The organism is Bradyrhizobium sp. USDA 3650, from assembly GCF_054057395.1.
The window spans coordinates 1,008,202-1,064,451 of record NZ_JBSRZG010000001.1 but is presented as its reverse complement, the minus strand read 5'-3'; the positions used below and the strand labels follow the sequence as shown (position 1 = coordinate 1,064,451).

Below are 56,250 nucleotides of genomic sequence, written 5' to 3'. Positions count from 1 at the left end.
AAGAGATCGAGGACCGCCTCAACAAGCTGCGCTCGCCGTTCCGCTCCGCCGAAAAGTTCTGGGTGGAGGAGATCATCGATCCCAGGAAGACGCGGTCGCTGCTGTGCGAGTTCGCGCGGCTGGCGGAGCCGCTGCGAAAGGCAGGGCCGCCCGGGAATTTCTCGATCAGGCCGTAGCTTCAGCGGTCCCGGCGAGCCGCTGATGCCGACCTCAGCCCAATTGCGATTGGGAAAAATTGATCTATCGCAACGCCACGCGTCCCATTGTCTGCAAGCGTCTCGTTCGGAACGAGGGAGAGACGTCATGACAAATGCGAGTAACGCACTGCTTTGGACGGCCATATTTTTCGGTCTGTCGTTCGCTGCAATTTTTGTAGTCTGGTTTGCCGAGCGGTTGCGCGCGGGCTTCGTGAGGAAGCCGTAGAGCCTCCTAGGTTCGCTACCTCATCACCTGCTGACAGGGCGGCGGATGCCAGCCGCCAGGCCGTGCCTTCGGGGTCGCCGGCATCTCTGCTCGCGCTTTGTCGCGGCAGCGATGACGTGACCTCGAAACAATAACGCGCTACGCTTCCCGGACAAGAACAAGAGGAAGCGCCAATCGTGTACGACTTCATTATCGTGGGCGGCGGCTCGGCGGGGTCCGTGCTGGCCCACCGGCTCTCCGCGAGGAGCGCCAACAAGGTCCTGCTCTGCGAGGCCGGACAGGACACACCGCCCGGAGACGAGCCGGCCGAGATCAGGGACAGCTATCCGGGGACGGCCTATTTCGATCCGCGCTTCCACTGGACCGAGCTCAAGGTCACGACCCAGATCGTCAGCCACAACAATCCGGACGAAGGCCGTCCGCCCTTACGCAAATACGAGCAGGCACGCGTGCTTGGCGGCGGCTCTTCGATCAACGGCCAGATGGCCAACCGCGGCGCGCCGACCGACTACGACGAATGGGACGCGCGGGGCGCTGCGGGGTGGAGCTGGAACGATGTGCTACCCTTCTTCAAGAAGGTCGAGCGCGACCTCGATTTCGACGGTCCCTACCACGGCAAGGACGGCCGCATTCCGGTCCGCCGAATTCCAAGGGAGCACTGGACGCGGCATTCGCAGGCGTTCGCGCAAGCCTTCCAGCAGGCCGGACATCAGTTCGTAGCCGACCAGAATGGCGAGTTCGTCGACGGGTTCTTCCCGGTGACGCACTCGAACCAGGCCGAGCAACGCGTCTCGGCTGCCATGGGCTATCTCGATCGCGACACGCGCAAGCGCGCCAACCTCACGATCTCCACGAACACGCAAGTCAGGGAATTGCTGTTCGAAGGCACGCAATGCGTCGGCGTGAAGGCTGTGGTCGACGGGCGGGAGCAGGAATTCCGCGCCCGCGAGATCATTCTCTCCAGCGGCGCCATCCATTCGCCGGCGCATCTGTTGCGCGCCGGCATCGGCCCGGTCGGTCACCTCAAGGATATGGGTATTCCCGTGCTGATGGGGCTACAGGGCGTCGGCCAGCGCCTGATGGATCATCCCTCGATCTCGCTGTCGTCCTTTGTCCGCCGCGGCGCGCGGATGAACGAGCACACCAGGCGCCACATGCAGCTTGGCCTGCGTTACTCGTCCGGGCTCGAAGGCGTACCGAAAGGCGACATGTTCGTCGTCCTGCTCAGCAAATCAGCCTGGCACGCTGTCGGTGAGCAGATCGGATCGCTGCTGACATTCGTCAACAAGACCTATTCCGAGACCGGACAGGTCAAGCTTGCCTCGCGTGATCCGACAGTCGAGCCGATCGTCGAGTTCAACCTGTTGTCCGACCGGCGCGACCTCGATCGCCTGATGAGCGGTTTCCGCAAGATGGCGGCCGTGCAGATGAGCGACGTCGTCCGGGCCGTGACGGACAAGCCGTTTCCGGCCTCCTATACCGATCGCGTGCGCAAGATCGGCGTGGTCAACACCAGGAATCGGATTCTGACCAAGATCGCCGCGGCCCTGATGGACGGGCCGGCAGCGCTGCGCCACCTACATGATCGACAATTTCGTGGTCGAGGGCTTCACCTTCGACGACGTCATCAACGACGACGAGGCGCTGGAAGCCTTCGTGCGCAAGGCCACCATCGGCGTGTGGCACGCCTCCTGCTCGTGCCGTATGGGCCGGGCCGACGACCCGATGGCGGTGGTCGATCCAGAGGGGCGCGTCAAGGGCGTGCAGGGCCTGCGCGTAGTCGATGCCTCGATCTTCCCGGTGGTGCCCTGCGCCAACACCAATTTTCCGGTCCTGATGTCGGCGGAGAAGATCTCGGCCGCGATGATGCAGTGAGCGGGCGCGGCTTTCGGGGCAGCGAACTGGCTTTTCGACGCTGACCGCCTGGGACCGCCAATCAGACCGCAAAAGCTAAAATGGGGGGCGAGAACGGTTCCGCGGCAGACGGTCTGGCGGACATGCGCCCGGAGGCGGAACTTGGAACCCGGCTTGGGCGTTCTTTGCCAGATTTCGCCTTACGGCCGGGGCCGGACCGCTGACCGCGCGTCCATCTCGGGGCCGGAGCGCATTTTTGGCGATGGAGCTTCACGGGGGTTCAATGATCAATTCATCGAGCCGGGCGCAAACCAGCGACCCCGGAGAGTTGCCCAGGATTTCGACCGGCAGTGACGGCCTCGACGACATCCTCTACGGCGGGCTCGATCCCAATCGCATGTACCTCTACGAGGGTCGGCCCGGCTCCGGCAAGACCACCATGTCGCTGCAATTCCTTCTCGAGGGCGCCCGCTGCGGTGAACGCGTGCTCTATATCTCCTTGTCGGAAACCAAGCGTGAGCTGACGCTGGTTGCACAGCGGCACGGCTGGTCGCTGCAAGGCGTCGACATCTTCGAACTGGTGCCGCCGGAGACGACGCTCGATCCGGAGCGCGAGCTCACCGTCTTCCACCCCGCCGAAATGGAGCTGAGCGAAACCACGGGCCTGATATTCAAGGAGGTCGAACGGATCAATCCCGCGCGCGTGGTGCTGGACAGCCTGTCCGAGCTGCGCCTCCTTGCGCAGAACCCGCTGCGGTACCGGCGCCAGGTTCTGGCGCTGAAGCACTTTTTCACCAACCGCAATTGCACGGTCATCCTCCTCGACGATCTCTCGTCCTCCCAGGACGATCTGCAACTCCATTCGATCGCGCATGGCGTCGTGATGCTCGAACAGCTCGCCATTGATTATGGAGCAGAGCGCCGGCGGCTTCGCGTGATCAAGATGCGCGGCATTCGATTTCGCGGCGGCTTCCACGATTTCACGATCGAAGCGGGAGGGGTGCGGATATTTCCCCGTCTCGTGGCGGCGGAACATCACACCTCGTTTATCGGTGAGTTGACGCCCAGCGGCAATGCGCAACTCGACCAGCTCCTGGGAGGAGGGCTCGAGCGCGGCACCAGTGCGCTGCTCTTGGGCGCCGCCGGTGTGGGCAAATCTTCCCTCGCGCTGACCTATGCGATCGCGTCGGCAGATCGCGGCGAGCATGCGGTGTTCTTTGCCTTCGATGAAGGTCGCGGCACGGTGGAGGCCCGGGCTCGAACGCTGGGCCTGCCCCTTGAACGCCATCTACAGTCGGGGCTCATCCGATTTAAGCAGATCGATCCCGCCGAGATGTCCCCCGGCGAATTCGCCGCCAATGTGCGCAACAGCGTCGAACAGGATAACGCCCGAATTGTCATCATCGACAGTCTGAACGGCTACCTCAATGCAATGCCGGATGAGCGGTTTCTCATCCTCCAGATGCACGAGCTCCTGAGCTATCTCGGACAGAAAGGCGTGCTGACCGTCCTGATCCTCGCTCAGCATGGGCTGGTCGGTCCGATGGAGACGGCTCTCGATATCAGCTATTTGAGTGATGCCGTGCTCATGCTGCGCTATTTCGAAGTCGGCGGAACGGTGCGGCGCGCTCTCTCGGTCGTGAAGAAGCGCAGCGGCAATCATGAAAATTCCATCCGCGAGTTTCGTCTTGGCCATGCCGGCATCACGGTCGGTCCGCCGCTGACCGGATTCAGCGGCATCTTTTCCGGGAATCCACGATACTCGGGCACGGAGATGCCGGAAGGGCTGTCGGAATGAGCGCCGACCGCGATCATTGCGTCCTCGTGTTTGCTCCCATCGGCCGCGATGGACCGGCATCGGTTGAGCTTTTCCGCAATTCGAATCTCGTCGCAATCAACTGTCGAGGTCTGCCTGAGCTGGTCAGCGAGATGTCGGCGGGCGTGGGCGCGGTCCTTCTCGCCGAGGAGGGCCTGTTCGGGAAGGATACCCAGCCGCTGGCACATTGGATCGAGAGACAGCCGCCCTGGTCCGACCTGCCTTTTGTCATTCTCACCAGCCACCGCGAGCAGCCCGCGGTGGTTGCCTGGCGCCGCAGCATCGTCGAGACACTCCGCAACGTTTCCCTGCTCGAGCGCCCGGTTCAGCCGATCACGCTGACGAGCGCAATTCAATCCGCAATGCGGGCCCGCCGGCGGCAATATGAAATTCGGACCTTGCTGCAGGCGCGCGAGCGGACGGCTCAGGAGCTCGAGAAGCTCGTGGTCGAGCGCACGCGCGCGCTCGAGGAGGCCAACAAGCATCTGCGGGCCGAAATGGAAGAGCGTGCCCGCGTCGAGGAGACCCTTCGTCAGGCCCAGAAGATCGAAGCCATCGGACAGTTGACCGGCGGCGTAGCTCACGACTTCAATAACCTGCTGATGGTGATCTCCGGTGGCTTGGACATGCTCGACCGGCAGACCGATCCTGATCGGCGGCGTCGTCTGTTGGAAGGAATGGTTCAGGCGGCGCAGCGTGGTGCCGGCCTGACCAGGCAGCTTCTGGCTTTTTCGCGGCGGCAGAAGCTGCGGCCCGAGGCCGTCGACATCCCGGCGCAGATCGGCGGCATGCGCGAATTGCTCGATCGGAGCCTGAGAGGCGACGTTCACGTCGAGTTCGATTTTCCGGAGGGGCTTTGGCCGGTGGAGGTCGATCCGGGAGAGCTCGAACTGGTCGTTCTCAACCTGGCGGTCAACGCCCGCGACGCGATGCCGAACGGTGGCACGATCGTTGTCCGTGGCGAGAACCTGGCCGGCCTGAACGAGAACGAGATCGCGGGCGATTACGTTCGTCTGTCCGTGGTCGACAGGGGCGTTGGAATGAGCCCCGAGATCCTGGCGCGGGTCTTCGAGCCGTTCTTCACGACCAAGGATGTCGGGAAAGGCTCGGGTCTGGGGCTTGCGCAGGTGCACGGATTTGCGACGCAATCACGCGGGATGGTTCGAATAAAATCGGTCGTCGACGAGGGCACCAGCATCGAGCTGTATTTGCCGCGATCCAGGAATATCCCTTCGGGTGAACGGCATCTCATCGACCTGAACAGGGCCCGGCCCAAGAAGGCCAATCATGGCAGGATCCTCCTCGTCGAAGACGACGACGAGGTCGCCGCGCTGGTCAGCGAGATGCTTGCGCAGCTCGGTTACCAGGTCACGCGCGCGGCCAGCGCCGCGGCGGCTCTCGGTGCCCTAGCGGACGGCCGTTCCGTCGATCTGGTGTTTTCCGATATCATGATGCCGGGCGGCATGAACGGTGTCGAACTCGCGCGCGAAATTCAGCGACGGCGAAGCGACATCCCGGTCCTGCTGACGAGCGGATACGCCGAAGCCGCGGTTCACGACGCCGAAATGGCCGGGATCCGGATCCTGTCGAAACCCTACCACATCGACGAGCTCGCCGCAGCGCTCAGTGCCGCGAAGTCGGACTTTGCGACAACCGCAGGATGTGCCTTAGCGAAGACTCGGGGCTGACCATTCGCGCGACAATCACCGGCGGACTATAGCCTCCGGGAGCCCCTGCGCAATTGCGCGCTCGGCCGATCGTGCCGTGGCGTACAACGATGCGAGGAACGAATGCAAAGCAGTTGCGAAGACACGCATTCGTTCTCTGCGAGTTAAACATTTCCGCCGCTACGTGTGGGCTGTGATGATTGCCAAAATCGGCCCGCAAATGCAGCCACTTTCAGCCGCTATTTGAGACCATTTCAGCCAAACTGTTGTTGGTTTCTTTGCAGGGGCAGGGACCTTCAGTTTGGAGCCCTGCAATGTTCAAGTCGGTTCTTTCCGCGTGTCTCTTCGTTGCCCTTAGTTTCGTCGCTTCCGAAGCACGGCCCTATCGCATTCATCAAGCAGCCGAATGCAACGTCACGATGCCCTGCGACTTCTCGTATTCGCAAACGCGTCGTGAGCGGACTTCCAGGTCGTTCCTAACTCCCAGGTCCTCACTCCAATCCTATCGCGCGACGCAACTGACAGCGACCGACGCAGGCGGCGCCGCGACGGCGAGCCTCTCGGGCGGTCGCATCGTCGGTAGTCGTCCCGCAGGTTGCCCTTCCTCCTTCTGCGGCTGCGGCGCTGCTCTGCGCGTGTTCGGCCGTATCGTGCCGGAGTTGAATCTTGCGTCGAACTGGCTGCGCTTCCCGCGGACGTCACCCGCACCGGGAATGGTCGCAGCCCGACACGGACATGTGTTCGTCCTCGAGCAACACCTAAGCGGGGATACCTGGCTGGCGTACGACGCCAACTCGGGCGGACACGCGACGCGAATGCATGCGCGTTCATTGCGTGGCTACACGATCGTCAACCCGCGCGGCGGTTCGGTCGCTTGAGACGCGGGCCGACAGGTGCGTCACGGGACCTGGTGCGCCATCGCGCGAAACACCTTGTCAACCCCGCACTGAAATAATATTCGTATTTACAGAAGTTCGGATAAGGCGTAGTTTGCGCGCATCCCGGCCTGCTACAAGGGCGTTTCGCGATCGTCACGAGACGCGGGCCGGGAGGCGGTGGCCGCGACTGCGTCGACGCGCTGGGCAGGCTGCAGGGCGGGTTTTCCCGTGAGCAGCTGCACACGCGGTACGACACGGCGCTGACAGCCTCCTCGTTCGGTCTCGATGGCGAGCGCACGCCAGGCATCGAGGACAGGGGCGGGGAGGTGCGCGGACGGCAAAATCGTGTGGTCCTGACGCCCGGGGTCTGTGCGTCAAGTCTTGTGGTGATGCTCTGCCCAACCGGGTCAGCACATCAGCCATCCGCAAGGCGACGGGGGCAATAGTGCATCGCTCCCCGGGGAGAGCGCGTCATAAGCCGTAAAACCATTCGCGCAGGGAAGGCCGGTTGCCGGCGTCACCTGTCGTCCACCCCGTGCGCGTCTTGCTCGCACACGGGACTACGGGTGCCAGCCGGCGCCCGGCCTTCCCTGCGCCCTTTCTTTCGAGAGGGTGCGAAGACGAGAGCAAAGCTCGGGCAAAATGAGCCGCGAGAATGCGAAAGTGTGCCTGCAAGCCGGGAACGGGAATTGGGTGATTGCGACGGGACGGAGCTACGCGCTCTCCGTCTCCCGGTGCACGTCGTGCACCACCAGCCCCATGCCTTCGTCGGGCATCTTGATCCAGTCGCGGCGCTTCAGGGTGCGCTTGGTGTCTTCGTAGCCGGAGGTCCAGTGCTCACGCATCGAGGTGCCCGAGAATTCGTGGTCCTTGGCGTCGCCCTCATAGGCCTTCTGCTGGTAGATCAGATGCAGGATCGCGATCTCCGGCATGTGACGCAGGCTCGACTTGAGTTTGCGCTCCTCCTCGGAGAGCTGCTCGTCGGGGAGCTTTGCCAAGGCCTTGTAGAGCAGGACCTTGAGGGTGTGGGTGCGGCGGTAGACGTCGGTGTTGTGGCGGGTGCGCGAGGAATACATGATGTCCTTGTGGCGGGCCATCACGTCCTGGATCGAGCGCGGCAGCACGCCGCGTGCGCTGAAGAGGTCGACCTGGAACACCAGCGAATTGAGCGCGTCCTCCTGGTCGAGCAGGTGCTGGAGCGGCGTGTTGGAGACGATGCCGCCGTCCCAGAAATGATCGGTGCCGATCCGCACCATCGGCAGTGCCGGGGGCAGGGCGCCGGAAGCCATGATGTGCTCCGGCTCGATCTCGTCATGGGAATTGTCGAAATAGATGAAATTGCCGGAGAGCACGTTCACGGCGCCGACCGCGAAGCGAACCTTCTTCTCGTTGATGAGGTCGAAGTCGACCAGCTCGAGCAGGCTCTCCTTCAGCGGCATCGTGTCGTAATAGCTGGTGGCGGTCCGGGCTCCGACCGGGCTGAGCCAGGGATTGACTTGATGCGGGCTGAAGAAGCCCGGCTGGCCCATCGCCGACGTCATCCAGGCGCTGGTGAGATTGCGCCACTGGCGAAAGATGTCTCCATCGGGCGTGTAGTGCCAGATCTTGCGGTTGGTGATGCGCTCCCAGAAGATGCGCAGCGCCTCAAGCCGCTTCTCCGGCTTGTTGCCGGCGATGATGGCGGAGTTGATTGCGCCGATCGAGACGCCGCAGACCCAGTCGGGCTCGATGCCGGCCTCGTGCAGTGCCTGGTAGACGCCGGCCTGGTAGGCGCCGAGCGCGCCGCCACCTTGCAGTACCAGCGCGATGCGGTCGCAGCGCTCGGGCCGCCAACCTCGTGAAGGCTGATGTGTCTGATATGTGCGGGCGTCCATGGTCGGTGCTCCCTGTTTCGCCAAACGATTGCGTCCGGCGGTGACGGCGTAATGACAATTCTGGCGCCGATGCATCGCTTGCATGCGCCATGATCGCCTTGGGAATGGCTGCGGTCGTGCGGCTGACGGAAATCCTTCACATCGCAGTCAATGACGGCGGCTAGCAATCTGCATCGCCGCCTGACGCTGCCGGGCGGGCATCACGTGAGCACCAAGAGAGGAGACCAGCGATGCGCAGGGAAGATTTGCTGAGACTTCCGTCGATGCCGGCGGCCGGGCCGAGCTATCCGGCCGGGCCCTATCGCTTCGTCAACCGTGAATTCCTCGTCATCACCTACGAGACCGATCCGGACCTGATCCGCGCCGGCCTGCCTGAGCCGCTGCAGCCGATCGACCAGCCGATCGTGCATTACGAGTGGATCCGGATGCCGGACTCGTCCGGCTTCGGCAGCTACACCGAATCCGGCCTCGTCATCCCCGCGCGCCTGCACGGCGAGGAGGTCAACTTCGTCTCGCAGATGTATCTGGACGACGATCCGCCGATCGCCGCCGGCCGCGAGATCTGGGGCTTCCCCAAGAAATACGCCCATCCCAAACTCGAGATCGTCAAGGACACGCTGACGGGCACGCTGGAATATGCCGGCCAGCTCGTCGCCATGGGCACGATGGGCTACAAGCACGAGAGCATGGCCGGCAACGGCGATCTGACCCGGGCGACACTGTCGAAGACGCAGATCAATCTGAAGATGATCCCCGGCGTCGACGGCCGCCTCGAGATCTGCCAGCTCGTCGCGATCAACCTCATCGACATCGTGCCGAAGGGCTCCTGGATGGGGCCCGGCCGGCTGCATCTGGTGCCGCATGTCAACGCGCCCGTCGCCGATTTCCCGGTCCGCCGCTGCCTCGGCGCGCATCATTACATCGCCGACCTGACGCTGCCGTTCGGCCGCGTCGTGCACGACTACATCAGGGAAGCCGAGGCGGTGGGCGCGACCGGGCTGGCGGCCGAGTAGGGCGGCATCATCAAACTGTAACAATGCCGTAATTGAGTACCCGCGAGGGTCCGGAAGATGCCGTCAGCCATCTTCCGGAGCGGGGCGTTCGTTGACGGTGGGGTTGGTCATGGCTGAGCCGGCGAAGCTTGTCAGCGCGATATCGGATTCCGTGCCTGGCATTCCTGGCCTGGTGTGGGCATTCCGCCTCCACAACGACGGCAGCGCCGAGGCGCTGCCGATCGACCAGCCGATCGAGTTCAGTCACGACGGCCGGCTCTGGCTGCATTTCAACCTCACGGACACGCGCGCACGGCCGTGGATCGCCGCGTCACAGCTGCCGCCGCTCGCTCGCGAGCTCTTGCTGTCCAACGACACCTTCCAGCAGCTTCATGTCATCGACCACTGCGTCTACGGCGTGTTCTCCGACCTCGTGCGCGACATTGGCAGCGCGACGGAGGAGACCGCGTTCCTGCGCTTCGCCATGACCGAGCGGCTCCTGATCAGCGGCCGCCATCAGGCGCTGTGCTCGGCGGACGCTACACGCCGGGTGCTCGAAGGCGGCTACCGCGTCGACAATGTCGCCCATCTCCTCGAAAAGATCGTCGACGAGGTCGCCGACACGCTTGATAGGATGGCCGACAAGCTCGGCCAGGAGATCGACGAGATCGAGGAGCGGATTCTGGCCGACGACGCCAAGCCGGAGATGCGCCGCAATCTCGGCCGTCTGCGCCGGACCTGCGTCAGGTTGCATCGCCAGCTCACCGGTCTGCGTACGCTGTTCCATCGCCTCGACCAGAAGAACACCGACCACCTGTCGCCGGATTTGCGTATCCAGGCCGGCAAGCTGGCGCAGCGGCTGGACGGCCTCGACCACGACATCGTGGAGCTGCGCGAACGCAGCCGCCTGCTCGAGGAGGAGCTGCGTTTCAAGAACGAGGAGGAAAGCAACAACCACCTCCACACGCTCTCGATCGTGACCTCGCTGCTGCTGCCGCCGACGCTGATCACCGGCATCTTCGGCATGAACACCAAAGGCCTGCCTCTAACCGAGGTCGAGAGTGGATTTTTCTGGGCGGCTCTCCTGATGGCCTCGTCGGTCGGTGCGGCCTATCTCTTCATGCGGCGTACCGGTATCTTCAAGAAATAGCGCATCGATCGTGAGTTCGCGTGGTCCTCAATCTCCATTGCGACGCGCGGCTGCGATCGCACTGGCTTCGGCAGTGGCGAGCACCAGCGCGCTCGCCGGCGCCAAGGACGAGAGCGCGGCGGAGTGGCTGGCTCCGAAATGGTTCAACGAGTGGCATGACGGCCTCGCCAACAAGGGCCTGAATTTCGGCGCCACCTACATCGCCGACAATATCGGCAATGTGTCGGGGGGTGTTAAGCGCGGCGCGATCCATTTCGGCCGCCTCGATCTGTCGGTCGATGCCGATCTCGACAAGCTGGTCGGTTGGACAGGTGGCCGTTTCTACGCCAATGCCTTTGTGATCTACGGGCGGGGCCTGAGCCGCAACTACATCATGAACCTCGCGACCATCAGCGAGATCGAGGCGCTGCCGGACCAGCGGCTCTACAACGCCTATTTCGAGCAGAGCTTCTTCAATGACAGGCTGAACATCAGGGCCGGCCAGCAGGCCGCCGATGTCGAGTTCTTCGACAGCCAGACCGACGACCTCTTCATCAATGGCACGTTCGGCTGGCCGGCGATCAAGGCCTCGAACCTCCCGGCCGGCGGCCCGGCGCCGCCAATCGCGGTGCCCGGCATTCGCATCAAGGCCGCGCTGACGGATCGGATCACCGCGTTCGGTGCTGTCTTCAACGGCGATCCGTCAGGACCTGGCGATGCAGATCCGCAGCTTCGCGACCATCATGGTCTCGCCTTCCGCATCAACGACCCGCCGTGGGTGATCGGGCAGGTTCGCTTCAGCTACGACATCGATATTGGCGGCCGCCCGCTCGCCGGCAATATCACGCCGGGGGCCTGGAGGCATTATGGATCGTTCGACAGCCAGCGCTTGACGGCGGAGGGGCTGTCGATCGCCGATCCCGGTGGAAGCGGCATTCCGGCAAGGCTTCGCGGCAATTACGGAATCTTCGCTGTCATCGAGCAGGTGCTCTACCGCCCGCCGGAGGTCAAGGACAACAGCACGTCGGCCTCGATCCCGGGCGTCACCGCGTTCGGCCGCATCGCCTACAGCCCGCCGGACCGCAACCTGATCGATCTCTATCTTGACGGCGGCATCGGCTTTGTCGGCTTCGTCCCGGGCCGTCCGCTCGACCGCTTTGGCGTGGCCGCGGCCTACATGCGCATCTCGAACACCGCGCGCAATCTCGACGTCGACAGCCAGCTCTACTCCGGCACGCAGAGCCCCGTGCGCAGCAACGAGACGCTGATCGAGATGATCTACGAGGCTCACATCAAGCCGGGCTGGCTGATCGCGCCGTACTTCCAATATGTGTTCCGCCCCTCCGGTGGCATCCCGAATCCGGACGACCCGAGCGGTGTTGCGCGGATCGGTGACGCCGTGGTCTTCGGCCTCACCACCACGCTCAGATACTAAGCCATCGCGGCTTGCGGCTTTGGCTTCGGTTGTCGCGACAGCGTCAGCACGATCAGCGAGGCGAACACGCAGAGTGCGCCGGCGATGAAGAATGCGGGCAGGTAGCTTTGATAAACCGTCCGCGAGAAACCGGCGCCAAAGGCGGCGGTGCCCGCGCCGAGCTGGTGGCCGGCAAAGATCCAGCCGAACACCAGATTGGCGCGCTCAGGCCCGAATTTCTGCGCGGTGAGGCGCACCGTGGGCGGCACGGTTGCGATCCAGTCGAGCCCATAGAACATCGCGAAGATCGAGAGCCCATAGAACGAGAAATCGCTGAAGGGGAGGAAGATCAGCGAGAGCCCGCGCAAGCCGTAATACCAGAACAGGAGGTAGCGGTTGTCGTAGCGGTCCGACAGCCAGCCCGACATGATGGTGCCGAAGAAGTCGAAGATGCCCATCGCAGCCAAGAGGCCTGCGGCCTGCACCTGCGGGATGCCGAAATCGAGGCACATCGGAATCAGATGTACCTGCACGAGGCCATTGGTGGAGGCGCCGCAGACGAAGAACGTCGCAAACAGGACCCAGAACGCGCTGCTCTTCGAGGCGTCGCGCAGCGTGCCGAGTGCCACACCCGTGATCGAGCCATGGCTGACGGGCGGGGCGGGCAGGGGCGTGGTGCCTTCGTCGCCGAACGGGCGCAGGCCCAGATCGCTCGGACGGTCGCGCATCGCGAGCAGGACCGCGAGGGCGGAAACACCAAGCGCGATGCAGACGAAGCCGAGCGCAAGCCGCCAGCCGAAACGTTCGGTGAGGCTTGCCAGCAGCGGCAGGAACACGAGCTGGCCGGTGGCGACGCTCGCGGTCATGATGCCGACGACGAGGCCGCGCCGTGCCGCGAACCAGCGCGTCGCGATGGTGGCGCCCAGCACCAGTGCGGTCATGCCGGTGCCGATCCCGATCACGACGCCCCACAGCGCGACGAGCTGCCAGACCTCGGTCATGCCGAGCGACAGCACCAGCGCCGAGACGACGATGAGCTGCGCGGTCAGCGTGACGTTGCGCAGGCCGTAGCGGTTGAGCAGGGCTGCCGCGAACGGCGCCATCAGCCCGAACAGGATGAAGCGGATCGACAGCGCCGACGAGATCTCCGCCGTGCTCCAGCCGAACTCCTTCTGAAGCGGAACGATGAACACGCCGGGCGCGCCGACCGTGCCGGCGCTGATCAGCGCGGTGAGGAAGGTCACGCCGACCATCACCCAGCCGTAGTGGATATTGCGGCGGCCGAGCGTTGCCGCGAGCCAGTTCGAGATCATTGGGCCTCAATCTTGGTGGGCAGGATTTGAAACACCTGCGCGAGTTTGCAGAATGGCACGGGACGCGTCCGTCTGAAATGACAGAGTTCCCTCATTTACGGACTTTAACGTCAGTGCGTCAGGCGCTCCACCGCGATCGCAGTGGCTTCGCCGCCGCCGATGCAGAGCGCCGCCACGCCACGCTTGAGGTTACGCGCCTCGAGCGCATGCAGCAGCGTCACGATCAGCCGTGCGCCGGTGGCACCGATGGGATGGCCGAGCGCGCAGGCGCCGCCGTTGACGTTGAGTTTGTCGCGGGGAATGCCGAGATCGCGCTGCGCCGCCATCGCCACCACGGCGAAGGCTTCGTTGATCTCGAACAGATCGACATCGTCGGCGCTCCATCCGACCTTGTCGAGCAGCTTGCGGATCGCCGGGATCGGCGCCGTGGTGAACCATTGCGGTTCCTGGCTGTGGGTGGCGTGGCCCTTGATCTCGGCGAGAGCCGGCAGGCCGCTGCGATCGGCGAGCGAGCGCTTCGCCAGTACCAGCGCAGCGGCGCCGTCGGCGTTGGCGGAGGAGGCCGCCGGCGTGATGGTGCCGTTGGCGCGGAACGCCGGCTTCAGCCCGGGGATCTTTGCGGGATCGACCTTCAGCGGATGCTCGTCATTGGCGACGATGCGGGGGCCGGCCTTCTCGCTCAGCGTGATCGGCGCAATCTCGGCCTTGAACGCGCCGCCCTCGACCGCCTTGCGCGCGCGGCTCAACGTTTCCATCGCATAGGCATCCTGGTCCTTGCGGGTGAACTGATAGGCTTCGGCGGTGGCCTCGCCGAAATCGCCCATGGAGCGGCCGGTCTCGTAGGCGTCTTCGAGGCCGTCTATCATCATGTGGTCGATGATGCGGTCGTGGCCGGCGCGATAGCCGCCACGCGCCTTGGCGAGGAGATACGGCGCGTTGCTCATGCTCTCCATGCCGCCGGAGACGACGATCTCGGCCGAGCCGGCGCGAATGATGTCGTGCGCCAGCATGGTCGCTTTCATGCCGGAGCCGCAGACCTTGTTGACGGTGGTCGCGCCGGTGGCGTCGGGCAGGCCGGCGGCACGCGCAGCCTGGCGCGCCGGGGCCTGGCCCTGGCCCGCGGGAAGGACGCAGCCCATGAAGACCTCATCGACCTTCTCCGGCGCAAGCTTGGCACGCTCGAGTGCCGCGCCGATCACGTGCGAACCGAGCTTGTGTGCGGGAAGCGGCGACAGCTCGCCCATGAAGCGGCCGAGCGGGCTACGGACGGCGGAGACGATGACGACGGGATCGGCGGCTTCGGCCATGGGGGAGACTCCCTAAGATGTCGGAGATGTAAGATTATGGTCATCATATGATGCGACGCAAAAAATGCAACCGCGTCCGGTATGACAAAATCTTGTGGTTCGCATGAGATTTGTTCGTGCGAACGGAAGACGTTGTCCCACAACTTGTTGTCATCGCCCGCAAGCGGGCGATCCAGTACGCCGAGGCGGTTGTGATTGAACCGATGGCGCGCGGAGTACTGGATGCCCCGCCTTCGCGGGGCATGACACCGTTGCTGGTGGCCCTACCGCTTCCGATTCACAAACGCGCCCATCAGCCGCGTCGGCTCGTCCGTCAGGAACGACTCGCCGAACACCTTCACGCTCAAATTCACCGACTCGGTCAGCGGCAGCTCCTCCCATTGCCGCAGTAGTGCTTTCTGCGAGCGCAGCGCCTCGGGGCCGCATTCGAGAAGGGCCTTCACGAGGTGCTCGATTTCGGCATCGAGCCCACCTTCGGGCGCGACCTTGTCGACCAGTCCCCATGCCAGAGCCGTCGGCGCGTCGATGTTCTCAGCGGTCATCACCAGCCAGCGCGCGCGGGCCCAGCCGATCAGACGCGGCAGCAGCGCGGCATGGATCACCGAGGGAATGCCGACGCGCACCTCCGGCATGCCGAAATGCGCATCATGGGCTGCGATCCGGAAATCGCAGGCGGCAGCGACTTCGAGCCCACCGCCAAGACACCAGCCGGGCATGCGCGCGATCATCGGGGCCGGGAAAGTGCGCACCGCTTCGCAGAGATCGCGCAGGCGGCTGATGAAGGCTTCGGCGGACTTCTGGTCGAGCCTGGCCATCTCCTTGATATCGGCGCCGCCGATCATGCTCTTCTCGCTCTGGCCGCGCAGCACCACAACCCGAATGCTGCGGTCGGACGAGAGCTGCTGCAAGCCTTCGCGCATCGCATCGGTGACGGGCGAGCCCAAAATGTTCAGCGAGCCGGCGTTGCAGATGGCGACATGAACGACTCCGCGCGCATCGCGCGTCACGCCGCAGTGGTGGTTGAGCATTTCCATGAGAGGATCTCTTAGTTTCGTAGACGTGCGAATACGCCGGTCAGGTCACACTTCCGAGCCGAAACGCATTGCTTGTCAAGCGGGCGGGAAGCAGTTGCCAGCGCGAAGTCCGCAGCATAGTATGATGGAAATCATACCAAGAGGCCACGATGACCAGCAACGATCAACTTGACCTGTTTTCGCCTGCGGGTCGGCGCGAGCGGGTGGTGGAGTGGCAGGTGCCTGCGCCGGTTGCGAAAGTGGCGATGGGCCTGTCAGGCATGGATGCGATGCTGGGCATCCGCGACGGACGGTTGCCGCCGCCACCTTTCGCCAGGCTGATCGGCTTCGTCATGGCCGTGGTCGAGCCGGGCCGGATCGTCATGGAACTCGAGCCGCGCGAGGATCTCGAGAACACCATCGGCCTCCTGCACGGAGCCACAGCTGCCGCGCTGATCGACACCGCCATGGGGTGTGCGATCTCGACCCGGCTGGAGCCCGGGCAGGGCTCCGTCACCCTCGATCTGAAAATGACCTTCCTGCGTCCGCTCTCGGTCCGGTCCGGGCTGATCGCCGCCGAAGGCAAGGTGATCAAGCTGGGACGCCGGACCAGCTACACCGAGGGTTTCGTCCGCGACGGTAAGGGGGCGCTTGCGGTGCACGCAACGGCGACCTTTTCCATGATCGGCAACAATTTTACCGGGAATTAATGCGCCGTCCGCCCGATATCCGTGTTATTAGATGACCTCCGACATCCAATGAGATCCGCATGCGCTATTCCCGGGAACACAAGCAGGAAACCCACGACCGCATCGTGAAGAAGGCTTCCGTGCGGCTGCGCGAAAAGGGCGCCCACGGCATCGGTGTCGCCGACCTGATGAAGGAAGCGGGCCTGACCCATGGCGGCTTCTACGCCCATTTCGATTCCCGCGAGGCGCTGGTGATCGAGGCGTTCGACTACGCCATGGATCGCTCGATGGAGCACTGGCGCAAGCAGTCCGATCAGGTCGCGCCGGAGAAGCAGCTCCCCCAGATCGTCGAGACCTATCTCTCGACGGTGCATCGCGACAACCCCGGTCACGGCTGCTCGATCCCCGCGCTCGGCGCCGAGATCGCCCGCGAGAGCCCGAAGACGCGAAAGGCCTTTGCCGGCAAGCTCGACGAGATGATCGAGATGATCACGGACTTCATCCCGAATCTGCCGCGCAAGGCCGCGCGCAAGCAGGCGATCGCGACGCTGGCGACGATGGCCGGCACCATGTTGCTCGCGCGCATCGCCGGCTCGAGCGAGCTGTCGGACGAGGTGCTGAAGACGGGCAAGGACAGCGCGCTCGATGGCGCGCGGCGTGAGCCGAAGGTGGCGGCTGCGAAGAAGCCGAAGCAGAGTTAGGCCGAGGTTTCGGTGAGCGTTGGACGAAATTGATGGGTTACGCCGAGCAGATGCGCTTTGCGCATCTGCAGAGCTAACCCACCCTACGAAGTCCGCCCCGCAAACAGCGCCCGCTCGCGCTCCACAATCTCGGAAATATAATCTGCCACCGCGCGAATCCGCGCCAGGTCCTTGCTGTCGGCGTGCATCAGCATCCAGAAGGTGCGGGTGATCGAGACCTCTTCCGCCAACACCGCAAGCAGCTGCGGATAGTCGGCCGCCATGAAGTGCGGCAGGACGGCGATACCGAAGCCGGCGAGCGTGGCATTGAGTTGTGCGATCAGATTGGCGCTGCGCAAGCGTGCGGAGATCTTCGGCGACACCTGCGGCAGATAGTCGAGCTCGGGCGTGAACAACAGCTCCTCGATATAGCCGACGAATCGATGCTGCGGCAGGACCTCGCGCGAGGTGATTTTCGGGAAGCGGTCGAGATAGGCGGGCGCGGCATAGAGTCCGAGCCGGTAGTCGAGCAGCTTGCGGCCGACGATGCGGCCTTCCTTCGGCATGGTCAGGCTGATGGCGATATCGGCCTCGCGCTTGGAGAGGCTGAACAGCCGCGCGGTGGCCACAAGTTGCAAATCGAGATCGGGATACCGGTCGGCGAACTGAGCGAGCCGCGGCGCCAGGAACGCGGTCCCAAAGCCGTCGGGGGCGCCGATCCGCACCGTTCCGGTCAGCCGCGCCACGGAGCCACCGACCTGCTCCTGGTTGGCGACGATGGTCGATTCCATGGCTTCCGCGCTGTCGGCGACGCGCTGGCCGGCCTCTGTCAGCAGGTAGCCGGTCTTGCGCCGGTCAAACAGCTTGGCCGAGAGGTGCTTCTCCAGCCGGTCGACGCGGCGGATGACGGTAGCATGGTCGACGCCGAGCTGTTTTGCCGCAGCCGAAACCGAGCCGCCCCGCACGATGGCCAGCACGAAGCGGAAGTCGTCCCAGTCGATAGCGCCTTGATCCAGCATTTTCGCACATCTATGGTGCATTATCTCAGACTTGAATCCTATAAAATGCAGGTCGATAGGATTTGTCAAAGCGTTCAAGCTTGCCTTAAGGAGACCATTCCATGCGTTCAGTCGGACATTTCATTGGTGGCAAGGAGGTCAAGGGCACCTCGGGCCGCACCGCCGACGTTTTCGAGCCGATGACGGGTGACGTCCAGGCCAAGGTGGCGCTGGCGTCCAAGGCCGAGGTCCGCGCCGCCGTGGAGAACGCCCGCGCCGCGCAGCCGGAATGGGCCGCGACCAACCCGCAGCGCCGCGCCCGCGTCATGATGAAATTCGTCGAGCTGGTGCAGCGCGACTACGACAAGCTCGCCGAGTTGCTCGCTCGCGAGCACGGCAAGACCGTTCCGGACGCCAAGGGCGACATCCAGCGCGGCCTCGAAGTCGCGGAATTCGCCTGCGGCATCCCGCACCTGATGAAGGGCGAATACACCGAAGGCGCCGGCCCCGGCATCGACATCTACTCCATGCGCCAGGCGCTCGGCGTCGTCGCCGGCATCACGCCGTTCAATTTTCCGGCGATGATCCCGATGTGGAAGTTCGCTCCCGCGATCGCCTGCGGCAACGCCTTCATCCTGAAGCCGTCGGAGCGTGATCCCGGCGTGCCGATGATGCTTGCCGAGCTGATGATCGAGGCGGGCCTGCCGGCCGGCATCCTCAACGTCGTCAACGGCGACAAGGAAGCGGTCGACGCCATCCTCGACGATCCCGATATCAAGGCCGTCGGCTTCGTCGGCTCCACGCCGATCGCACAGTACATCTACGAGCGCGCCGCCCAGACCGGCAAGCGTTGCCAGTGTTTTGGTGGCGCGAAGAACCACGCCATCATCATGCCGGATGCCGACATGGACCAGGCGGTCGACGCACTGATCGGCGCCGGCTACGGTTCGGCCGCGCGAACGCTGCATGGCCGTGTCTGTCGCGGTCCCCGTCGGCAAGTCCACTGCCGACCGCTTGATGGAAAAGCTGATCCCGCGCGTCGAGTCGCTCAAGATCGGCACTTCGATCGATCCATCCGCCGATTACGGTCCGCTGGTGACGCGCGAGGCGGTCGAGAAGGTCAAGGGCTATATCGACATCGGCATCAAGGAAGGCGCGACGCTCGCCGTCGACGGCCGCGGCTTCAAGATGCAGGGCTACGAGAACGGCTTCTATCTCGGCGGTTCGCTGTTCGACAACGTCACCAAGGACATGCGGATCTACAAGGAAGAGATTTTTGGCCCCGTGCTCTCGGTCGTGCGCGCGCACGATTACAAGGAAGCGCTGGCGCTGCCGTCGGAGCATGATTACGGCAACGGCGTTGCGATTTTCACCCGCGACGGCGATGCCGCGCGCGATTTCGCGGCCAAGGTCAATGTCGGCATGGTCGGCATCAACGTGCCGATTCCGGTGCCGATCGCCTATTACACCTTCGGCGGCTGGAAGAAGTCGGGCTTCGGCGATCTTAACCAGCACGGTCCGGATTCGGTCCGCTTCTACACCAAGACCAAGACGGTGACCTCGCGCTGGCCGTCTGGCGTCAAGGAAGGCGCGGAGTTCTCGATCCCGCTGATGAAGTGATCTCCTCGGCCGTCATTGCGAGGAGCGCAGCGACGAAGCAATCCAGTATCTTTCCGCGGAGGCGGTCTGGATTGCTTCGCTTCGCTCGCAATGACGAGTAAGAAATGAGCAGCCCATCATGCAGTTCGCTCTGAACGAGGATCAGATCGCGGTTCGCGACATGGCGTTGGCGTTTGCGGCGGAAAAGATCGCGCCGCACGCGCTTCGTTGGGACGAGGAGAAGCATTTTCCCGTCGAGGTGATGCGCGAGGCCGCCACGCTCGGCATGGGCGGCATCTACATCCGTGACGATGTCGGCGGTTCCGCCATGTCGCGGTTCGACGCGGCGCTGATCTTCGAGGCGCTGGCGACCGGCTGTCCGACCACCTCGGCCTTCATCTCCATCCATAACATGGCGTCCTGGATGATCGATGCCTACGGCAGCGACACCCAGCGCCACACATGGTTGCCCAAGCTCTGCACCATGGAGCTGATTGCGAGCTACTGTCTGACCGAGCCCGGCGCCGGCTCGGACGCGGCAGCGCTCCGCACCCGTGCCGTGCGCGAGGGCGATCATTACGTCCTCAACGGCCAGAAGCAGTTCATCTCCGGTGCCGGCGGCACGGACCTCCTGGTCGCGATGGTGCGGACCGGCGCCGACGGCCCGGGTGGCATCTCGACGCTCGTGATCGACGGCAAGACGCCGGGCGTCTCCTTCGGCGCCAATGAGCGCAAGATGGGCTGGAACGCGCAGCCGACCCGCGCCGTGATCTTCGAGAACGCGCGCGTTCCGGTTGCCGCTCGCTTGAGCGAGGAGGGCGTCGGCTTCAAGATCGCGATGGCGGGCCTCGACGGCGGCCGTCTCAACATCACGGCCTGCTCGCTCGGCGGCGCGCAGACCGCACTCGACAAGGCGCGCGCCTACATGAAAGAGCGCAAAGCGTTCGGAAAACGTCTCGACGAGTTCCAGGCGCTGCAGTTCCGTCTTGCCGACATGGCGATCGAACTCGAGGCCGCGCGCACCTTCCTGTGGCGTGCCGCCGCCGCGCTGGATCGCAAGGACCCCGACGCCCCCATGCTCTGCGCGATGGCCAAACGCTTTGGCACCGATGCCGGCTTCGAGGTCGCCAACCAGGCGCTCCAGCTTCACGGCGGCTACGGCTATCTCAGCGAATACGGAATCGAGAAGATCGTGCGCGATTTGCGCGTGCACCAGATTCTCGAAGGCACCAATGAAATCATGCGGCTGATCGTGGCGCGCAAATTGATCGAGGGCGCCCGATGAGTGGAGTGGAGGAGGGCGATCTCGTCGCACGGGTCGAGGGCTCGGTCGGATTTATCAGGCTCAATCGCCCGAAGGCGATCAACGCCGTGACGCTGGAGATGTTTCGCGACATCGACAGGGCGCTCGACCGTTTTGAGGCCGATCCAGCCGTTGCCGTGATCGTGCTGGAAGGTGCCGGCGAGCGCGGCCTGTGTGCCGGCGGCGACATCCGTGCGCTCTGGGAGAGCTCCAAGGTCGACGGCGACCTCGGCAAGATCCTGTGGCGGGAAGAGTACATCCTCAATGCCCGGATCAAGAAATTCCCGAAACCCTATGTCGCCTTCATGGACGGCATCGTGATGGGCGGCGGCGTCGGGCTTTCGGCGCATGCGAGCCATCGAATCGTGACCGACCGCACCAGGCTCGCGATGCCCGAGGTCGGGCTCGGTTTCTTTCCAGACGTCGGCGGCACCTGGCTGTTGTCACGCGCGCCCGGCGAGATCGGCACTTATTTCGGCTTGACCGGCCAGACTATGAACGGCCCCGATGCGATCCACGCCAGGTTTGCCGACGCGGTGGTTCCGGCTGCCAAATGGCCCGAGTTGCGAGACGCGCTGACCAAGGTTCGCCAGGGTGTCACCGCGGCCCATGTCAGCAAGCTCATCAACGGATTTGCGACGGGGGAGACGGCGGGGCCGGTCGCCACAAAGGAACCGGCGATCGACGCACTGTTCGGCTTCGACCGCATGGACGACATCCTTGCCGCGCTGAAGCGCGACGGTTCCGAGTTCGCGCTGGCGACATTGAAGACACTCAACGAAAAATCGCCGCGCGGCATGGTGGTGACGCTGAAGCTGCTACGGCTCGCGCGCACCGCGTCGAGCCTCGAAGAATGCCTGGTGCGCGAATATCGCGCTGCGCTGGAAGTTTTCCGCAGCGACGACTTTCGCGAAGGCGTGCGCGCCGCCGTGATCGACAAGGACCGCAATCCGACCTGGTCGCCGTCGCGGATCGAGGACGTCACGGCGGACATGCTTGCGCACTATCTCGCCGAGATCGGCGCCGACGAATTGAAGTTCAACTAACAACGTCTTTGCAAGCGGAGGAAACCAAGATGGCCACGATCGCATTCATCGGTCTCGGCAACATGGGCGGCCCCATGGCCGCCAATCTGGTCAAGGCCGGCCACAAGGTCGTTGCTTTCGATCTGGCCGAGGCCTCCCGCAACCAGGCCAAGGCCGACGGTGCCGGCATCGCCGAGAGCGCCGCGGGCGCGGTGAAAGACGCCGATGTCGTTGTCACTATGCTGCCGGCCGGCAAGCATGTGCTCGGGGTGTGGGGCGAGGTCGTGCCCGCGATGACCAAAGGCGCGTTGATCATCGACTCCTCCACCATCGACGTCGAGAGCGCGCGGCAGGCGCATGCGCTCGCGGCCAAGCACGGCGTGCTTTCGGTCGACGCGCCGGTCTCCGGCGGCACCGGCGGCGCCAAGGGTGCAACGCTCACCTTCATGTGCGGCGGCGAGGACAACGCGTTTGCAGCGGCAAAGCCCGTGCTGGAGAACATGGGCAAGAAGATCGTGCATTGCGGCGGCGCCGGCGCGGGCCAGGCGGCAAAAATCTGCAACAACATGATCCTCGGCATTTCCATGATCGCCGTGAGCGAGGCGTTCGCGTTGGCCGAGAAGCTCGGGCTCTCGCACCAGGCGCTGTTCGACGTCGCTTCGACCTCGTCGGGCCAGTGCTGGTCGCTGACGACCTATTGCCCGGTGCCCGGGCCGGTGCCGACCTCGCCCGCCAACAACGACTACAAGCCGGGCTTTGCCTCGGCACTGATGGTGAAGGACCTGACGCTGGCGCAGGACGCCGCCAAGGCCGCCGGCGCGGCGACGCCGCTCGGCAAGCATGCGCAGGAGATCTATCAGTCATTCGACGCAGCCGGCCAGGGCGGGGTGGATTTTTCCGGAATTATCAAGCACGTTAGGGGGCTGGCCGGGAAAGCTTGATGACGACATTTCAGGAAGCGCGCGCGTTTCTGCTTCATAACCGCACGGACTACGAGACAGCGGTCAAGGGCTTCCGCTGGCCCGATCCTGTTCCCTTCAACTGGGCACTCGACTGGTTCGACGCCGAGCTGGCGGCGAATGCGGACAGCAAGGATCGTCCTGCGCTCTGGATCGTCGATGCCGCGCAGGACCGGCAGACCAAGCTCTCGTTCGGAGCGTTGTCGCGCCGCTCCAACCAGGTCGCGAACTTCCTTCGTGCACAGGGCTTGAAGCGCGGCGATCATCTCCTGCTGCTGCTCGGCAATGTCGTTCCGCTGTGGGAGACGATGCTGGCCGCGATCAAGCTCGGCGTCGTCGTGATTCCCGCGACAACGCTGCTCACCGCCGACGAGCTGCGCGACCGGCTCGATCGCGGCCAGGCGAAGGCGGTGGTGGCAGCGCAAGACCAGGTTGCGAAGTTCGCAAGTCTTGGTGCCGACAATATCGTCCGCATCGTCGTGGGCGAAGCCTCCGATGGCTGGCTTTCCTATGATGACGCGGCAAAGGCGTCGGAGAGTTTTGCAGCGGACGGTCCGACCAACGCTGACGACCCGATGCTGCTCTATTTCACCTCAGGCACGACCGCAAAGCCAAAACTGGTGCGGCACAGCCAGCGCAGTTATCCCGTCGGCCATCTCTCGACCATGTACTGGATCGGGTTGAAGCCTGGTGATGTCCATCTCAACATCTCCTCGCCCGGCTGGGCCAAGCACGCCTGGAGCTGTTTCTTCGCGCCGTGGAATGCGGGCGCGACCGTGTTCGTGGTCAACCAGCCGCGCTTCGATGCCAAGGGGCTGCTGGCCACCATCGGCCGCTGCGGCGTCACCACGCTGTGCGCGCCGCCGACGGTGTGGCGGCTGTTCATCCAGGAGAACTTGGCCTCGTTCAAGGTGGCCTTGCGCGAGGTCTGCGGCGCCGGCGAGCCGCTCAATCCGGAAGTAATCGATCAGGTGCAGGCCGCCTGGGGGCTCACCATCCGCGACGGGTACGGCCAGACTGAAACGACGGCGCTCGCCGGCAACTCGCCGGGGCAAAAGATCAAGGTCGGCTCGATGGGCCGGCCGCTGCCGGGCTATCGCGTGCAGGTCAGCGACGCCGATGGTCATCCGGCCAAGGAGGGCGAGGTGGCTCTGGTGCTCGGCGAAAGCCGCCCCGCCGGCCTGATGCAGGGCTATCAGGGCGACAACGGTGGGCGGTCCGGCGCCGAAGGCGAGCTCTATCGCAGCGGCGACGTCGTGTTCGAGGACGACGATGGCTATCTCACTTTCGTCGGCCGGTCCGACGACGTGTTCAAATCCTCCGACTACCGCATCAGCCCGTTCGAGTTGGAGAGCGTGTTGCTCGAGCACGAGCTCGTCGCGGAAGCCGCCGTGGTGCCAAGCCCGGATCCGATCCGGCTCGCGATTCCCAAGGCTTTTGTGCTGCTGACCTCCGGCGCGGAGCGCTCGCCGGAAACTGCGCTCTCCATCTTCAGGCATCTGCACACGCGCCTTGCGCCGTTCAAGCGCATCCGCCGCCTCGAGATCGTCACGGAGCTGCCGAAGACGATCTCGGGAAAGATCCGCCGCGTTCAGCTCAGACGTCTCGAGCGCGACGACGACCGCAACGATCCCCTGCGCGGCCGGGAATTCCGCGAAGAGGATTTTCCGGAGCTGGCGAAAACACGGAGTGAGAATTAAGTGAACGAAGTCTGGAAGAAGCCGCCGATTTCCTTGGACGCCTATCAGGCCATGGTTGGGAAGGAGATCGGCGTGTCGTCGTGGCACCTGGTCGATCAGCCCCGCATCGACACCTATGCCGACGTGATCGAGGATCATCAGTTCATTCACGTCGACCCGGAGCGTGCGAAGAAGGAGACGGCGTTCGGCACCACCATCGCGCACGGCTTCCTCACGATGTCGCTGCTGTCGATCATGTCCTACGAGGTGATGCCCGTCATCGCGGGTACGACGATGGGGGTCAATTACGGTTTCGACAAGCTGCGTTTCATCTCGCCGGTGCGTTCGGGAAAGCGCGTTCGCGGCCGTTTCGTGCTGGCGGAAGCCAAGCTGCGCAAGCCGAATGAATTGCAGTCGCGCACCAACGTCACGGTGGAGATCGAAGGCGAGGACAAGCCCGCGCTGGTCGCGGAGTGGCTGGGATTGATCTATTTCGCCTGAGTGGGCCGTCGCTGCCGGGCTTGACCCGGCAGCCCATCGCTGCTCAAAAGTTGTTCAAATCGCGCTCGGTGCACCCTCTCCCCTTGCGGGAGAGGGTGGCGAAATCGAGCGGAGCGAGATGAAGCCGGGTGAGGGGTATCTCTCCACACGCTCATCTGCCGAGACAGACCCCTCATCCGGCGCCGTAGCCAACGCTACGCGTTGGCGTTTTAACCAGGAACGGCGGCCGTTGGCCGCCTATGCCACCTTCTCCCACAAGGGGAGAAGGAAGAAGAAGCAGGAACTGCACTCATGGCAATCAGGTTCGACGGACGCGTCGCTATCGTCACCGGCGCGGGCAATGGTCTGGGGCGCGCGCATGCGCTGGGATTGGCAAGCCGCGGCGCCAAAGTCGTGGTCAACGATTTCGGCGGCGCGCGCGACGGCAGCGGCGGCTCGCTGTCGCCGGCGGAGACCGTGGTCGAGGAGATCCGTAAAGCGGGCGGCATCGCCATGGCCGACGGCGCCGACGTCTCCAATTTCGAGCAGGTCACGGCGATGGTCGAGCGCGCCACCAAGGAGTGGGGCAGCGTCGACCTCTTGTGTGCCAATGCCGGCATTTTGCGCGATAAGTCGTTCGGGAAGATGGAAGCGGCCGATTTCCAGAAGGTGCTCGACGTGCACCTCGTCGGCACCTTCTATTGCTGCAAGGCGGCCTGGGCCGGCATGCGCGATCGCAACTATGGCCGCATCGTGCTGACGACGTCGTCCTCCGGCCTCTACGGCAATTTCGGCCAAGCCAATTACGGTGCGGCCAAGTCCGGCATGGTCGGCCTGATGAACGTGCTGGCGGAAGAGGGCCGCAAGACCGACATCCGCGTCAACATCATCTCGCCGACAGCTGCAACCCGCATGACGGAAGAGCTGCTGCCGCCGCAGGCGCTGCAATTGATGAAGCCGAACGCGATCACGCCAGCGGTCGAGTACATGCTGAGCGAGGACGCGCCGACCCGCACCATCATGGGCGCTGGCGCCGGCTCGTTCGCGGTGATCAAGATCGTCGAGAGCGAAGGCATCAACCTGCCGGAGTCCGAGTGGACCCCGGACGCGGTCGCGGCGCATTTCGCAGAGATCAGCGACATGTCGAAGGCGAAGGCGCTGCAGGGGGCTTTCGAGCAGACGCAGAAATACGTGGCGCAGGCGGCTGCGCGCGCCGGGGTGAAACTCTGACAGCCGTCGCCGTCATCGGCGCCGGTCCTGCCGGGCTGATGGCGGCCGAAGTGCTCGCGCAGGGCGGTGCTCGTGTGACCGTCCACGACGCCATGCCGTCCGCGGGCCGCAAATTCCTGATGGCCGGCCGCGGCGGTCTCAACCTCACCCACAGCGAACCGCTGCCGCAGTTCATGGTGCGCTACCGCGAGGCAGGGCCGAGACTACAGGCTGCGATCGAAACGTTTTCGCCTGACGCACTGCGCGCCTGGAGCGAGGCGCTGGGCGAGCCGACTTTTGTCGGCTCCAGCGGGCGTGTGTTTCCGAAAGCGTTCAAGGCATCGCCCTTGCTGCGGGCTTGGCTGCGGCGCCTCGATGCTGCTGGCGTGCGCTTTGCCTTTCGCCAGCGCTGGATGGGCTGGGACGGGGAAGGGCGACTGGTCTTTGACACATCCGGCAGCGGCGCCACGGTCGCCGCGGATGCCACGGTGCTGGCACTCGGCGGCGCAAGCTGGCCGCGATTAGGCTCCGATGGCGGCTGGACGACGATCCTGGCCGACAAAGGCGTTGCGATCTCGCCGCTGCGGCCAGCGAACTCCGGCTTCACCGTGGACTGGTCCGAAATCTTCCGCACACGCTTCGAAGGCCAGCCGCTCAAGGGCATCACGCTGTCCTTCGGCCCACACCGCGCGCGCGGCGAGGCCATGATCACAAGCGGCGGGATTGAGGGCGGGGCGATCTATGCTCTATCGGCCGAACTGCGCGAGGCGATCGCGGCGAGCGGCGAAGCGGTCCTGCAGGTCGGTTTGCGGCCGGATGTCGATCATGGCGAACTCGTCAAGCGCCTGTCCGCCTCGCGCGGAAAGCAATCATTCTCCAACTTCCTGCGCAAGGCTGCGCAGCTGCCGCCCGTTGCGGTAGGGCTGTTGCAGGAAGCGGCCATCGGTGCTCGCCAATCGTTATCGGCAATACCGGCTGAACAATTGGCGGAGCTCATCAACGCCGTGCCGGTCAAGCTCACGAGCGTCGCGCCGATTGCGCGCGCGATCTCCAGCGCCGGCGGGATTTCCTTCGACGAGCTCGACGCCGACTTCATGATCCGCAAGCTGCCGGGCGTGTTCGCAGCCGGTGAGATGCTGGACTGGGAGGCGCCGACGGGGGGCTATTTGCTCCAGGCCTCGTTCGCGACGGGAGCTGCGGCGGGTAGGGGCGTATTGCGACGGCTCGCCAAATGGTCCTGACCATCCACATCATGACGTCCCGGTCCGGGTTGCGAGATCCGTGAGGAGGCCGAGCACGCCGAAGCTTGCCGCCACTGCGCAGACCATGGTCCAGCCGCCAAAACTCCAGGCCAGCGATGCCGCCGCCGCGCCGATGCCACCGCCGATAAAGAACAGCGCGACGAACAGGCCGTTCATGCGACCGCGAGCCTCGGGGCGCAACAGGTTGATGGCGCGGCGGCCCAGCGTCTGGTCGGTGGTGATGCCGACGTCGAGCAGGATCGTGCCGAGGCTCAGGACCAGCAGACTGGTGATCTGGGAGTCCAGCATGCCCGCCCAGGCGCAAAGCGCGAGCGAGCCGATGATGAGCAGATGGGCGGCAAAGAACATCGGCCGCGCCCGGCCCTTGTCGCCCCAGCGGCCGGCCATTGGTGTCGCCGCGGCGCCCGCGACGCCGATCAGTGCAAAAGCGGCAACTCCCTTGGCATCGAGATCGAACGGCGCCTCCGGCACCCGCAGCGCGACCGCCGACCAAAACGCCGTGAAGGAGGCCATGACAAGCGACGCGGTCCAGGCCCGCACGCGCAGCACCGGCTCTTCGCGCAGCAGTCTTGGAAAGGACAGCAGCAACTCAGTGTAGCTCGTGCGTGCCGTCGGTCGAAGGGTTGGAAGGTAACGGGCGAGTGCGCCGGCAAGCAGAGCCATCAAAGCGGCAGAGACGACATAGTAGGCACGCCAGCTCCAGAGATCTGCAATCAGGCTCGCCGCAGGTCGTGACAACAGGATGCCGATCATCAATCCGCCCATCACCTCGCCGATGGCCTGGCCACGGCGATCCGGCGCCACCATGGATGCGACCAGCGGAACCATCATCTGGATCGCCGCGCAGCAGGCGCCGAGGATGAAGGTGGCGAGCAGCAGGAGCGAGGGCGTCGGCGCGAGCGCCGTCGCGAGAGCGGCGAGGATCGCGCAGCCGAGTGTGCGGAGGATGACAAGCCGGTTCTCGACCAGATCGACCAGAGGTACGAGCAGCAGCAGGCCGAGTGCGTAGCCCAGCAAGGTCAGCGTGCTGATCAGCCCCGCCTGCCACGCCGGCATGGACATCGACCGGCCGATCAAGCCGAGCAGGATCTGCGGCGCGAACAAATTGGTGACGACGACACCGGCAGTGATCGCACCGAGCCAGATCAGCGGCCGCTCGGCGATCTGGTTTCGGGACGCAGGCCTGGTGGTTTCGGAGATAGTCATGGGACCTCGCAGCTGTGGCGCGGGACCCTTTAAGCGGGGACATCAATATGCTACAATTCAAATAAGCCTATAAAGAATATGCGAGTTTGTTATGAATACCCATGACCTTGTCGCTTTCGTCGCCGTCGTCGAGACCGGATCGATTGTCGCAGCTTCGGCGCGTCTGAATCTTACCCAGCCCGGCGTGACCCGACGTATCCAGAATCTCGAGGAGATGTTGGGGGCGCAGCTTCTGGACCGGCTCTCGAAGCCCCTGAAGCCGACAGCGGCGGGCCATGAGGCCTACGAGCAGGGCAGGCGTCTGCTCAGGATGCTGGACGACCTCAAGTCGGGCGTCGCCAACGACGGAATGGTCCGCGGCGAGTTCAGGCTCGGCCTGACGCCGTTTCTCTCCGAAGCGGGCCTGACCGCACCACTCGATGCGGTGCGCGCCGAATTTCCCGCGCTGGCGGTGCGGGTGGTCTCCGGTTGGTCGCCGAACCAGCTCGAGCGTGTCTGCTGCAACGAGCTCGATGCAGCCGCGATTTGTCTCCCCGACGGTGCAGTGCCGCCCGCCGATCTCGCGGCCGACGATCTCGGCGCGCAGCCCGTCGTCTTCGTCGTCGCACGTGAGATGAAGATCCCGCGCACCGTCGACCTGGAACGGCTGTCCCAATTGTCGTGGGTAATCAACCAGGACGGCTGTGGATTTCGCGATACGCTGAAGCGGAAATTCGATGCCTCGCATCTGCCGTTCAACATCGCCGTCGAGGCGTTGGACAGTGAGCTTCGCCTGTCGCTGGTGTCGCGTGGCCTCGGCGTCGGGCTGGTCACCCCGATTGCCCTGAAACGCAGCGCATTTCGCGACAGGCTCAAGCCGGTCGCTGCACGCGACTTCAAACCCGCCGTGCGCGCATGGGTGGTGCATCGCGCTCCCGCCGGTCGGCTGGAGCGGCCGATCAAACTCTTTCGCGACGGATTGGTCCGGGAACTCCAGGCGCTGGTCGGGGGCTAGCTACCTCAGCTTCCCCCGTGCCGCGATCGGCAGCGTGCCGATGATCTCCTCGCCGCGCACCATCACCACTTCGTCCATCATGTTGACGACGACGCAGACATGATTGGGCACGACCCGCACGACGTCGCCGACATTGGGCCGGGTGTTGCTGCGGGAGAGATCGAGGAAGCCGTGCTCCTCGGCGAAGCGCGCGATCTTGGCTTCGGGGTGCTCAAGGATCAGGCCGTGGCCGTCGAGGCCGCCGGTATCCGTGGTCAGCGTCTTGGAGCCGGCATCGAGGATGCCGCGCTCGGGCGCGGCACGGCTCACCACTGTCGAATAGATGTGAAGCGCGCAGTCGTCCCAGGTGGCGGAGCCGGCGGCGACCTGCATGCGGTCGTTGTAGATGTAGGTGCCGAAGCGGTGCTCGGTGCCGCCCTTGAGCTTGCCGAGATTCTTCAGGTTCGGCGTGCCGCCGGTCGAGACGATTTTTGCATCCAGCCCGTGCGCGCGCACGCCGGCCAGAGCTTCGTCATAGAATTTTTGCGCATCCGCCCAGCCAGTCTCGGTCGGATACATCATGAAGCCGGCGAATTGCAGTCCCTTGGATGCAGCAATCTCCTGCGCCAGGGCAATGGCCTCGGCGGGCGTCTCGACGCCGGCGCGCTTGCGGCCAGTATCGCATTCGACCACGACCGACAGCGGTCGGCCAGAGGCCGCAGCGGCCTTGGGCAGGCCGGCAACGACGGTCGAATTGTCGGCGGCGACCGTCATGTTCGCCTTTGCCTGCAGCGCCCCTAACCGCGCCATCTTCTCTTCGCCGAGCAGGTTGTAGCTGATCAGGATGTCGTCGACACCGGCATTGACCATGATCTCGGCTTCACCGAGCTTCTGGCAGGTGATGCCCTTGGCACCGGCAGCGATCTGCATCTTCGCGATCGTCGGGTTCTTGTGCGTCTTGATGTGGGGACGGTTGGCGATCCCGGCGTCATCGCAGGCCTTCTGAATCCGCGCGATGTTGCGCTCGACCTTGTCCATGTCGATGACAGCGCAGGGGGTGCCGTATTCGCGGGCGATTTTGGCGGCGAGGGTCGTTGTCATGGAAGTCTCTGAGTTGGCGCGCATTCCGTTTGCAAAAGCGGTGTCCACTTTTGCGAAATGCACGCTAGGCCTGTTCAATCTCTTCGCGCCGCACTTCGAGCTCCAGCCATTTGTCTTCGGCCTCCGCCAGCTCCTTTTGCGCCTTCGTCAGAGCATCGGAGGCCTGGTCGAAGCGCTTGCGATCCTTGCGGAAGAGATCGGGGTCGTCAAGGAAGCGCTGCTGCTTGGCGATCTCGGCTTGCAGCTTGGCGATGGTCTTGGGCAGCGTCTCCAGCGCGTGTTGCTCGTTGAAGGTCAGCCGTCGTCTCGCGACGCCGGAAGGCGCGGCTGATCGCTGTTCTCTTGTCTCTTCGACGGCCTTCGCTGTCGCGCGCTTCACGTCGGCGCCGCGCTGGGCCAGCATGTCGGTATAGCCGCCGGCATATTCGAGCCAGCGTCCATTGCCCTCGGGCACGATCACGGAGGTCACGACGCGGTCGAGAAAATCGCGATCGTGGCTGATCAGGATCACGGTGCCCTCGTAGTCGCTGAGCATTTCCTCGAGGACGTCGAGGGTCTCCAGGTCGAGGTCGTTGGTCGGCTCGTCCAGCACCAGGAGGTTGGAGGGCTTTGCCAGCGCGCGTGCCAGCATCAGCCGGCCGCGCTCACCGCCCGACAGCACCTCCAGCGGCGTGCGCATCTGTTCCTGGGCGAACAGGAAGTCTTTCATATAGCTCACGACATGCTTCGGTTTGCCGCCGACCATGACATGGTCGCCGCGGCCGCCGGTCAGCGCCTCGGCCAGCGTCGTCTTCGGATCGAGACTTTCCCGATGCTGGTCGAGCGTCGCCATCTCGATGTTGGCGCCGAGCCGTATGCTGCCGCTGTCCGGTGCGCTGCCGCCGGTCAGCATCTCGATCAGCGTGGTCTTGCCGGCGCCGTTCGGGCCGACGATGCCGATGCGATCGCCGCGCTGGACGCGGATCGAGAAGCCGTCGACGATCTTCCGCTCGCCATAGGACCGGCTGATGTTCTTGGCCTCGATGACGAGCTTGCCGGATTTGTCGGCCTCGGCAGCCGCGAGGTTGGCGTTGCCCGTCGCGCCGCGATGGGTGCGGCGCTGGTCGCGCAGCGCGTGGAGATTGCCGAGCCGCTTGACGTTGCGCTTGCGGCGGCCCGAGACGCCGTAACGCAACCAGTGCTCCTCGTTGACGATCTTGCGGTCGAGCTTGTGCTGGTCGCGCTCTTCCTCCGCGAGCACCTCGTCGCGCCAGGCCTCGAAGGCGCTGAAGCCCCGGTCGATCTGCCGGATCTGGCCGCGGTCGAGCCAGGCGGTGCTGCGCGAGAGATTGCCCAGGAAGCGCCGATCGTGGCTGATGATCACCAGCGCGCAGCGGCGGCTTTCCAGTTCGCCCTCCAGCCATTCGATGGTCGGAAGATCCAGATGGTTGGTCGGCTCGTCCAGCAGCAGGATGTCGGGCGAGGGCGCCAGCACGCGTGCCAGCGCGGCGCGGCGCGCTTCGCCGCCGGAGACATGCGCCGGATCTTCTTCGCCGCTGAGACCGAGCTGCTCGACCAGATAGCGCGCCTGATAGTGGTCGTCGCCGGCATTGAGGCCGGCCTCGACATAGGCCAGCGTGGTGGAGAAACCGGAAAAATCCGGCTCCTGCGGCAGGTAGCGGATGGTGGCGCCGGGCTGAACGAAACGGCTGCCGCCATCCGATTCGACCAGGCCGGCGGCGATCTTGAGCAGCGTCGATTTGCCGGAACCATTGCGGCCGATCAGGCAGACGCGTTCGCCGGTCGAAACCGACAGTTCGACGCCCGACAGGAGCGGCGTGCCGCCAAAGGTCAGCTTGATATCGCGCAGTTGAATCAGCGGTGGCGCCATGCGGTGTCTCAGTCCTGTCTTGTTGCGGCCTGGTCGGCGCGGCGGCGCTGAATGCGGCGGATGGTCTGGTCGAGCGTCGACAGAAACGTCGAGCGGTCGCGCGGCGAATATGATTTCGGACCGCCGGTGACTTCGCCGGCCGAGCGCAAATCGGTCATGAGGTTGCGGACCGCGAGCGTCATCCCGATCGATTCCTCGGTGAACGCCTTGCCGTTGGATGCAATCACATCGGCGCCGGCCTTCACGCAGCGACTCGCGAGCGGAATATCCGAGGTAATGACGATATCGCCGGGCCCGGCGCGTTCCGCGATCCAGTCATCGGCCGCGTCCATGCCGGCACCCGCGGCGACCCGCTCGATCAGCGGATCCTGGGGCACGCGGATGAAATTGCCCGCGACCACGCTCACGGGCAGGCCGTGTCTGCCGGCGACGCGATAGATCTCGTCCTTCACCGGACAGGCGTCGGCGTCGACATAGATGCGGGTGGTGTTTTGAGGGTTCGTCATTGTCCGTAGATGGGGCTTGCGAAGCGGTTCCGCAGCAGCCGCGTGGTACCCCATTCGGGCCGCAAAGGCGAGGGGATTGACCCCGGTTCCTCAGGGCCTACGATCGGCCCGAAACAACAAGAATTTGGGAAAGCCAAGCCATGCCGAACCGGCTCGAAACCTATCGCGTCGAGGCCTACAACACGGCCAAGCAATCCGAAAACAAGATGCATGACGATGCAGTGGCGCGCCGCTTCGGCTTTTCCGGCGGGCTGGTCCCCGGCGTCGACGTCTTCGCCTACATGATGCATGTGCCGGTGGCGCGCTGGGGCCGCGATTTCCTGTCGCGCGGGCTGATCGAGGCGCGTTTCATCAAGCCTGTCTATGACGGCGAGACCGCCGACGTCGATGCGACCGAGCACAACGGCCTGCTCACGATCGAGGTGTTCAGCCGCACCGAGCTCTGTGCCACCGGCACGGCATCGCTGCCGGCGATTGCGACTGCGGTGTCGTTGAGCGACTACATCGCAGTCCCGGCAGTCGCGGAGCGCAAGCCGGTCAGCCCGGCAACATTCGAGACGGGCAAATGGCTCGGTACGACGCCGCGCCGCTGGGCCGGGCAGGATGCCGCCGACTATCTCGCCGACATCCGCGAGGCCGATCCGATCTTCGCGCGCGAGGGGCTCGGCCACCCCGGCCTGATCCAGCGCGTCATGAATCGCGTGCTGGTGGACAACACCATCCTCGGCCCGTGGATCCATGTCGGCAGCCGTATGCAACTGCTGTCAGCCGCACACGCCGGTGACGAGATCAGCGCGCGGGCAAAAGTCACCGCGAACTACGAGAAGAAGGGCCACCGCTTCGTCGAGCTCGACGCGCTGGTGGTCGCCAACGGCACGACGCCGCTGGCGCACTGCCAGCACACCGCGATCTACCAGCCGCGCGAGCAGGCGGCGGCGTAGGCGGTAGGTAAGGGGCACATCATCACCACATCGTCATGCCCGGGCTTGTCCCGGGCATCCACGTTCTTGATGCCTCACGGCGTGGATGGCCGGGTCAAGCCCGGCCATGACGAAGGAGAGAGCGTGATTTACGCCGCTTTCCCCTTGGCATCCTGGATCGCCCGCCACACACGCTCCGGGGTCAGCGGCATGTCGATGTGCTTGATGCCGTAGTCGGAGAGCGCGTCGATCACCGCGTTCACGACCGTCGACAGGCTGCCGGCGCAGCCGGCCTCGCCGCAGCCCTTGCTGCCGAGTGGATTGGTCGTGGCCGGCACCGGGTGGTCGCCGATCGTCATGTTCGGAACGTCCTCGGCGCGGGGCAGTGCGTAGTCCATCAGCGAGCCCGTGATCGGCTGGCCGCTCTCGTCGTAGCGGACGTGCTCCATCAGCGCCTGGCCGATGCCCTGGACGACGCCGCCATGGAGCTGGCCCGCGACCAGCAGCGGGTTGATCACCGTGCCGAAATCGTTGACCGCGCTGTAGCGCACGATCTGCACCACGCCGGTCTCAGGGTCGATCTCGACCTCGGCGACGTGGCAGCCGTTCGGGAAGGCCGACGGCACCGGTTCGCTGGTGTGATCGACGTCGAGGCTGTCGGGGACGCCCTCAGGCATCTTGCCGTCGTGCAGGCGCTTGGCGAGCTCCATGATGTCGATGCTGCGGTCGGTGCCGGCGATCGTAAAGCTGCCGCCTTCGAATTCGATGTCGGCTTCGGATGCCTCCAGCATGTGCGCGGCGGCGCGCTTGCCCTTTTCGATCACGAGCTTGGCGGCGCCCACGATCGCCATGCCGGTCGCGGTGATCGAGCGCGAGCCGCCGGTGCCGTTGCCGGTGTGGACGATATCGCTGTCGCCCTGCACCAGCTTGACGCTGTCGAAGGGCACGCCGAGTTGTTGGCAGAGTACCTGCGCGAATGCGGATGCGTGGCCCTGGCCGTAATCGAGCGTACCGGTGATGAGCTGCACCGAGCCGTCGGGATCGAACACGATCTTGCCGAGTTCGACGCCGGGAGGTGCGGTCACCTCCAGATAGGAACCGACGGCGATGCCGCGCAGCTTGCCGGACTTCTTGCTCTCCTTCTTGCGCTTGGCAAAATTCTCGTGATCGGAGATTTCGAGCGCCTTGTTGAAGACAGCCTGGAAGTCGCCGCTGTCATAGGTAACGCCGGAGGACGCGGCGAACGGCATCTGGTTCTGCTTGATGAAGTTGCGCTTGCGCAAGGTCAGCCGGTTGATGCCCATCTCGTCGGCGGCGCGATCGATCAGCCGCTCCATGTAGTAGTTGGCCTCGGGCCGGCCGGCGCCGCGATAGGCGCCCATCAGCGTGGTGTTGGTCAGCACCGTCTTGATGTCGACTGCCATCAGCGGCGTGCGATAGACGCTGGAGAAGTTCTTGCTGGTGTTGAGCGAGAGCGGACTGGGCGCAACGCCGGTGATGTAGGCACCGAGATTGCCGTAGCCCGAGAGCTTGGCGGCGAGGAAATGCCCATCGGCGTCCAGCGCGAGCTCGGCGTGAATCTTCTGCGCACGGCCGTGGCTGTCGGACAAGAAGCTGGTCGAGCGTTCGTCCAGCCATTTCACCGGTCGTCCCAATTCCTTGGCCGCGTACAGGATGCACATGTATTCGGGATAGTTGACGTTCTTCATGCCGAAGGAGCCGCCGACATTGGCGGTGAGGATGCGCACCTTCTCGTTCGGCACCTTCAGATTCTTGGCGAGGTTGGCGCGGTTGCCGGCGACGCCCTGCGTCGGCATCTGAATGGTGTAGCGCTCGGTCTTCTTGTCGTAGGAGGCAAGGCCGACGCGCGGCTCCATCGAGACCACGGCGACACGGGTGTTTTCGATGTCGACCTTGGTCACGTGAGCGGCGCTGGCGAAGGCGGCGTTGACCTTCTCGATGTCGCCATAGTGGTAGTCGAGCGCGACATTGTTCGGGATGTGGTCGTAGAGTTGCGGCGCGCCGGGTTTTGCGGCTTGCTCAGGGTCGGTCACCGCCGGCAACGGCTCGATATCGAGCTCGACCGCTTCGGCCGCGTCGCGCGCCTGAGCCAGCGTCTCCGCCACGACGAAGGCGACGGGATCGCCGACGAAGCGGACCTTGTCGGTTGCGAGCGGCTGCCGGTTGGTCTGGAGCAGGGGCGAGCCGTCGCGGCTCTTCAGCGGCAGGCCGCAGGTGAAGGGGCCGTAGCCGGCCGCATCGAGGTCTTTGCCGGTCCACACCCCGAGCACGCCCGGCATCGCCCTCGCGGCGTCGATGTTGATGCCGCGAATGACGCCGTGGGCATGGGTCGAGCGGACGATCGCGGCATGGGCCTGGCCCGGCAGGTTGAAATCGTCGGTGTAGCGGCCCTTACCGCGCACCAGGGTATCGTCCTCCTTGCGGCGGACCGGCTGCCCGACGCCATATTTTTGCAGTGCAATAGCGTTTTCGAGCGTGGAGGATTTGGTGTGTTCTTGCATGGAATTGACCTGAAAAGCCGGCAATTGCGCGGTTTGGGGGGCGCCTGGGGGACCGGACCCTTCAAAAATAACCCACCGGCCCGTTCACGACAACGCACGAATGGGCATGGTCCCATGTGATGCGTTGTTGCGCAGGATTGGCGCGCTGCTAATGTTTCAGGCGAAAAAGCAATTCCAGCTCGGCCCAACCGGCCGCGGAAAGACAGTTTGTATGAATGACCACACGCGGCTCCGCGACGGCCTTGCGCCGCACGGTGAGCTGGGGTCGATGGCGGCGGCGTTCGCCACTGAACCGGCCGTCGGCGCGCAAGCGCCGGGAACCGGCGTCTACGCGGCGCTCGACCTCGGCACCAACAATTGCAGGCTCCTGATCGCCTGTCCGACCCACGACGGCTTTCGCGTGGTCGATTCCTTCTCACGCATCATCCGGCTTGGCGAGGGCGTCTCGGCGACGGGGTGCATCAGCGAGGCCGCGATCGAGCGCGCCATCGTGGCGCTCGGGATCTGCCGCGACAAGATCAACCTGCGCAAAGCCAAGCGATTGCGGCTGATCGCCACCGAAGCCTGCCGCGCCGCCTCGAACGCCGAAGGCTTTCGCAGCCGCGTCGCTGCCGAAACCGGGATCGAGCTCGAGGTGATCGACCGCGAGACCGAGGCGGCGCTTGCCGTGCTCGGCTGCTCGCCGCTGGTCGATCCCAGGGGCCGCGGCGCGATCCTGTTCGACATCGGCGGCGGCTCGACCGAGCTGGTGCGGATCGAGCGCGACGCCGCAAATCCGGAGCCGCGCATCAAAGCCTGGATGTCGATCCCGTTCGGCGTGGTCACGCTTGCCGAGCAGTTCGGCGGGCGCGACGTCACGCCCGAGATCTACGCCGCGATGGAGTGCGAGGTTGCCCATCACATCGCGCCGTTCGCCGAACAGCATGGCGGCGATCTCACTGATATGCATCTGCTCGGCACGTCAGGCACCGTGACGACGCTCGCCGGCATCCATCTCAATCTTGCGCGCTACGACCGCCGCCGCATCGACAGCGTCTGGATGAACGACACCGACGTCACCGCGACCATCAACAAGCTGCTCGGCATGAGCTACGAGGAGCGCGCCGCGAACAGCTGCATCAGCGTCGAGCGCGCCGATCTCGTCCTGGCCGGCTGCGCCATCCTCGACGCGATCCGCCGCGCCTTTCCGCTGCCACGTCTGCGCGTCGCCGACCGGGGCCTGCGCGAAGGCATGCTGGTCGAGATGATGCGCGAAGACGGCGCGCTCAGGAGCTGGTGAGATGGCCAAGGACACCACCGGCCGCTTGCACGTCCAGGTCAAGACCCACGGCAAGCGCAAATTGTCGTCGAAGCTCTGGCTGGAGCGGCAGCTCAACGACCCCTATGTGGTGAAGGCGAAGGCGCTGGGCTATCGCTCGCGCGCCGCGTTCAAGCTGCTCGAGATCGACGACAAATACCGGCTGCTCAAGCACGGCATGGCGGTGGTCGATCTCGGTGCGGCGCCGGGCGGCTGGAGCCAGATCGCTGCCAAGCGCGTCGGCTCGGTCGACGGCAAGGGCAAGGTCATCGCGATCGACCTGCTGGAAATCCCCGAGATTGCCGGGGTCGAGTTCGCACAGCTCGACTTCATGGACAATGACGCGCCGGACAAGCTCAAGGCCATGCTCGACGGCGGCGGCGCCGACATCGTGATGTCCGACATGGCTGCCAACACCACCGGTCATCGCAAGACCGACCAGCTTCGCATCGTCGGCCTGATCGAGACCGCCGCCGCGTTCGCCTGCGATGTGCTGAAGCCGGGCGGGACCTTCCTGGCGAAGGCATTCCAGAGCGGGGCCGATGCCGAGCTGCTCGCCCAGCTCAAGCGCGATTTCGCCACGGTACGTCACGTCAAGCCGGCCGCGAGCCGCGCGGATTCCTCCGAGCGCTACGTTCTCGCGACGGGATTTCGGGGCGGCATTTGATCGTCGTCCCGGCCTAGTGCGCAATTGCGCACGGGGGCCGGGACCCATAACCACCGAATTAAGTTTGGCGAAGACTGCCAATTGCCATCTCGCGCCGAACTGCCGTCTCGGCGTATGGGTCCCGGCCTGCGCCGGGACCACATCGAGAGTGGTGCTGACTACCCCAGCCGCTGATCCCGCACGTCCTGGGTATCCTCGGTCGCCGCCTTGACGGCCGCCTTGGCCGCGCCCTTGCCGGCACCCTTGCGGCTCGCGATCTCCACGGCCTTGCGGCCGGAGACTTCGTGGCCGGCATCGGCTGGCATCTGCCAGAAGAACCAGCTCGATGCCGCCGAGGTGAGTGCGACCACGACGAAGGCGGGCGCGAATACGGTGGCGTTGAGCTCGCTGGCGTGGCTGAGCCACATCGTCGTCTCCACGGACGCGGCGCCGACGGCGACGCCGGCCGAGACCGCGAGCTGCTGGTTGACGCTGACGAGCGTGGTGGCGCGGCTCATCTGCGCCTGCTCCACCTCAGCGTAGGCCACCGTGTTGATTGCGGTGAACTCGAGCGAACGGAAGAAGCCGCCGACCACCAGGATGATCATGATGATCAGCAGCGGCGTCGTCACGGTGAAGAGGGCACAGGCGGCGAGAAAGACGGCACTGATGATCGCGTTCACCGTCATCAGGTTGCGGAAGCCGAAGGCGCGGATGATGCGCGCGGCTAGCGCCTTCATGCCCATGGCGCCAAGCGAGGAGCCAAACGTGACGAGGCCGGACTTGAACGGCGAGAGGCCGAAGCCGATCTGCATCAGGAGCGGCAACAGGAATGGCAGCGCGCCGATGCCGAGCCGGAACATGAATCCGCCGAGAACGGCGGCGCGTAAGGTTGGCAACCTCAGCAGCGTGAAGTCCAGCACCGGCGACCCCGTTCGCCGGGCGTGAAGGACATACAGTGTCATCGAGATCGATCCACCGACGACCAGGGCGGCAACCGTGCTCCATGGCAGCAGATTGAGTCCGGCAACCGACAGCCCGAAGGCGATGCCGGCGAGCCCGAGGCCCGCGAGCACCATGCCGTAGAGGTCGAACGGCTCTCGTTCCTCGCTCTTGATGGGATCGATAAAGCGCAAGGCCATGAAGATGCCGAGCAGTCCGATCGGGATGTTGATCAGGAAGATCCAGTGCCAGGACGCGTAAGTCGTGATGAAACCGCCGAGCGGCGGCCCGATCACGGGGCCGATCAGGGCAGGGACCGTCACCCACGCCATGGCATTGACCAGCGCGCTCTTGTCGACCGACCGCAGCAGCACGAGGCGCCCGACCGGCGTCATCATCGCCCCGCCCATGCCTTGCAGGATGCGGGCGAACACGAAATCGGTGACCGAAGTCGAGATCGCGCAGCCGACCGAGCCGACCATGAACACGCCGACCGCAATCGCAAACACCATGCGTGCCCCGAACCGGTCGGCGGTCCAGCCGCTCGCCGGGATGAACACCGCAAGCGAAAGCAGATAGGAGGTGATCGCGAGCTTGAGCGTCAGTGGGCTGGTGCCGATATCGGCCGCGATCGCGGGCAGCGATGTGGCGATCACCGTCGAGTCCATGTTCTCCATGAAGAGAGCAGTGGCCACGATCAGCGGGATGACGCGTTGCTTGTCGACCATGACGGATTGGCAATGGAAATCAGAAGGAGGGGCGGGAATTGCGGCTTATCACCGCCGCTGGGCCGCGACCATTGCGGATCGACGCATGGCACCTAAATCCTGCGTGAGCCCAGGTGGGGTGCGCCCTGCGCCGGAGATCGCGATGATCTACCGGCACGGGGAAGGTGTGGACGACGTTCGCCAGCACGAGGCGCCCAGACGTCTGCGTTGAACCGGCTATCCCCGCTGAATTTGCCTAAAAAGCCTGTGCATGGCTGGCCGGCGGTCCGATTTGCTTTGATTCGTCACCCACCCGTGCTATCGACCCGCGTCAACCCCACCGATGGGCTCCGATTCTCCGGCGTTGCCGCAAGGCACGCCGAGGGCGGCGCTCATCCATAGCTATTTGCGGCAGGGCCGCGGAAGGAGTTGGCACATGGCCACCGTGCAACAAGGCATTCGCGAAGCCCTCACATTCGACGACGTGCTGCTGAAGCCGGGCCTGTCGGACGTCATGCCGGGCGAGGTCGACATCCGCTCCCGCGTCACCCGCGCGATTCCGCTCAACATCCCGATCATGGCCTCCGCCATGGACACGGTCACCGAAGCCCGCATGGCGATCGCCATGGCGCAGGCCGGCGGCATCGGCGTCATCCATCGCAATTTCGATCCCGAAGGGCAGGCCGCCCAGGTGCGGCAGGTCAAGCGCTACGAGTCGGGCATGGTGGTGAACCCGCTCACCATCAGCCCCGATGCCACGCTGGACGACGCGCTCAAGCTGATGAGCGATCACGGCATCTCCGGCATTCCCGTCGTCACCGGCGCGGGCAAGTCCACGCCGGGCAAGCTGGTCGGCATTCTCACCAACCGCGACGTCCGCTTCGCCACCGACCGCCAGCAAAAAATCTCCGAGCTGATGACGCATGAAGGTCTCGTCACGGTGCGCGAGAATGTCAGCCAGGACGAGGCGCGGCGGATGCTGCATCAGCATCGCATCGAGAAGCTGCTCGTGGTCGACGAGCAATATCGCTGCGTCGGCTTGGTCACCGTGAAGGACATGGAGAAGGCGGTCGCCCATCCGCTGGCCTGCAAGGACGCCCAGGGCCGCCTCCGCGTCGCCGCCGCCACCACGGTCGGTGATAGCGGCTTCGAGCGCACCGAGCGGCTGATCGATGCCGGCGTCGATCTCGTCGTGGTCGACACCGCGCACGGTCATTCCCGTCACGTGCTCCATGCGGTCAACCGCATCAAGCGCCTGTCCAATTCCGTGCAGGTCGTTGCCGGCAACGTCGCGACCTCGGAGGGTGCGCAGGCGCTGATCGATGCGGGCGCGGACTGCATCAAGGTCGGCATCGGCCCGGGCTCGATCTGCACCACGCGCATCGTCGCCGGCGTCGGCGTGCCGCAGCTCACCGCGATCATGGATGCGGTCGAGGCGGCGAAGAAGTCCGACATCCCCGTCATCGCCGACGGCGGTATCAAGTTCTCCGGCGACCTCGCGAAAGCGCTCGCTGCCGGTGCCGACATCGCGATGGTCGGCTCGCTGCTCGCCGGCACCGACGAGACGCCCGGCGAAGTGTTCTTGTGGCAGGGCCGCTCCTACAAGGCCTATCGCGGCATGGGCTCGGTCGGCGCGATGGCGCGCGGCTCGGCCGACCGCTACTTCCAGCAGGACATCAAGGACACGCTCAAGCTCGTGCCCGAAGGCATCGAGGGCCAGGTGCCTTACAAGGGCCCGGTCGGCAACGTCATGCACCAGCTCGCCGGCGGCCTGCGCGCCGCGATGGGATATGTTGGTGCAAAGGACATGAAGGACCTGCACGACAAGGCCCAGTTCGTCCGCATCACCGGCGCGGGCCTGCGCGAAAGTCACGTCCACGACGTCACCATCACGCGCGAGGCGCCGAACTATCCGGGCGGGGGTTAGGCGCCCCACATTCCGCTGTCATGCCCCGGCTCGACCGGGGCATCCAGTACGCTGCGGCTTCTCGGCTCTATTAAGACCGTCTCGGAGTACTGGATGCCCCGCCCCCCGTGCGCAATTGCGCACTAGGCGGGGCATGACAGCGCTTGTTGGGTTTGCTTCATTCCCCCCCACCTCCTAAATGATTGCGACAAAGCAATCAGGAGGAAGCCATCATGTCCCAAGGCAAGCGCATCGTTCTCGCCGCGCGTCCCGTCGGCGAGCCAAAGCCGTCCGATTTCCGTATCGAGGAATTCGCGGTTCCTGCGCCTGCCGCAGGTGAAGTCCTGCTGCGCACGATCTGGCTCTCGCTCGATCCCTATATGCGCGGGCGCATGAGCGACGGTCCGTCCTACGCGACGCCGGTGCCCGTCGGTGGCGTGATGGAAGCCGGTACGGTCTGCGAGGTCGCAGCCTCCAACCATCCGAACTTCGCCAAGGGCGACATCGTGCTCTCGCGCGCGGGCTGGCAGACGCACGCGATCTCCGACGGCAAGGGGCTGAACAAGATCGACCCGAAGCTCGCGCCGATCTCGACGGCCGTCGGCGTGCTCGGCATGCCCGGCATGACGGCCTACACGGGCCTGCTCGATATCGGCAAGCCGCAAGCAGGCGAGACCGTCGTCGTCGCCGGTGCGTCCGGTGCGGTCGGCTCGGCCGTGGGACAGATCGCGAAGATCAAGGGCGCACGCGCGGTTGGAATCGCCGGCGGCAAGGACAAATGCGATTACGTCGTGAAGGAGCTCGGCTTCGATGCCTGCATCGATCACCGCGATCCCGATCTCGCGGCGAAGCTGAAGGACGCCTGCCCGAAGGGCATCGACGTCTATTTCGAGAATGTCGGCGGCGCCGTGTTCGAGGCGGTGTTCCCGCTGCTCAACGCGTTCGCGCGCGTGCCGGTCTGCGGTCTCATCGCCCATTACAACGACACTGAAGCGAAGCCGCCGAAATGGGCCGCCAGCATGATGCGCGCGACCTTGACCAAGCGGCTGACCTTCCGCGGCTTCATCGTCTCCGACTTTGCCTCCCGCCATGGCGACTTCCTGCGCGACATGTCGGGCTGGGTCCGCGAGGGCAAGGTCAAGTACAAGGAGTTCGTCACCGAGGGCCTGGAGAGCGCGCCCGAAGCCTTCATGGGGCTTCTCAAGGGGGCCAATTTCGGCAAGCAGCTGGTGCGGGTCGGGCCGGACAACGCTTGATCCGCCGCTCTCGGCCCCCTTCAGCGGCCGGGTATGGTTAACAAACAGTGACCGATCGGCCACACCCGCCCGTAAAAGCCGCGGGTGTGACCGTCGGTTCATTGACGGGCTCGCGAAGGCATTGAATCATTGCGCATATTTCAGGTGCGATGATGTTAGAGCTTGTTGTTTTCTGCGTAATCCTTGTGGCCGCCGGTTATTGGGCGACGATGTTTGTCATGGGCCGTCGCGACGACGTCATCCATGGCAAGTTCGTACACGCCGAGGACGCTGGCGCGTTCGCGCAATCCGCGATGCCCACGCCCACGCCGCCGTTCCCCAAGCGTCCGGTCAAAGCCGCGCGGCCTGCCAGTGTTCAGCCCGCCAATACCGGGGCCAAGCCGGTGAACAGCGACGCGCTGCAGTCCTTGCTTGCCGCGATCCAGCAGGATCTCAAAAGCGTCGCTTGAGCAGCGACGGGAAGCGCTAATGCTCGCCGGCCATCTGGGCGAGCAGCTCCTCGATATCGATATCGACCTGGCCCGCGGCCCTGACGTGGCGAACCTCGAAGCCGTCGGGCTGGAAGCGGTACTCCACAAGGCCGACCTCCTTGATCGCGATCCGGTCCTGGCGCGCATCGTTGATCTTGAAGCCGGCCGACGGTGCCCAGACGTGGCGGGTGTGGCGCCAGGTGAAGTCGCGCCGCTGGTGCACGTGACCGCTGGCGATGAGGCGCAGGTCGACATGCGCGAACATCTCGATCAGCCGCGCGCGGGCCGGCTGCGGCACGTAGCGGATCGACGTCTCGGGCGTCTCGGGGTCGTCGGGCCCGTTGAGAAATATCGGCTTGTGTACGAACAGCGCCACCGGCTTGCCGTTCGTGCGCGAAACTTCCGAGGCAAGCCAATCGAACTGCTCGGCCTCGAAGGCGATCCCTGAATTCATCACCAGCGAGTTGAGGCCGATGAAGCACCAGCCCCCGGCCTCGAACGACCAATGGTCCTCGCCGATGATCTCGCGGAATTGCTGACGATGCGCTTCCGCGACCGGTGGCTTCGGCGCAGGGCCAACCGCGGTCGGATTGTCGCCGATGTCGTGATTGCCGGGGATGTAGCGGCAGGCGACGGGCAGGGCGTCGTGCAGGCCCTTGACGAATTCGACATCGTCGCGGCTGGTCGGCCCGTCGAACGAGACGTCGCCGGTGTTGACGACGAGATCGGGCCTATCGGTGTCGATATGCGCGCTCAGCGCCTGGAAGTTGGCGATCAGGCCGGGGAAGCGCCGGCCAAGATGGGTGTCGGAGATCTGTGTCAGGCGAAATTCGGACATGGATCGATCATAGGCGCTGCCCGACGTCGGAACGATGACGGCGCACCCAGGGTCAGCGATCGAACAATGTTTAAAGCACGCGATAGCGGATCATGTAGGCGTCCTGCGGCGCGACGGGGCTCGCCAGCGGCGAGGCGATGCGGTCGGCGAGGTGCCAAGGACCGAACTGAGCACCGGACTGGGCTCCGAATTGCTCGGAGCGATGCGGCTCGGCGGGCAGGCGGAGGCGAAATTCGAAGGTGCCCTTGCCGGGCAGGTTCACGACCAGCACGCGGTCCGCGGTGCGGTGGTTGAGCGCCACCGCGCCACGCAGCACGGAGCGGCAATCACCGAGCTCCCGCACGCCGTCAATCAGTGCCAGCGTCTGGTTACGGTCGGTATGCAGCTCGATCTGGGTGTCGGATACCGCTGCCAAGGTCTCCTTGGGCATGCGGATCTCGAACTCGACCGCGGGTTTCGACGGATTGAGGCCGAGATAGGCCAGCGCGGCATGGCGCATGTCGTAGGCGGCAAAAGCGAACAGAGCGAGGGCGGCGAGCGCAGCGAGGCCATGCCTGAGGACATCGCGCCAGGTCCGATAGCTCATGCGGAAGTAGACCGTCATCGCCAGCGCCACCGCAAGCGCCGTCGCGATGCCTGCCAGCGCCGACATCAGGATGCCGAACTGGCCATCGGCGGACTCGGTCAAAGCGCCAGTCAGGCTGCCGATCAGGCTGAAGAGGGTGTTCATGGCGGTCTCTCGCCTTGCGCCCCCGAGGGGCCAAAATCGCTTTAACTGTCGGCAGTTGGTCGCCTCATCGGGAACGCCGGTTCAACTCGTTGATTGTCAGGACCAGCGGTGACCGCTAATGGACGCTAGCTGTGGCTTCCGCCCGATGGGAAATCCCGGGAAATTCCGATGTCCGTTCAAATGGTTTTGCTGCCGGTCTTCGTGCAGGTCAGTCTCACCTTCGCACTCCTGATCGCCATGGCGATGGGACGCCGGCGCGCGCTCGTCTCCGGCGAGACCAAGAGCCGTGACATTGCGCTCGGCGAGCCCAACTGGCCCAAGGGCGCCACACAATTCGCCAATTGCTACCGCAACCAGTTCGAATTGCCGGTGCTGTTCTATGCCCTGATCGCGCTGGCGCTCCCGTTGCGCCACGCTGATCTCTTCATCGTGCTGATGTCCTGGGTGTTCGTGGTGACGCGCTTCGTCCATGCCGGAATCTTCGTCTCCTCCAACAATCTCGGGCGCCGCTCCACGATCTGGCTCGCCGGCGTGCTCGTCCTGCTCGCGATGTGGATCTACTTCGCGTTGAAAATGCTGTTGCTGATCTAGGCGCTACTCGCCGATCCTGATCTGAAAGATTCAAATGACTCCCGCTGCCCGGCTGTCCGCAGCCATCGAACTGATCGACACCATCGAGAAGGACCGCGTGCCCGCGGCCAAGGCGCTGAAGGAGTGGGGCACCGCGCACCGCTTCGCCGGCTCCGGCGACCGCGCCGCCATTGCCGGCCTCGTCTGGGACGTGCTGCGCCGCTATGCCTCGAGCGCCTACCTGATGAATTCGGACACGGCGCGGTCGCGGCTGATCGGCATGCTTCGCCTCGAGCGCAACATGGACGCGGCCACCATGGCCGCGCTGTTCGACGGCAGCCGCTTTGCCCCGGCGCCGTTGACCGAGGCCGAGCAGGCCGCGCTCGCCTCGCGGTCGCTTGAAGGTGCCCCGGCCGCGATCGCCGGCGACTATCCGGAATGGCTGGATCCGTATTTGGCAAAAGCCTTCGGCGACGAGCGCGTCGCGGAGGCGGCCGCGATGGCGAGCAGGGCGCCGCTCGACCTGCGCGTCAACACGCTAAAATCCAATCGCGACAAGGCGCTGGGAGCGCTTGCTCATCTTCATGCGAAACCGACGCAGTGGTCGGCAACCGGCCTGCGCATCGAACTTTCGGCCGATGCGCGCAACCCCGGCATCCAGGCCGAAGAGGATTTCATCAAGGGCGCCATTGAAGTGCAGGATGAGGGGTCGCAGCTGGCGGCTGCCTTGACCGCCGCAAAACCCGGCGAGCAGGTGATCGATCTTTGTGCCGGGGCCGGCGGCAAGACGCTGGCGCTCGCCGCGATGATGCAGGGCAAGGGCCGGCTGATCGCGACCGACAGCGACAAGCGGCAGCTTGCACCCATTCACGAACGCCTGTCGCGCGCCGGCGTCCACAATGCCGATGTGCGCACGCCCAAGGGCGAGGCCGATCCGCTGGCCGAGATCAGCGCCTCCGCCGACCTCGTCGTGATCGACGCGCCGTGCACGGGAACCGGAACCTGGCGCCGCAACCCCGATGCCAAATGGCGCATGCGCCCGGGCGCGCTGGAGATTCGCCTGCGCGACCAGACCGAGGTGCTCGAGCGCGCGGTTCCGCTGGTCAAGGCCGGCGGCCGCATCGCCTACATCACTTGCTCGGTGCTTTCAGAGGAGAACGGCGAACAGGTGAGGGCGTTCACTGGCCGCCATCCCGAATTCGCGGTGGTGCCTCCCGAGCAGACCGCCAGCGTGCTCTGGGACAAGGCGGAGGAGTTTGCGCAAGCCGCGCTGCAATCGCCGGAAGGCTGGCTGATGACGCCGCGGCGGACCGGGACGGACGGGTTCTTCGTCTCGGTGCTGAAGAAATCGTAGCGTCATAGCCGCTCTTGGTGGGTGCGGCGGCCCCCAAACAAAAACCCCGCGAACCGGAACCCGGTCGCGGGGTTTTCTAAGTTTACGTTCTGCCGGTACGTCCGTGGTCAGAACGGTGCGCGGGCTTTAGCCGACGCGGAGATTGTCAGCCGAGGACTTGCCGCTGCGACGATCGGCGACGATGTCGAACGAGACCTTCTGACCTTCGTTGAGGGTCGAGAGGCCAGCGCGCTCGACGGCGCTGATGTGCACGAACACGTCCTTGTCGCCGTCATCCGGCTGAATGAAACCAAAACCCTTTTGATTGTTGAACCACTTCACGGTGCCCATAGCCATGGGAATTTCCTTTGCTTAAGAAGTTAACACGCGGACCGGTACGCACTATTGCGCCCATAATCCTGATCAGTCGATGTTGGAGAAATCATCTGAAGCGTGCGCGCCCGTCAGCAACGAAGCGAAGCGGCCCAGTCGTTCGGCCAAGTATCGATGATCACAATATAGCGAGATTTTGGGGCCACTTCAAGGCACCACCCGTCGCTCGGGATGTCCCCGAATTTTGCTATTTTGCGGTGCAAATTAACCCTTCCGGGGCGCTCAATCGACGATAAACAGCGTCGCCCCCGTCGCCGTCGAGGACCGGTGCGCGGCGTCGCCGAAATCCGAGACCTGGTAGCTCATCCCCGCCGTGAGCTTGAATTTGCGGCCGTCGCGCAGCTCGCTGTCGAGCTCGCCCTGCAGCACGTACAGGACGTGGCCGCGGTCGCACCAATGATCGGCGAGATAGCCCGGCGTATACTCGACCATCCGCACCCGGAGTTCGCCGATGTTGAGCGTGCGCCACTGCGCTTGCCCGGTCTCGCCGGGATGGATGGTCGGGGTGACCTTGCTCCAGTCGGTGACGGTGAAGGGGGAGGTGGGGAGCTTCATCTGGAATCCTGTGTCAGAGCCGGCGCCGGTGTTGTTAGCGTATGTGCTCGCCACAGTCTCCGTCATTGCGAGGAGCCCTTGCGACGAAGCAATCCAGACTATCTCCGCGGACAGATTCTGGATTGCTTCGCTACGCTCGCAATGACGGGGACAAGCTAGTGCACCGGATGATTCGCCGATCCCTGCACGATCTTTCCGGCCGCATTCACCCGCAGATATTCGCAGATCCGCTTTCCCAGCTCATTCTCGTAGAACACCACCACGCTATCAGGGCTGGCGAACAATTCGATCAGCGAGAAATGCAGGTTCGGCAGCAGGGCGAGCGCCTTGCCCCAATAGGCGCGCAACGCATCCTTGCCGCGCACGGTGCCGCTTTCGTCGAAGCCCATCGCCGGGATGCGGTCCGACGTCATCACGACGTCCTCGTCATAGAGCGTGAGCACGCGTTCGAGATCGCCCGTATTCCAGGCCTCGACCCAGGTGCGGCCGAGCGCGGCGAGATTCGACGGCAGATGATGGTGTGGCATGACGTTCTCCCTGATCGGCCCTTGGTGAGTGACGGGCCATATTAGGTCAATAATACTTACCTATATCGATTTGTCCATGCCCAAAGAAGAATGTGGGCGCGCGGCGCGCGCGGTTGCGGGCAGGGGCGCGGTCGCGTATTTGCTTGCCATGACAGCAGCACAGACCGACCGCTCCGCGTCGACGCCCTCCGTGGCCTCGGCGCATGACAAGATTCTCATCGTCGACTTCGGCAGCCAGGTGACGCAGCTCATCGCGCGTCGCGTGCGCGAGGACGGCGTCTATTGCGAGATCGTCCCGTTCAACAAGGCCGAGCAAGCCTTCAACGAGATGAAGCCGAAGGCGGTGATTCTCTCCGGCGGCCCTGAATCGGTGCATGAGGCGGGCTCGCCCCGCGCGCCGCAAGCGATCTTCGATTCCGGCGTGCCCGTGATGGGCATCTGCTACGGCCAGATGGCGATGGCGGAGCAACTCGGGGGCACGGTCGAGGGCGGCCATCACCGCGAATTCGGCCGCGCCGATGTCGAGGTGAAGGCGCCGAGCAAGCTGTTCGAGGACGTCTGGTCACCAGGCGGCAAGAACCAGGTCTGGATGAGCCATGGCGATCGCATCACAAAGATGCCGCCGGGCTTCTCGGTCGCTGGCACCTCGCCGAACGCGCCGTTCGCGATCATCCAGAACGAGACGCGCAAATATTACGGCCTGATGTTCCACCCCGAGGTGGTGCACACGCCCGACGGCGCCAAGCTGATCCGCAATTTCGTCCGCAAGATCGCAGGCCTTTCCGGCGACTGGACCATGCGCGCCTTCCGCGAGGAGGAGATCGCGAAGATCCGCAGCCAAGTCGGCAAGGGCAGGGTGCTCTGCGGCCTGTCCGGCGGCGTCGATTCCGCGGTCGCGGCCGTGCTGATCCACGAAGCCATCGGCGAGCAGCTCACCTGCGTGTTCGTCGATCACGGCATGCTGCGTCTCGACGAAGCCAAGACGGTCGTTGATCTGTTCCGCCACCACTACAACATCCCGCTCGTGCACGTGGATGCCTCGAAGCAATTTCTCGGCGAGCTCGAAGGCGTCACCGATCCCGAAACCAAGCGCAAGACCATCGGCCGCCTCTTCATCGAGGTGTTCGAGGCGGAGGCCAAGAAGATCGGCGGCGCCGACTTCCTGGCGCAGGGCACGCTCTATCCCGACGTGATCGAGAGCGTCTCCTTCACCGGCGGCCCCTCGGTGACGATCAAGTCGCACCACAATGTCGGCGGTCTCCCCGAGCGCATGAACATGAAGCTGGTCGAGCCGCTGCGCGAGCTGTTCAAGGACGAGGTGCGCAAGCTCGGCCGCGAGCTCGGCCTGCCCGAGATCTTCGTCGGCCGCCATCCGTTCCCGGGCCCCGGCCTCGCCATCCGCTGCCCCGGCGACATCACCCGCGAAAAACTCGACATCCTGCGCAAGGCCGACGCGGTCTACATCGACCAGATCCGCAAGCACGGCCTCTACGACGACATCTGGCAGGCTTTTGCGGTGCTGCTCCCGGTGAAGACGGTGGGCGTCATGGGCGACGGCCGCACCTATGATTTCGTCGTCGGCCTGCGCGCCGTCACCTCCACCGACGGCATGACCGCGGATTTCTACCAGTTCGACATGAAGTTCCTCGGCGAGACCGCCACGCGCATCATCAACGAGGTGAAGGGCGTGAACCGGGTGGTGTACGACGTGACCAGCAAGCCGCCGGGGACGATTGAGTGGGAGTAGTTTTTAGAGACCAAGGCATGCTGATGCGCGCCGCGTTGAAGATGGTGATGGCCGCGATATTTGCCATGCCGGCTGCGGGGGCTCTGGCGAAGTCTCCGGACTGCGCGAGTTGGCCCACCAACATGGCCCTCGTGCACCTCAAGAACGCCGGCCTGATCGATATCCCATCAGTGAACGAGGCGCAGACCAAGGCCGTTCGTCTCGCATCCGAAAAGGTCGGAAAGGACCTCTACCAGCAGGTTCACGACATCACGTTTCACACCAGGGACGGCAAGACGATCGAGGTCATCACGAAAAACCAGGCATCAAACGAGGAATGCTCGATGAGCGGCGTCGACGTCTACGTAGTCTCGAAGAAAATCGGCGGGTCTGCAGAGCTGCCATCTGACGGCACGCCTAAAAAGTGATCCGGCCGCATCGAAAGCTCAAGACTTGCAACTGGCCGCAGCAGTCGCGTAGGGCGGATTACGCTTCGCTAATCCGAGATCTCCTTTAAGCTTCGGCATTCGACAGCTGCGAGGCCCGCGCCAGTGCCTGCGTGTCGACGTACTCCCGGATGTTCGTCAGTTTGCCGTTGCGAACGGTGATGGCGAAGACCCAGTCGTCCTCGAATGTCTTGCTCGTGGCTTTGATCTTTCCCTTCGCGAAGCCGACGACCAGGACCCGGTCTCCTTGCGCGACGAACTCTCGAGGTTCCGTGGACGTTTCGATCGACCTGGATGCCGTCTCCAGCAGATCCGTCACCCCGCCGTGCGCGCGATGCGTTCCGGCCAGCGGCCAGTCCTCGCCGGGGATGATCCACTCGATGTCTTCGGCGATCAGCGCCAGCAGAGCCTCGCTGTCGCCGCGTCCGATCGCGGCGAAGAAGTCTTTCACCGTCTGGACGTTCTTGTCGGTGCTCATAGTCATTTCTCCATGTCACTCGGATCGGATCGCACGCGATCCGATCCCGTGTGTCGTATCCCCAACGATGGGGGACATCGTGTTCGTCAGTCGAACTTGACCAGATCCTTGAAGATCAGCTGGCCCCAGCTGTTTCCGCGCGCCTGGACCAGCAGTCCACCTTCCGCAAGCCCGCCAAGCTTGATCGGCGCGAAGCCGAGATTTTCCGCAAGCGCGACAATTTCCGCTGCCGCAGCGTCATCGTCGCTCGCCAGGAACACGACTCTCCTGCCGCCATGGACGGCCGGGTCTTGGCCAAGCACCGCAGCACCCAAATGGTTGAAGCCCTTGACCAGTCGACCGTCGGTGAAGGCTTGCGCGAGGGCCTTGGACGAAGGTTGTCCCCCGAGTTTCTCCGGCGGCACGCCGTAGGCGTTGGTGACATCGACGATGGTCTTGCCCTGCCACGTGGGCAGCGCCTTCGCGACATCCTGGTGCGACTCGAAACGGACCGCCAAAAAGATGATGTCCGCCTTGACGGCGTCCGCCAGCTTTTTGGGAATGATCGTGGGTCCGATCGCGGCCGCGGCGGATGCAAAGCTTTCCGGGTCGCGCGTGGTTGCAACGGATACTTCGATGCCATTGCGGGCAAACGCCCTGGCCAGGGCCTGGCCGATATGGCCGAAGCCGATAATTGCGTAGCTCATGATGTTTCTCCGATCTTGTGTCGATGGCGCGGTCAGACCTGCGCCATGCCGCCATCGACGGCGAGATCCACGCCGGTGATGTAGGAACTTTCATTGGAGGCGAGGAACGTGACGGCAGCCGCGATTTCCTCCGGCTTGCCCCTGCGACCCATCGGGACCTGTGAAGCAAATCCGGCGGCGGCTTGCTCGGCTTGCTCGCGGGTCAAGCCCGTCGTCGTCTCCAGGGCGGGGGTCTCGGTTGGTCCGGGGCTCATCGTGTTGACGCGGATTCTGCGGTCCTTCAGCTCCAGCGTCCAAGCGCGCGAGAAGCTGCGCACCGCCGCCTTGCTCGCGGCGTAGACGCTGAACCCTGGCAGCCCCTTCACGTTCGACACCGAAGAGTTCAGGATGATCGAACCGCCGTCCCTGAACAGGGGCAGGACCTTCTGCACCGTAAAGAACAGCCCCTTCACGTTGACGTCGAAGGTCTGGTCGAAATGGGCCTCGGTCGCTGCCGCGAGCGGTGCGATCGTTCCCGCGCCCGCATTCGCGAAGAGAATGTCGATGTGACCATGTTTCTCTTTCACGACGGCATAGAGCCGGTCCAGATCGTCCGGGCGCGAGACGTCGCTCACGACCGTCGTCACGTTTCTCGCGATGAAGGCTGCTGCGTCCTTCAGCTCTTTCTCGCGTCGTCCGGTGATCACGACATGCGCACCTTCGTCCACGAAGCGTTTGGCTGTGGCTAAGCCGATTCCGCTGCTGCCGCCGGTGATGACTGCTATCTTGCCTTCTAGTTTTTTCATGATGTTTTCTCTTTCGTTGTGTGTGTGGGCCAGGCGCGGGACCGCGCCGGGATCAGAGTTGCGCCAGGCCGCCGTCGACGGCGACTTCGCTGGCGGTCATGAAGCTGCTGTCCGACGAGGCGAGAAAGGCGGCCACCGCTCCGATCTCTGCGGGATCGGCCATGCGCTGCAGCGGAGTCATCGCGGCAAAGACCTTCTGGCCTTCCTCGCCCAGCGCTTCCTTCGCGAGTTCGGTCGCGGTCGCCCCGGGCGACAGCACGTTGACGCGGATGCCGCTGCCCTTCAGGTCCTCCGCCCAGGTCCGCGCGAGGTTGCGCACCGCCGCCTTGCTGGCGCTGTAGGCGCTCATGGCCGGCGCGCCCGTGGTGCCCGCGCTCGATCCGGTCAGGATGATCGAACCGCCCCGGCGCATCAGTGGCAGCGCTTTCTGGATCGTGAAGATCGTACCCTTCACGTTTGTGTCGAAGGTTTCGTCGATGTGCGCGGCGGTGATCTTGCCAAGCGCAAGCTGGCTTCCCGCGCCGGCATTGGCGAAGACGATGTCGAGGGTTCCGCGCTCGGCCTTCACCGCCGCGTAGAGCCGGTCGAGGTCGGCCTCATCCGAGACCGAGCCCTTCACCGCGCGGGCATTGGGCCCAAGCGCGGCAACAGCCGCATCGAGTGCTTGCTGTCGGCGGCCGAAGATGAAGACGAAGGCGCCGTCCTCGATGAAGCGCTTTGCCGCGGCGCGGCCGATGCCAGTCGCGCCACCCGTGATGACTGCAACCTTGCCGTCAAGCTTTCCCATAATTTCTCCTGTCGTGGTGTCGGGACAGCATCTGCCCCCGAGGGCCCCGAGATAGGTCCGGCGGCGTCAGGCGTTGAGTGCGGAAGCGCGCACATCGGTGGTGCGAAATCGATCCGGCCGGACGACTGGCGCCAGCCGCGACGAGGGGTGTCCGCCGTTCGGAATGGGTCCTGCCGGCCGGAACCGGCTATGATGACCGCCCGTACTGCTGTACGAGGCATCCAGATATGGCTTGAAAGGCGCACCGCGCGGTGCGGGATTGCACCATGATCGACTGGGACGACGTTCGCTACTTTCTGGCCGTCGCGCGCGGAGGCTCGGTGCGGGCCGCCGCCGAGGCGCTCGGCGTGAACCACGCGACCGTGCTGCGACGCATCGCCCAGCTCGAGGAACGCCTCGGGGTCCAGATGTTCGAAAAGCTGCCTTCGGGCTACCGCCTGACCGCTGCGGGCGAGGAGGTCCTCGAATTCGCCGACCAGATGGAAGCCTCGTCGCACCAGCTCGAGACGCGCGTGTTCGGGCGCGACCAGAGCGTGCGCGGGCGTCTGCGGGTGACGCTGGCGCCGCCGATGGCGACACATTTGCTGATGCCTGATTTCGCCGATTTCGCGCGTCTGCATCCCGACATCGAGATGGATATCCTGTCGTTCGGCGAACTTGCAAACCTGACCAACCGAGAGGCCGACGTCGCGATCCGCGTCGTCTACGACCGCAAAACCCTGCCGCAAAATCTTCACGGCATGAAGGGACCGGAGCTGTTCGGCGCCGTCTACATGTCGCACGACAGACTAGCCGCGTGGCGTGCCGGCGCGCCTGATCCCATCCGCTGGATCGTCATCAGCATTCACGGCATCCCGGATTGGGCCAGCGCGGGTGAGGTCCGCACCACGGGCGTTCCATTCAGGGTCACGGACGCCGGGGCGCAGATCGTTGCTGTCCGGCAAGGGCTCGGCATCACGACACTGCCGTGCTTCGTCGGCGATGCCGACCCGCTGCTGGTGCGGGTGCCGGGCACCGACCTGCACATGTACGGCACGGTTTGGCTCCTCACACAGGGCGAGACACGCAAGACCAAGCGCGTGCGGCTGTTCACCGAGTTCGTATCCCGCCGGCTCGCCGCGTATGCGCCGCTCCTCGCGGGGCTGTCGGTGGCGGGCGACTGAGGCAAGGCAGGTCGCTCCATTCGTCCGACGGTCGGCCGGGAATGCCTTGAAATACAAGCCGTCTCCTATATGACTACTGTAGTCATATAGGTGAAAAGATGCGAGAGATTCAGCTTCGTGATGCAAAGGCCAACCTCTCCGCGGTCATCGATGAAGCGGTCGATGGCAAGCCCGCGATCATCACGCGGCACGGTAAAAAGCAGGCGGTGGTCTTGAGCTACGAGGAGTGGCGGCGTCTGTCGCAGGTGCCGAGCTTCGGGCGCCTGCTGATGGCGGCCCCCGTGAGGGCCGGCGATGTGCCGACGCGCAATCGCGCCAAGCTGCGCAAAACCGATTTCTGAGACGTGTACCTCGTCGATACCAATGTCATATCTGCCGTCTCGCCGAACCGGCCGACGCCTGCGGCACTCGTCGAGTGGATGGATGCGCAATCCGCCTCCTTGTTCTTGTCCGTCGTGACGATTGCGGAGGTTGAGGACGGAATAGCCAAGTTGCGGCGCGAGAAAGCCATGCGCAGAAGCAGAGATTTGGCCCAATGGCTGGAAGCCGTGCTGCACCTGTATCAGGATCGAATCCTGGCGTTCGATACACCCACTGCGCGGATCGCCGGACAATTGTCGGACCGCGCGCGCGGGCGGGGGCATTCTCCGGGATTTGCCGATATCATGATTGCCGCAACTGCGCGTCAACACTCGTTGACTGTCTTGTCACGCAACGCGAAGCATTTCCTGCCGCTCGGCGTACCCGTGCATGATCCCTTCGGCGAGCTGCCGCCGTCCTGATCATCGCGCAGGCATATGGAGGGCGCGGCCTCTAAGTGGCTGCCCACCGCTAATCCGCCCCAACCGAACCCTCCTGTCGCTGAGCCGCAATCAGCATCTCCACGAACGCCGTCACCTTGGGCGGACGGAAGCGAGCCGCGGGGTAGACCGTGTGGATGCCGCCGGATGGCAGTTGCCATTGCGGCAGGATGTGGATGAGGCGCCCGGCCGCCAGATCGTCGGCCACCAGGAAATCCGGCAGCACCGAAAGGCCGCCGCCGGCGAGCACGGCTGCGAGCACGCCCGGTGTCGTGTCGATGGCGATGCTGGCCTGCAGGCGCACGGCGCGGCGATCGAGATCGCCGCGCAAGAACTGCCACAGCAGCGGCTCGCGCAGCGCCATGTTGGCGATGAATGGCAGCGTCGCGAGGTCGTCGGGATCGCGCGCGGCGGCGATCCGATCCGTGAACGCGGGAGCGCCGACCAGACATTGCCGGAACGATCCGATCTTGCGCGCCTGCAGGCTGGAATCGACCAGCCAGCCGACACGGATTGCCATGTCGATCTGGCCTGAGGCGAGATCGACC

At 64.6% G+C, this 56,250-nt stretch carries 51 protein-coding genes and 2 pseudogenes (2 of these 53 cut by a window edge); 32 read left to right on the top strand and 21 right to left on the bottom strand.

From position 1 onward, the window contains the following. The 5 genes and pseudogenes from ACVIN2_RS05295 to ACVIN2_RS05275 all read left to right on the top strand — a co-directional run. Positions 1-176, top strand: partial view of an acyl-CoA carboxylase subunit beta gene (locus tag ACVIN2_RS05295; RefSeq protein WP_456764764.1) — the final stretch only. It extends 1,384 nt beyond the left edge of the window; the window shows 176 of its 1,560 coding nt (coding positions 1,385-1,560); its start codon lies off the left edge, out of view; its stop codon occupies positions 174-176. 423 nt (positions 177-599) lie between these two features. After that, positions 600-2,298 (top strand): annotated as a pseudogene (locus ACVIN2_RS05290) (GMC family oxidoreductase). Positions 2,299-2,560: 262 nt separating this feature from the next. Further along, entirely contained in the window at positions 2,561-4,075 is a 1,515-nt protein-coding gene (locus ACVIN2_RS05285; RefSeq protein ID WP_456769647.1) for an ATPase domain-containing protein, read from the top strand. Then, positions 4,072-5,781, top strand: a complete 1,710-nt coding sequence (locus ACVIN2_RS05280; RefSeq protein WP_456764763.1) for a response regulator — start codon at positions 4,072-4,074, stop codon at positions 5,779-5,781. The genes ACVIN2_RS05285 and ACVIN2_RS05280 overlap by 4 nt, the downstream gene beginning before the upstream one ends. 293 nt (positions 5,782-6,074) lie before the next feature. Further along, complete coding sequence (locus ACVIN2_RS05275; RefSeq protein ID WP_456764762.1) at positions 6,075-6,638, top strand: hypothetical protein; 564 nt, start codon at positions 6,075-6,077, stop codon at positions 6,636-6,638. Positions 6,639-7,351: 713 nt separating this feature from the next. Here the strand turns inward: ACVIN2_RS05275 and ACVIN2_RS05270 are convergent. Continuing rightward, positions 7,352-8,512 (bottom strand): patatin-like phospholipase family protein, encoded by a 1,161-nt coding sequence (locus ACVIN2_RS05270; RefSeq protein ID WP_456764761.1) that lies wholly within the window; start codon positions 8,510-8,512, stop codon positions 7,352-7,354. Positions 8,513-8,742: 230 nt separating this feature from the next. Between ACVIN2_RS05270 and ACVIN2_RS05265 the strand changes: the two genes are divergently transcribed. The 3 genes from ACVIN2_RS05265 (at position 8,743) to ACVIN2_RS05255 (ending at position 12,068) form a co-directional block, all read left to right on the top strand. Continuing rightward, positions 8,743-9,525, top strand: a complete 783-nt coding sequence (locus ACVIN2_RS05265) for an acetoacetate decarboxylase (RefSeq protein WP_456764760.1) — start codon at positions 8,743-8,745, stop codon at positions 9,523-9,525. A gap of 109 nt (positions 9,526-9,634) precedes the next feature. Continuing rightward, positions 9,635-10,654 carry a transporter gene (locus tag ACVIN2_RS05260; protein ID WP_456764759.1) on the top strand — a complete coding sequence of 340 codons (1,020 nt, stop codon included), beginning with the start codon at positions 9,635-9,637 and terminating at the stop codon, positions 10,652-10,654. 73 nt (positions 10,655-10,727) lie between these two features. Further along, entirely contained in the window at positions 10,728-12,068 is a 1,341-nt protein-coding gene (locus ACVIN2_RS05255; RefSeq protein ID WP_456764758.1) for a carbohydrate porin, read from the top strand. Here ACVIN2_RS05255 and ACVIN2_RS05250 read toward each other — a convergent pair. The 3 genes from ACVIN2_RS05250 to ACVIN2_RS05240 form a co-directional block, all read right to left on the bottom strand. Beyond that, positions 12,065-13,360: an MFS transporter gene (locus ACVIN2_RS05250; protein WP_354161423.1), complete on the bottom strand. Its 1,296-nt coding sequence runs from the start codon at positions 13,358-13,360 to the stop codon at positions 12,065-12,067. The two genes, ACVIN2_RS05255 and ACVIN2_RS05250, sit on opposite strands and share 4 nt — an antisense overlap. A 110-nt stretch (positions 13,361-13,470) precedes the next feature. Then, positions 13,471-14,667: an acetyl-CoA C-acyltransferase gene (locus ACVIN2_RS05245; RefSeq protein ID WP_456764757.1), complete on the bottom strand. Its 1,197-nt coding sequence runs from the start codon at positions 14,665-14,667 to the stop codon at positions 13,471-13,473. Between the two features lie 263 nt (positions 14,668-14,930). Then, entirely contained in the window at positions 14,931-15,701 is a 771-nt protein-coding gene (locus ACVIN2_RS05240; protein WP_456764756.1) for an enoyl-CoA hydratase, read from the bottom strand. A gap of 149 nt (positions 15,702-15,850) precedes the next feature. Between ACVIN2_RS05240 and ACVIN2_RS05235 the strand changes: the two genes are divergently transcribed. Beyond that, positions 15,851-16,390: a PaaI family thioesterase gene (locus ACVIN2_RS05235; RefSeq protein ID WP_456764755.1), complete on the top strand. Its 540-nt coding sequence runs from the start codon at positions 15,851-15,853 to the stop codon at positions 16,388-16,390. Between the two features lie 59 nt (positions 16,391-16,449). Continuing rightward, positions 16,450-17,070, top strand: a complete 621-nt coding sequence (locus ACVIN2_RS05230; protein ID WP_456764754.1) for a TetR/AcrR family transcriptional regulator — start codon at positions 16,450-16,452, stop codon at positions 17,068-17,070. An 83-nt stretch (positions 17,071-17,153) separates the two neighbouring features. Here the strand turns inward: ACVIN2_RS05230 and ACVIN2_RS05225 are convergent, their stop codons facing one another. Further along, a complete protein-coding gene (locus tag ACVIN2_RS05225; RefSeq protein WP_456764753.1) occupies positions 17,154-18,068 on the bottom strand; it encodes a LysR family transcriptional regulator in 915 nt (304 codons plus the stop codon). 101 nt (positions 18,069-18,169) lie between these two features. Between ACVIN2_RS05225 and ACVIN2_RS05220 the strand changes: the two are divergent. The 8 genes and pseudogenes from ACVIN2_RS05220 (at position 18,170) to ACVIN2_RS05185 (ending at position 27,542) form a co-directional block, all read left to right on the top strand. Next, positions 18,170-19,667, top strand: a pseudogene (locus tag ACVIN2_RS05220) (CoA-acylating methylmalonate-semialdehyde dehydrogenase). A gap of 118 nt (positions 19,668-19,785) precedes the next feature. Then, positions 19,786-20,931: an isobutyryl-CoA dehydrogenase gene (locus ACVIN2_RS05215; RefSeq protein ID WP_456764752.1), complete on the top strand. Its 1,146-nt coding sequence runs from the start codon at positions 19,786-19,788 to the stop codon at positions 20,929-20,931. Continuing rightward, entirely contained in the window at positions 20,928-21,995 is a 1,068-nt protein-coding gene (locus ACVIN2_RS05210; protein ID WP_456764751.1) for an enoyl-CoA hydratase/isomerase family protein, read from the top strand. Before ACVIN2_RS05215 ends, ACVIN2_RS05210 begins: the two co-directional genes overlap by 4 nt. Positions 21,996-22,024: 29 nt before the next feature. Further along, positions 22,025-22,915, top strand: coding sequence for a 3-hydroxyisobutyrate dehydrogenase (mmsB, locus tag ACVIN2_RS05205; RefSeq protein WP_456764750.1), 891 nt, complete (start codon positions 22,025-22,027; stop codon positions 22,913-22,915). After that, positions 22,915-24,633, top strand: a complete 1,719-nt coding sequence (locus tag ACVIN2_RS05200) for an AMP-binding protein (protein WP_456764749.1) — start codon at positions 22,915-22,917, stop codon at positions 24,631-24,633. The genes mmsB and ACVIN2_RS05200 overlap by 1 nt, the downstream gene beginning before the upstream one ends. Then, positions 24,634-25,113 (top strand): MaoC family dehydratase, encoded by a 480-nt coding sequence (locus ACVIN2_RS05195; protein WP_007609115.1) that lies wholly within the window; start codon positions 24,634-24,636, stop codon positions 25,111-25,113. 291 nt (positions 25,114-25,404) lie between these two features. After that, complete coding sequence (locus ACVIN2_RS05190; RefSeq protein WP_456764748.1) at positions 25,405-26,322, top strand: SDR family NAD(P)-dependent oxidoreductase; 918 nt, start codon at positions 25,405-25,407, stop codon at positions 26,320-26,322. Continuing rightward, on the top strand, positions 26,319-27,542 hold the full coding sequence (locus ACVIN2_RS05185) for an NAD(P)/FAD-dependent oxidoreductase (RefSeq protein ID WP_456769646.1): 1,224 nt from the start codon (positions 26,319-26,321) through the stop codon (positions 27,540-27,542). Before ACVIN2_RS05190 ends, ACVIN2_RS05185 begins: the two co-directional genes overlap by 4 nt. Before the next feature lie 9 nt (positions 27,543-27,551). On the opposite strand, the gene ACVIN2_RS05180 is transcribed toward ACVIN2_RS05185, so the two are convergent. Then, positions 27,552-28,769: an MFS transporter gene (locus ACVIN2_RS05180; RefSeq protein WP_456764747.1), complete on the bottom strand. Its 1,218-nt coding sequence runs from the start codon at positions 28,767-28,769 to the stop codon at positions 27,552-27,554. Positions 28,770-28,860: 91 nt separating this feature from the next. Here ACVIN2_RS05180 and ACVIN2_RS05175 point away from each other — a divergent pair, with 91 nt between their 5' ends. Next, complete coding sequence (locus ACVIN2_RS05175) at positions 28,861-29,763, top strand: LysR family transcriptional regulator (protein WP_456764746.1); 903 nt, start codon at positions 28,861-28,863, stop codon at positions 29,761-29,763. Here the strand turns inward: ACVIN2_RS05175 and ACVIN2_RS05170 are convergent, their stop codons facing one another. From ACVIN2_RS05170 to ACVIN2_RS05160, 3 genes are all read right to left on the bottom strand, one after another. Further along, the gene (locus tag ACVIN2_RS05170) at positions 29,764-30,843 is read right to left on the bottom strand and encodes an alanine racemase (RefSeq protein WP_456764745.1); all 1,080 of its coding nucleotides are present in this window, start codon (positions 30,841-30,843) and stop codon (positions 29,764-29,766) included. Between the two features lie 64 nt (positions 30,844-30,907). After that, positions 30,908-32,713: an ABC-F family ATP-binding cassette domain-containing protein gene (locus tag ACVIN2_RS05165; protein ID WP_456764744.1), complete on the bottom strand. Its 1,806-nt coding sequence runs from the start codon at positions 32,711-32,713 to the stop codon at positions 30,908-30,910. A gap of 8 nt (positions 32,714-32,721) precedes the next feature. Continuing rightward, complete coding sequence (locus tag ACVIN2_RS05160; RefSeq protein WP_007609125.1) at positions 32,722-33,219, bottom strand: YaiI/YqxD family protein; 498 nt, start codon at positions 33,217-33,219, stop codon at positions 32,722-32,724. Between the two features lie 140 nt (positions 33,220-33,359). On the opposite strand from ACVIN2_RS05160, the gene ACVIN2_RS05155 reads away from it, so the two are divergent. Further along, positions 33,360-34,160 carry a hypothetical protein gene (locus tag ACVIN2_RS05155; protein ID WP_456764743.1) on the top strand — a complete coding sequence of 267 codons (801 nt, stop codon included), beginning with the start codon at positions 33,360-33,362 and terminating at the stop codon, positions 34,158-34,160. Between the two features lie 128 nt (positions 34,161-34,288). On the opposite strand, the gene ACVIN2_RS05150 is transcribed toward ACVIN2_RS05155, so the two are convergent. After that, positions 34,289-36,661 (bottom strand): xanthine dehydrogenase family protein molybdopterin-binding subunit, encoded by a 2,373-nt coding sequence (locus ACVIN2_RS05150; protein WP_456764742.1) that lies wholly within the window; start codon positions 36,659-36,661, stop codon positions 34,289-34,291. A gap of 211 nt (positions 36,662-36,872) precedes the next feature. Between ACVIN2_RS05150 and ACVIN2_RS05145 the strand changes: the two genes are divergently transcribed. Both ACVIN2_RS05145 and ACVIN2_RS05140 read left to right on the top strand, forming a co-directional pair. Continuing rightward, on the top strand, positions 36,873-37,940 hold the full coding sequence (locus tag ACVIN2_RS05145; protein ID WP_456764741.1) for a Ppx/GppA phosphatase family protein: 1,068 nt from the start codon (positions 36,873-36,875) through the stop codon (positions 37,938-37,940). Between the two features lies 1 nt (position 37,941). Then, positions 37,942-38,625 carry an RlmE family RNA methyltransferase gene (locus ACVIN2_RS05140; RefSeq protein ID WP_456764740.1) on the top strand — a complete coding sequence of 228 codons (684 nt, stop codon included), beginning with the start codon at positions 37,942-37,944 and terminating at the stop codon, positions 38,623-38,625. 158 nt (positions 38,626-38,783) lie between these two features. Here ACVIN2_RS05140 and ACVIN2_RS05135 read toward each other — a convergent pair whose 3' ends face one another. Beyond that, the gene (locus ACVIN2_RS05135) at positions 38,784-40,274 is read right to left on the bottom strand and encodes an MFS transporter (RefSeq protein ID WP_456764739.1); all 1,491 of its coding nucleotides are present in this window, start codon (positions 40,272-40,274) and stop codon (positions 38,784-38,786) included. Positions 40,275-40,689: 415 nt separating this feature from the next. On the opposite strand from ACVIN2_RS05135, the gene guaB reads away from it, so the two are divergent. The 3 genes from guaB (at position 40,690) to ACVIN2_RS05120 (ending at position 43,864) form a co-directional block, all read left to right on the top strand. Continuing rightward, entirely contained in the window at positions 40,690-42,180 is a 1,491-nt protein-coding gene (guaB, locus tag ACVIN2_RS05130; protein ID WP_007609139.1) for an IMP dehydrogenase, read from the top strand. A 212-nt stretch (positions 42,181-42,392) separates the two neighbouring features. After that, positions 42,393-43,415, top strand: coding sequence for an NADP-dependent oxidoreductase (locus ACVIN2_RS05125; RefSeq protein ID WP_456764738.1), 1,023 nt, complete (start codon positions 42,393-42,395; stop codon positions 43,413-43,415). A gap of 152 nt (positions 43,416-43,567) precedes the next feature. Next, positions 43,568-43,864 (top strand): hypothetical protein, encoded by a 297-nt coding sequence (locus ACVIN2_RS05120; RefSeq protein WP_456769645.1) that lies wholly within the window; start codon positions 43,568-43,570, stop codon positions 43,862-43,864. A 16-nt stretch (positions 43,865-43,880) separates the two neighbouring features. On the opposite strand, the gene ACVIN2_RS05115 is transcribed toward ACVIN2_RS05120, so the two are convergent. Both ACVIN2_RS05115 and ACVIN2_RS05110 read right to left on the bottom strand, forming a co-directional pair. Further along, the gene (locus tag ACVIN2_RS05115; protein WP_456764737.1) at positions 43,881-44,723 is read right to left on the bottom strand and encodes a metallophosphoesterase family protein; all 843 of its coding nucleotides are present in this window, start codon (positions 44,721-44,723) and stop codon (positions 43,881-43,883) included. Positions 44,724-44,793: 70 nt separating this feature from the next. Then, positions 44,794-45,453: an acriflavin resistance protein gene (locus ACVIN2_RS05110; RefSeq protein WP_456764736.1), complete on the bottom strand. Its 660-nt coding sequence runs from the start codon at positions 45,451-45,453 to the stop codon at positions 44,794-44,796. A 168-nt stretch (positions 45,454-45,621) separates the two neighbouring features. Between ACVIN2_RS05110 and ACVIN2_RS05105 the strand changes: the two genes are divergently transcribed. Continuing rightward, the gene (locus ACVIN2_RS05105; protein WP_456764735.1) at positions 45,622-46,044 is read left to right on the top strand and encodes an MAPEG family protein; all 423 of its coding nucleotides are present in this window, start codon (positions 45,622-45,624) and stop codon (positions 46,042-46,044) included. A 34-nt stretch (positions 46,045-46,078) separates the two neighbouring features. Then, entirely contained in the window at positions 46,079-47,377 is a 1,299-nt protein-coding gene (locus ACVIN2_RS05100) for an RsmB/NOP family class I SAM-dependent RNA methyltransferase (RefSeq protein WP_456764734.1), read from the top strand. Positions 47,378-47,503: 126 nt separating this feature from the next. On the opposite strand, the gene ACVIN2_RS05095 is transcribed toward ACVIN2_RS05100, so the two are convergent. From ACVIN2_RS05095 to ACVIN2_RS05085, 3 genes are all read right to left on the bottom strand, one after another. Further along, the gene (locus tag ACVIN2_RS05095) at positions 47,504-47,713 is read right to left on the bottom strand and encodes a cold-shock protein (RefSeq protein WP_007592195.1); all 210 of its coding nucleotides are present in this window, start codon (positions 47,711-47,713) and stop codon (positions 47,504-47,506) included. Positions 47,714-47,971: 258 nt separating this feature from the next. Continuing rightward, positions 47,972-48,304 (bottom strand): DHCW motif cupin fold protein, encoded by a 333-nt coding sequence (locus ACVIN2_RS05090; RefSeq protein ID WP_456764733.1) that lies wholly within the window; start codon positions 48,302-48,304, stop codon positions 47,972-47,974. Positions 48,305-48,459: 155 nt separating this feature from the next. Beyond that, positions 48,460-48,831, bottom strand: coding sequence for a nuclear transport factor 2 family protein (locus ACVIN2_RS05085; RefSeq protein WP_456764732.1), 372 nt, complete (start codon positions 48,829-48,831; stop codon positions 48,460-48,462). 148 nt (positions 48,832-48,979) lie between these two features. On the opposite strand from ACVIN2_RS05085, the gene guaA reads away from it, so the two are divergent. Beyond that, positions 48,980-50,578: a glutamine-hydrolyzing GMP synthase gene (guaA, locus tag ACVIN2_RS05080; protein WP_456769644.1), complete on the top strand. Its 1,599-nt coding sequence runs from the start codon at positions 48,980-48,982 to the stop codon at positions 50,576-50,578. Positions 50,579-50,595: 17 nt separating this feature from the next. Continuing rightward, on the top strand, positions 50,596-50,985 hold the full coding sequence (locus tag ACVIN2_RS05075; RefSeq protein WP_456764731.1) for a hypothetical protein: 390 nt from the start codon (positions 50,596-50,598) through the stop codon (positions 50,983-50,985). Between the two features lie 85 nt (positions 50,986-51,070). Here ACVIN2_RS05075 and ACVIN2_RS05070 read toward each other — a convergent pair whose 3' ends face one another. The 4 genes from ACVIN2_RS05070 to ACVIN2_RS05055 form a co-directional block, all read right to left on the bottom strand. After that, positions 51,071-51,481 (bottom strand): nuclear transport factor 2 family protein, encoded by a 411-nt coding sequence (locus ACVIN2_RS05070; RefSeq protein ID WP_456764730.1) that lies wholly within the window; start codon positions 51,479-51,481, stop codon positions 51,071-51,073. Positions 51,482-51,567: 86 nt separating this feature from the next. Then, positions 51,568-52,167, bottom strand: coding sequence for an NADPH-dependent F420 reductase (locus ACVIN2_RS05065; protein WP_456764729.1), 600 nt, complete (start codon positions 52,165-52,167; stop codon positions 51,568-51,570). Between the two features lie 32 nt (positions 52,168-52,199). Further along, entirely contained in the window at positions 52,200-52,952 is a 753-nt protein-coding gene (locus ACVIN2_RS05060; RefSeq protein WP_456764728.1) for an SDR family NAD(P)-dependent oxidoreductase, read from the bottom strand. 52 nt (positions 52,953-53,004) lie between these two features. Continuing rightward, entirely contained in the window at positions 53,005-53,739 is a 735-nt protein-coding gene (locus tag ACVIN2_RS05055) for an SDR family NAD(P)-dependent oxidoreductase (RefSeq protein WP_456764727.1), read from the bottom strand. Between the two features lie 266 nt (positions 53,740-54,005). On the opposite strand from ACVIN2_RS05055, the gene ACVIN2_RS05050 reads away from it, so the two are divergent. The 3 genes from ACVIN2_RS05050 (at position 54,006) to ACVIN2_RS05040 (ending at position 55,684) form a co-directional block, all read left to right on the top strand. After that, on the top strand, positions 54,006-54,902 hold the full coding sequence (locus ACVIN2_RS05050) for a LysR family transcriptional regulator (protein WP_456764726.1): 897 nt from the start codon (positions 54,006-54,008) through the stop codon (positions 54,900-54,902). A gap of 98 nt (positions 54,903-55,000) precedes the next feature. Beyond that, positions 55,001-55,243: a type II toxin-antitoxin system Phd/YefM family antitoxin gene (locus ACVIN2_RS05045; RefSeq protein ID WP_456764725.1), complete on the top strand. Its 243-nt coding sequence runs from the start codon at positions 55,001-55,003 to the stop codon at positions 55,241-55,243. A 3-nt stretch (positions 55,244-55,246) separates the two neighbouring features. Next, a complete protein-coding gene (locus tag ACVIN2_RS05040; RefSeq protein ID WP_456764724.1) occupies positions 55,247-55,684 on the top strand; it encodes a PIN domain-containing protein in 438 nt (145 codons plus the stop codon). 49 nt (positions 55,685-55,733) lie between these two features. On the opposite strand, the gene ACVIN2_RS05035 is transcribed toward ACVIN2_RS05040, so the two are convergent. Beyond that, on the bottom strand, positions 55,734-56,250 hold the 3' portion of the coding sequence (locus ACVIN2_RS05035; protein WP_456764723.1) for a LysR family transcriptional regulator. The gene runs 389 nt beyond the window's last position; only the last 517 of its 906 coding nucleotides appear in the window; its start codon lies off the right edge, out of view — the gene reads right to left on this strand; the stop codon is at positions 55,734-55,736.

Coding starts and splice junctions, on each gene's coding strand:
- ACVIN2_RS05110 (WP_456764736.1), bottom strand. CDS start 45,453: ATGAACACCCTCTTCAGCCTGATCGGCAGCCTGACTGGCGCTTTGACC.
- ACVIN2_RS05150 (WP_456764742.1), bottom strand. CDS start 36,661: ATGCAAGAACACACCAAATCCTCCACGCTCGAAAACGCTATTGCACTG.
- ACVIN2_RS05260 (WP_456764759.1), top strand. CDS start 9,635: ATGGCTGAGCCGGCGAAGCTTGTCAGCGCGATATCGGATTCCGTGCCT.
- ACVIN2_RS05230 (WP_456764754.1), top strand. CDS start 16,450: ATGCGCTATTCCCGGGAACACAAGCAGGAAACCCACGACCGCATCGTG.
- ACVIN2_RS05275 (WP_456764762.1), top strand. CDS start 6,075: ATGTTCAAGTCGGTTCTTTCCGCGTGTCTCTTCGTTGCCCTTAGTTTC.
- ACVIN2_RS05225 (WP_456764753.1), bottom strand. CDS start 18,068: ATGCTGGATCAAGGCGCTATCGACTGGGACGACTTCCGCTTCGTGCTG.
- ACVIN2_RS05190 (WP_456764748.1), top strand. CDS start 25,405: ATGGCAATCAGGTTCGACGGACGCGTCGCTATCGTCACCGGCGCGGGC.
- ACVIN2_RS05140 (WP_456764740.1), top strand. CDS start 37,942: ATGGCCAAGGACACCACCGGCCGCTTGCACGTCCAGGTCAAGACCCAC.
- ACVIN2_RS05210 (WP_456764751.1), top strand. CDS start 20,928: ATGAGTGGAGTGGAGGAGGGCGATCTCGTCGCACGGGTCGAGGGCTCG.
- ACVIN2_RS05045 (WP_456764725.1), top strand. CDS start 55,001: ATGCGAGAGATTCAGCTTCGTGATGCAAAGGCCAACCTCTCCGCGGTC.
- ACVIN2_RS05075 (WP_456764731.1), top strand. CDS start 50,596: ATGCTGATGCGCGCCGCGTTGAAGATGGTGATGGCCGCGATATTTGCC.
- ACVIN2_RS05265 (WP_456764760.1), top strand. CDS start 8,743: ATGCGCAGGGAAGATTTGCTGAGACTTCCGTCGATGCCGGCGGCCGGG.
- ACVIN2_RS05280 (WP_456764763.1), top strand. CDS start 4,072: ATGAGCGCCGACCGCGATCATTGCGTCCTCGTGTTTGCTCCCATCGGC.
- ACVIN2_RS05285 (WP_456769647.1), top strand. CDS start 2,561: ATGATCAATTCATCGAGCCGGGCGCAAACCAGCGACCCCGGAGAGTTG.
- ACVIN2_RS05065 (WP_456764729.1), bottom strand. CDS start 52,167: ATGAGCTACGCAATTATCGGCTTCGGCCATATCGGCCAGGCCCTGGCC.
- ACVIN2_RS05170 (WP_456764745.1), bottom strand. CDS start 30,843: ATGACAACGACCCTCGCCGCCAAAATCGCCCGCGAATACGGCACCCCC.
- ACVIN2_RS05055 (WP_456764727.1), bottom strand. CDS start 53,739: ATGGGAAAGCTTGACGGCAAGGTTGCAGTCATCACGGGTGGCGCGACT.
- ACVIN2_RS05165 (WP_456764744.1), bottom strand. CDS start 32,713: ATGGCGCCACCGCTGATTCAACTGCGCGATATCAAGCTGACCTTTGGC.
- ACVIN2_RS05070 (WP_456764730.1), bottom strand. CDS start 51,481: ATGAGCACCGACAAGAACGTCCAGACGGTGAAAGACTTCTTCGCCGCG.
- ACVIN2_RS05175 (WP_456764746.1), top strand. CDS start 28,861: ATGAATACCCATGACCTTGTCGCTTTCGTCGCCGTCGTCGAGACCGGA.
- ACVIN2_RS05270 (WP_456764761.1), bottom strand. CDS start 8,512: ATGGACGCCCGCACATATCAGACACATCAGCCTTCACGAGGTTGGCGG.
- ACVIN2_RS05100 (WP_456764734.1), top strand. CDS start 46,079: ATGACTCCCGCTGCCCGGCTGTCCGCAGCCATCGAACTGATCGACACC.
- ACVIN2_RS05180 (WP_456764747.1), bottom strand. CDS start 28,769: ATGACTATCTCCGAAACCACCAGGCCTGCGTCCCGAAACCAGATCGCC.
- ACVIN2_RS05050 (WP_456764726.1), top strand. CDS start 54,006: ATGATCGACTGGGACGACGTTCGCTACTTTCTGGCCGTCGCGCGCGGA.
- ACVIN2_RS05200 (WP_456764749.1), top strand. CDS start 22,915: ATGACGACATTTCAGGAAGCGCGCGCGTTTCTGCTTCATAACCGCACG.
- ACVIN2_RS05125 (WP_456764738.1), top strand. CDS start 42,393: ATGTCCCAAGGCAAGCGCATCGTTCTCGCCGCGCGTCCCGTCGGCGAG.
- ACVIN2_RS05115 (WP_456764737.1), bottom strand. CDS start 44,723: ATGTCCGAATTTCGCCTGACACAGATCTCCGACACCCATCTTGGCCGG.
- ACVIN2_RS05235 (WP_456764755.1), top strand. CDS start 15,851: ATGACCAGCAACGATCAACTTGACCTGTTTTCGCCTGCGGGTCGGCGC.
- ACVIN2_RS05215 (WP_456764752.1), top strand. CDS start 19,786: ATGCAGTTCGCTCTGAACGAGGATCAGATCGCGGTTCGCGACATGGCG.
- ACVIN2_RS05245 (WP_456764757.1), bottom strand. CDS start 14,667: ATGGCCGAAGCCGCCGATCCCGTCGTCATCGTCTCCGCCGTCCGTAGC.
- ACVIN2_RS05155 (WP_456764743.1), top strand. CDS start 33,360: ATGCCGAACCGGCTCGAAACCTATCGCGTCGAGGCCTACAACACGGCC.
- ACVIN2_RS05250 (WP_354161423.1), bottom strand. CDS start 13,360: ATGATCTCGAACTGGCTCGCGGCAACGCTCGGCCGCCGCAATATCCAC.
- ACVIN2_RS05160 (WP_007609125.1), bottom strand. CDS start 33,219: ATGACGAACCCTCAAAACACCACCCGCATCTATGTCGACGCCGACGCC.
- ACVIN2_RS05060 (WP_456764728.1), bottom strand. CDS start 52,952: ATGAAAAAACTAGAAGGCAAGATAGCAGTCATCACCGGCGGCAGCAGC.
- ACVIN2_RS05085 (WP_456764732.1), bottom strand. CDS start 48,831: ATGCCACACCATCATCTGCCGTCGAATCTCGCCGCGCTCGGCCGCACC.
- ACVIN2_RS05090 (WP_456764733.1), bottom strand. CDS start 48,304: ATGAAGCTCCCCACCTCCCCCTTCACCGTCACCGACTGGAGCAAGGTC.
- ACVIN2_RS05105 (WP_456764735.1), top strand. CDS start 45,622: ATGTCCGTTCAAATGGTTTTGCTGCCGGTCTTCGTGCAGGTCAGTCTC.
- mmsB (WP_456764750.1), top strand. CDS start 22,025: ATGGCCACGATCGCATTCATCGGTCTCGGCAACATGGGCGGCCCCATG.
- ACVIN2_RS05240 (WP_456764756.1), bottom strand. CDS start 15,701: ATGGAAATGCTCAACCACCACTGCGGCGTGACGCGCGATGCGCGCGGA.
- ACVIN2_RS05135 (WP_456764739.1), bottom strand. CDS start 40,274: ATGGTCGACAAGCAACGCGTCATCCCGCTGATCGTGGCCACTGCTCTC.
- ACVIN2_RS05095 (WP_007592195.1), bottom strand. CDS start 47,713: ATGGCTATGGGCACCGTGAAGTGGTTCAACAATCAAAAGGGTTTTGGT.
- ACVIN2_RS05120 (WP_456769645.1), top strand. CDS start 43,568: ATGTTAGAGCTTGTTGTTTTCTGCGTAATCCTTGTGGCCGCCGGTTAT.
- guaB (WP_007609139.1), top strand. CDS start 40,690: ATGGCCACCGTGCAACAAGGCATTCGCGAAGCCCTCACATTCGACGAC.
- guaA (WP_456769644.1), top strand. CDS start 48,980: ATGACAGCAGCACAGACCGACCGCTCCGCGTCGACGCCCTCCGTGGCC.
- ACVIN2_RS05145 (WP_456764741.1), top strand. CDS start 36,873: ATGAATGACCACACGCGGCTCCGCGACGGCCTTGCGCCGCACGGTGAG.